General features: G+C 69.8%; 50 protein-coding genes (1 of these 50 running past the window's edge). 18 read left to right on the forward strand and 32 right to left on the reverse strand.

Going from position 1 to position 57,671, the window contains the following annotated elements:
• A partial coding sequence (locus tag HNV26_RS15305) for an AAA family ATPase (protein WP_171452824.1) occupies positions 1-1,990 on the forward strand: 1,990 nt, incomplete at its 5' end.
• Entirely contained in the window at positions 1,987-2,856 is an 870-nt protein-coding gene (locus tag HNV26_RS15310; protein ID WP_216612327.1) for a Rossmann-like and DUF2520 domain-containing protein, read from the forward strand. The genes HNV26_RS15305 and HNV26_RS15310, both read left to right, overlap by 4 nt.
• Here the strand turns inward: HNV26_RS15310 and HNV26_RS15315 are convergent.
• Positions 2,840-4,165: a hypothetical protein gene (locus HNV26_RS15315; protein ID WP_171441978.1), complete on the reverse strand. Its 1,326-nt coding sequence runs from the start codon at positions 4,163-4,165 to the stop codon at positions 2,840-2,842. The two genes, HNV26_RS15310 and HNV26_RS15315, sit on opposite strands and share 17 nt — an antisense overlap.
• A gap of 98 nt (positions 4,166-4,263) precedes the next feature.
• Here HNV26_RS15315 and HNV26_RS15320 point away from each other — a divergent pair, with 98 nt between their 5' ends.
• Positions 4,264-7,554, forward strand: coding sequence for a TolB family protein (locus HNV26_RS15320; protein ID WP_436410046.1), 3,291 nt, complete (start codon positions 4,264-4,266; stop codon positions 7,552-7,554).
• Between the two features lie 62 nt (positions 7,555-7,616).
• Here the strand turns inward: HNV26_RS15320 and HNV26_RS15325 are convergent, their stop codons facing one another.
• From HNV26_RS15325 to HNV26_RS15360, 8 genes are all read right to left on the reverse strand, one after another.
• Complete coding sequence (locus HNV26_RS15325; RefSeq protein ID WP_366816878.1) at positions 7,617-8,378, reverse strand: hypothetical protein; 762 nt, start codon at positions 8,376-8,378, stop codon at positions 7,617-7,619.
• On the reverse strand, positions 8,375-9,142 hold the full coding sequence (locus HNV26_RS15330) for a hypothetical protein (RefSeq protein ID WP_253816611.1): 768 nt from the start codon (positions 9,140-9,142) through the stop codon (positions 8,375-8,377). Before HNV26_RS15330 ends, HNV26_RS15325 begins: the two co-directional genes overlap by 4 nt.
• A gap of 2 nt (positions 9,143-9,144) precedes the next feature.
• On the reverse strand, positions 9,145-9,621 hold the full coding sequence (locus tag HNV26_RS15335; protein ID WP_171441980.1) for a hypothetical protein: 477 nt from the start codon (positions 9,619-9,621) through the stop codon (positions 9,145-9,147).
• Between the two features lie 171 nt (positions 9,622-9,792).
• Positions 9,793-10,365 (reverse strand): nicotinate (nicotinamide) nucleotide adenylyltransferase, encoded by a 573-nt coding sequence (gene nadD / locus HNV26_RS15340; protein ID WP_171441981.1) that lies wholly within the window; start codon positions 10,363-10,365, stop codon positions 9,793-9,795.
• Position 10,366: 1 nt separating this feature from the next.
• Positions 10,367-11,038, reverse strand: a complete 672-nt coding sequence (locus HNV26_RS15345) for a hypothetical protein (RefSeq protein WP_171441982.1) — start codon at positions 11,036-11,038, stop codon at positions 10,367-10,369.
• A 3-nt stretch (positions 11,039-11,041) separates the two neighbouring features.
• Complete coding sequence (locus HNV26_RS15350; protein ID WP_171441983.1) at positions 11,042-12,223, reverse strand: exo-beta-N-acetylmuramidase NamZ family protein; 1,182 nt, start codon at positions 12,221-12,223, stop codon at positions 11,042-11,044.
• Positions 12,224-12,260: 37 nt separating this feature from the next.
• Entirely contained in the window at positions 12,261-13,577 is a 1,317-nt protein-coding gene (locus tag HNV26_RS15355) for an adenylate/guanylate cyclase domain-containing protein (protein ID WP_253816613.1), read from the reverse strand.
• A gap of 68 nt (positions 13,578-13,645) precedes the next feature.
• A complete protein-coding gene (locus HNV26_RS15360) occupies positions 13,646-14,374 on the reverse strand; it encodes a tetratricopeptide repeat protein (RefSeq protein WP_171441985.1) in 729 nt (242 codons plus the stop codon).
• 75 nt (positions 14,375-14,449) lie between these two features.
• On the opposite strand from HNV26_RS15360, the gene HNV26_RS15365 reads away from it, so the two are divergent.
• Complete coding sequence (locus HNV26_RS15365) at positions 14,450-16,855, forward strand: endonuclease MutS2 (RefSeq protein WP_171442020.1); 2,406 nt, start codon at positions 14,450-14,452, stop codon at positions 16,853-16,855.
• A gap of 194 nt (positions 16,856-17,049) precedes the next feature.
• Here the strand turns inward: HNV26_RS15365 and HNV26_RS15370 are convergent, their stop codons facing one another.
• On the reverse strand, positions 17,050-17,850 hold the full coding sequence (locus tag HNV26_RS15370) for a 4'-phosphopantetheinyl transferase family protein (protein WP_171441986.1): 801 nt from the start codon (positions 17,848-17,850) through the stop codon (positions 17,050-17,052).
• Positions 17,851-18,008: 158 nt separating this feature from the next.
• Between HNV26_RS15370 and HNV26_RS15375 the strand changes: the two genes are divergently transcribed.
• Positions 18,009-18,776 (forward strand): ATP-grasp domain-containing protein, encoded by a 768-nt coding sequence (locus tag HNV26_RS15375; RefSeq protein ID WP_253816615.1) that lies wholly within the window; start codon positions 18,009-18,011, stop codon positions 18,774-18,776.
• A 34-nt stretch (positions 18,777-18,810) separates the two neighbouring features.
• Here HNV26_RS15375 and HNV26_RS15380 read toward each other — a convergent pair whose 3' ends face one another.
• On the reverse strand, positions 18,811-19,347 hold the full coding sequence (locus HNV26_RS15380; RefSeq protein WP_171441988.1) for a tetratricopeptide repeat protein: 537 nt from the start codon (positions 19,345-19,347) through the stop codon (positions 18,811-18,813).
• Positions 19,348-19,379: 32 nt separating this feature from the next.
• Here HNV26_RS15380 and HNV26_RS15385 point away from each other — a divergent pair, with 32 nt between their 5' ends.
• On the forward strand, positions 19,380-19,973 hold the full coding sequence (locus tag HNV26_RS15385) for a hypothetical protein (RefSeq protein ID WP_140863593.1): 594 nt from the start codon (positions 19,380-19,382) through the stop codon (positions 19,971-19,973).
• 61 nt (positions 19,974-20,034) lie between these two features.
• On the opposite strand, the gene HNV26_RS15390 is transcribed toward HNV26_RS15385, so the two are convergent.
• Positions 20,035-21,387, reverse strand: coding sequence for a sigma-54-dependent transcriptional regulator (locus HNV26_RS15390; RefSeq protein ID WP_090490626.1), 1,353 nt, complete (start codon positions 21,385-21,387; stop codon positions 20,035-20,037).
• Between the two features lie 3 nt (positions 21,388-21,390).
• Positions 21,391-22,680 (reverse strand): sensor histidine kinase, encoded by a 1,290-nt coding sequence (locus HNV26_RS15395; RefSeq protein WP_216612330.1) that lies wholly within the window; start codon positions 22,678-22,680, stop codon positions 21,391-21,393.
• Between the two features lie 497 nt (positions 22,681-23,177).
• Between HNV26_RS15395 and HNV26_RS15400 the strand changes: the two genes are divergently transcribed.
• The 4 genes from HNV26_RS15400 to HNV26_RS15415 are packed head-to-tail and all read left to right on the forward strand — an operon-like array spanning position 23,178 to position 27,928.
• The gene (locus HNV26_RS15400; RefSeq protein WP_171442022.1) at positions 23,178-24,473 is read left to right on the forward strand and encodes a TolC family protein; all 1,296 of its coding nucleotides are present in this window, start codon (positions 23,178-23,180) and stop codon (positions 24,471-24,473) included.
• Entirely contained in the window at positions 24,470-25,216 is a 747-nt protein-coding gene (locus HNV26_RS15405) for an ABC transporter ATP-binding protein (protein WP_366816879.1), read from the forward strand. The genes HNV26_RS15400 and HNV26_RS15405 overlap by 4 nt, the downstream gene beginning before the upstream one ends.
• A 45-nt stretch (positions 25,217-25,261) precedes the next feature.
• Positions 25,262-26,695 (forward strand): efflux RND transporter periplasmic adaptor subunit, encoded by a 1,434-nt coding sequence (locus tag HNV26_RS15410; protein WP_171441989.1) that lies wholly within the window; start codon positions 25,262-25,264, stop codon positions 26,693-26,695.
• A 27-nt stretch (positions 26,696-26,722) separates the two neighbouring features.
• A complete protein-coding gene (locus tag HNV26_RS15415; protein ID WP_171441990.1) occupies positions 26,723-27,928 on the forward strand; it encodes an ABC transporter permease in 1,206 nt (401 codons plus the stop codon).
• A gap of 23 nt (positions 27,929-27,951) precedes the next feature.
• On the opposite strand, the gene HNV26_RS15420 is transcribed toward HNV26_RS15415, so the two are convergent.
• Positions 27,952-28,746, reverse strand: a complete 795-nt coding sequence (locus tag HNV26_RS15420) for an SDR family oxidoreductase (protein ID WP_171441991.1) — start codon at positions 28,744-28,746, stop codon at positions 27,952-27,954.
• Between the two features lie 183 nt (positions 28,747-28,929).
• On the opposite strand from HNV26_RS15420, the gene HNV26_RS15425 reads away from it, so the two are divergent.
• Together HNV26_RS15425 and HNV26_RS15430 are read left to right on the forward strand one after the other, a co-directional pair.
• Entirely contained in the window at positions 28,930-30,114 is a 1,185-nt protein-coding gene (locus HNV26_RS15425) for a metallophosphoesterase (RefSeq protein WP_171442024.1), read from the forward strand.
• Positions 30,115-30,261: 147 nt separating this feature from the next.
• Positions 30,262-31,047 carry a tetratricopeptide repeat protein gene (locus HNV26_RS15430; RefSeq protein WP_171441992.1) on the forward strand — a complete coding sequence of 262 codons (786 nt, stop codon included), beginning with the start codon at positions 30,262-30,264 and terminating at the stop codon, positions 31,045-31,047.
• Between the two features lie 106 nt (positions 31,048-31,153).
• Here the strand turns inward: HNV26_RS15430 and HNV26_RS15435 are convergent, their stop codons facing one another.
• The 3 genes from HNV26_RS15435 to HNV26_RS15445 form a co-directional block, all read right to left on the reverse strand.
• Positions 31,154-31,372: a DUF3185 family protein gene (locus HNV26_RS15435; protein WP_171441993.1), complete on the reverse strand. Its 219-nt coding sequence runs from the start codon at positions 31,370-31,372 to the stop codon at positions 31,154-31,156.
• A gap of 52 nt (positions 31,373-31,424) precedes the next feature.
• The gene (rnr, locus tag HNV26_RS15440) at positions 31,425-34,979 is read right to left on the reverse strand and encodes a ribonuclease R (protein ID WP_171441994.1); all 3,555 of its coding nucleotides are present in this window, start codon (positions 34,977-34,979) and stop codon (positions 31,425-31,427) included.
• A gap of 107 nt (positions 34,980-35,086) precedes the next feature.
• Complete coding sequence (locus tag HNV26_RS15445; RefSeq protein WP_171441995.1) at positions 35,087-36,466, reverse strand: protease inhibitor I42 family protein; 1,380 nt, start codon at positions 36,464-36,466, stop codon at positions 35,087-35,089.
• Positions 36,467-36,661: 195 nt separating this feature from the next.
• Between HNV26_RS15445 and HNV26_RS15450 the strand changes: the two genes are divergently transcribed.
• From HNV26_RS15450 to HNV26_RS15460, 3 genes are all read left to right on the forward strand, one after another.
• Positions 36,662-37,894 carry a molybdopterin molybdotransferase MoeA gene (locus tag HNV26_RS15450; RefSeq protein ID WP_171441996.1) on the forward strand — a complete coding sequence of 411 codons (1,233 nt, stop codon included), beginning with the start codon at positions 36,662-36,664 and terminating at the stop codon, positions 37,892-37,894.
• Between the two features lie 115 nt (positions 37,895-38,009).
• On the forward strand, positions 38,010-38,684 hold the full coding sequence (gene ribA / locus HNV26_RS15455; RefSeq protein ID WP_171441997.1) for a GTP cyclohydrolase II: 675 nt from the start codon (positions 38,010-38,012) through the stop codon (positions 38,682-38,684).
• A gap of 49 nt (positions 38,685-38,733) precedes the next feature.
• Entirely contained in the window at positions 38,734-39,567 is an 834-nt protein-coding gene (locus HNV26_RS15460) for an MBL fold metallo-hydrolase (protein ID WP_171441998.1), read from the forward strand.
• Here HNV26_RS15460 and lipB read toward each other — a convergent pair.
• The 5 genes from lipB to lpdA form a co-directional block, all read right to left on the reverse strand.
• The gene (gene lipB / locus HNV26_RS15465) at positions 39,557-40,630 is read right to left on the reverse strand and encodes a lipoyl(octanoyl) transferase LipB (protein ID WP_171441999.1); all 1,074 of its coding nucleotides are present in this window, start codon (positions 40,628-40,630) and stop codon (positions 39,557-39,559) included. The genes HNV26_RS15460 and lipB overlap by 11 nt on opposite strands.
• Entirely contained in the window at positions 40,627-42,303 is a 1,677-nt protein-coding gene (locus HNV26_RS15470) for a ClpX C4-type zinc finger protein (protein ID WP_253816617.1), read from the reverse strand. Before HNV26_RS15470 ends, lipB begins: the two co-directional genes overlap by 4 nt.
• 137 nt (positions 42,304-42,440) lie before the next feature.
• A complete protein-coding gene (locus HNV26_RS15475; RefSeq protein ID WP_171442001.1) occupies positions 42,441-43,694 on the reverse strand; it encodes a dihydrolipoamide acetyltransferase family protein in 1,254 nt (417 codons plus the stop codon).
• A gap of 60 nt (positions 43,695-43,754) precedes the next feature.
• Complete coding sequence (gene lipA, locus HNV26_RS15480) at positions 43,755-44,684, reverse strand: lipoyl synthase (RefSeq protein ID WP_171442002.1); 930 nt, start codon at positions 44,682-44,684, stop codon at positions 43,755-43,757.
• Between the two features lie 232 nt (positions 44,685-44,916).
• On the reverse strand, positions 44,917-46,314 hold the full coding sequence (lpdA, locus tag HNV26_RS15485; protein WP_171442003.1) for a dihydrolipoyl dehydrogenase: 1,398 nt from the start codon (positions 46,312-46,314) through the stop codon (positions 44,917-44,919).
• 113 nt (positions 46,315-46,427) lie between these two features.
• Between lpdA and HNV26_RS15490 the strand changes: the two genes are divergently transcribed.
• Positions 46,428-47,531 carry a hypothetical protein gene (locus tag HNV26_RS15490; RefSeq protein ID WP_253816619.1) on the forward strand — a complete coding sequence of 368 codons (1,104 nt, stop codon included), beginning with the start codon at positions 46,428-46,430 and terminating at the stop codon, positions 47,529-47,531.
• Positions 47,532-47,549: 18 nt separating this feature from the next.
• On the opposite strand, the gene HNV26_RS15495 is transcribed toward HNV26_RS15490, so the two are convergent.
• The 10 genes from HNV26_RS15495 to hisG form a co-directional block, all read right to left on the reverse strand.
• A complete protein-coding gene (locus tag HNV26_RS15495) occupies positions 47,550-47,999 on the reverse strand; it encodes a DofB protein (protein ID WP_171442005.1) in 450 nt (149 codons plus the stop codon).
• Between the two features lie 267 nt (positions 48,000-48,266).
• A complete protein-coding gene (gene hisIE / locus HNV26_RS15500) occupies positions 48,267-48,875 on the reverse strand; it encodes a bifunctional phosphoribosyl-AMP cyclohydrolase/phosphoribosyl-ATP diphosphatase HisIE (RefSeq protein WP_171442006.1) in 609 nt (202 codons plus the stop codon).
• Positions 48,875-49,654, reverse strand: a complete 780-nt coding sequence (gene hisN / locus HNV26_RS15505) for a histidinol-phosphatase (protein WP_171442007.1) — start codon at positions 49,652-49,654, stop codon at positions 48,875-48,877. Before hisN ends, hisIE begins: the two co-directional genes overlap by 1 nt.
• Complete coding sequence (gene hisF, locus HNV26_RS15510; protein ID WP_171442008.1) at positions 49,651-50,412, reverse strand: imidazole glycerol phosphate synthase subunit HisF; 762 nt, start codon at positions 50,410-50,412, stop codon at positions 49,651-49,653. Before hisF ends, hisN begins: the two co-directional genes overlap by 4 nt.
• Positions 50,412-50,948, reverse strand: a complete 537-nt coding sequence (locus HNV26_RS15515; protein ID WP_140863635.1) for an imidazoleglycerol-phosphate dehydratase — start codon at positions 50,946-50,948, stop codon at positions 50,412-50,414. Before HNV26_RS15515 ends, hisF begins: the two co-directional genes overlap by 1 nt.
• Positions 50,945-51,661, reverse strand: a complete 717-nt coding sequence (locus tag HNV26_RS15520) for a 1-(5-phosphoribosyl)-5-[(5-phosphoribosylamino)methylideneamino]imidazole-4-carboxamide isomerase (RefSeq protein ID WP_171442009.1) — start codon at positions 51,659-51,661, stop codon at positions 50,945-50,947. Before HNV26_RS15520 ends, HNV26_RS15515 begins: the two co-directional genes overlap by 4 nt.
• Complete coding sequence (hisH, locus tag HNV26_RS15525) at positions 51,658-52,251, reverse strand: imidazole glycerol phosphate synthase subunit HisH (RefSeq protein ID WP_171442010.1); 594 nt, start codon at positions 52,249-52,251, stop codon at positions 51,658-51,660. Before hisH ends, HNV26_RS15520 begins: the two co-directional genes overlap by 4 nt.
• Positions 52,248-53,285, reverse strand: coding sequence for a pyridoxal phosphate-dependent aminotransferase (locus tag HNV26_RS15530; protein ID WP_171442011.1), 1,038 nt, complete (start codon positions 53,283-53,285; stop codon positions 52,248-52,250). Before HNV26_RS15530 ends, hisH begins: the two co-directional genes overlap by 4 nt.
• Entirely contained in the window at positions 53,282-54,595 is a 1,314-nt protein-coding gene (gene hisD, locus HNV26_RS15535; protein ID WP_171442012.1) for a histidinol dehydrogenase, read from the reverse strand. The genes HNV26_RS15530 and hisD overlap by 4 nt, the downstream gene beginning before the upstream one ends.
• A complete protein-coding gene (hisG, locus tag HNV26_RS15540; RefSeq protein ID WP_171442013.1) occupies positions 54,592-55,452 on the reverse strand; it encodes an ATP phosphoribosyltransferase in 861 nt (286 codons plus the stop codon). Before hisG ends, hisD begins: the two co-directional genes overlap by 4 nt.
• Positions 55,453-55,752: 300 nt before the next feature.
• Here hisG and thiO point away from each other — a divergent pair, with 300 nt between their 5' ends.
• Complete coding sequence (gene thiO, locus HNV26_RS15545; protein ID WP_171442014.1) at positions 55,753-56,871, forward strand: glycine oxidase ThiO; 1,119 nt, start codon at positions 55,753-55,755, stop codon at positions 56,869-56,871.
• A 244-nt stretch (positions 56,872-57,115) separates the two neighbouring features.
• Positions 57,116-57,671, forward strand: the 5' portion of a protein-coding gene (locus HNV26_RS15550) for an HD-GYP domain-containing protein (protein WP_171442015.1). The gene runs 680 nt beyond the window's last position; 556 of the gene's 1,236 nt are visible here — the first part of the coding sequence; its start codon is at positions 57,116-57,118; the stop codon falls past the right edge of the window.

The following is a 57,671-nucleotide window of genomic DNA, read 5'->3' on the forward strand; positions in this document are numbered from 1 at the left end:
ATCGTCGCCCCCGCCCTTCACCGCGCCGCCACCGCCGCCGCGCTACAGCACGCCCGCCCTGTCGCCGCGCGATCTCATCGACGTGGACGAGGAGCCGGAAGCGCCGCCGCCCGCGCCCGTGGCACGCGCCGCGCCGTCCCCTGCCCCGACCTCCACGGCCGCCCCTGCCCCCGCGGGCCGGCCGGCACAGCCGGCCTCCGCGTCGCCCGTGCTCGACGCCAAGGCCTACCCCCTGCTCACCTCGCTGGGCCGCAACCTGAGCCAGGCCGCCCATGAGGGCCGCCTGGACCCGGTGGTGGGACGCGCGCGCGAGGTCGAGGAGGTCATCGACATCCTGGGCAAGCGGCGCACCAACAACCCCTGCCTGCTGGGCGAGCCTGGCGTGGGCAAGACGGCGGTGGTGGAGGGCGTGGCGCAGCGCCTGCTCGAGCTGCGTGGGTCGCTGTCCGAGAAGGTGCTGGTGGAGCTGGACATGGCCACGCTGGTGGCCGGCACGCAGCTGCGCGGCTCGTTCTCCGAGAAGCTCAACGCGCTGAAGGAAGAGGTCCGCCGCGCCGAGGGCCGCGTGGTGGTCTTCATCGACGAAATCCACACGCTGGTGGGCGCGGGCTCCACGGGTGACGGTCCGCAGGACGCGGCCAACGAGCTGAAGACGGCCATGGCGCGCGGTGAGTTCCCCTGCATCGGCGCCACCACGCACGACGAGTACCGCAAGTTCATCAGCACCGACCCGGCCCTGGAGCGCCGCTTCACCGCCGTCGTGGTCAACGAGCCCTCCGTACCGGAGACGGTGGAGATCCTCCGGGGCATCATCGGCCGCTACGAGGAGCACCACGGGCTGCGCTACACGCCCGAGGCGCTGGAGGCCGCGACCTCCCTGGCCAGCCGCTACGTGACGGACCGCTTCATGCCGGACAAGGCCATCTCCGTGGTGGACCTGGCCGGCAGCCGCTGCCACCGTGAGGGCCGCAACGTGGTGGAGCCCTCCGACGTGGCGCGCGTGGTGGCCAAGCTCGCGGGCGTCCCGGAGGAGCGCCTGCTGATGAACGACTCGTCGCGCCTGCTCCGGCTGGAGCAGGACCTGGCGGAGCGCGTCATCGGGCACTCGGAGGCAGTCACGCGCATCGCCCGGGTCATCCGCCGCAACTACGCGGGCTTCGCGTCGCGCCGCCCCATGGGCAGCTTCCTCTTCCTGGGCCCCACGGGCGTGGGCAAGACGGAGATGGCCCGCGCGCTGGCGGACGTGCTGTTCGGCAACCGCGACTCGCTGGTGCGCCTGGACATGAGCGAGATGTCCGAGCAGCACGGCGTCTCGCGCCTCATCGGTTCGCCCGCCGGCTACGTGGGCTTCGGCGAGGGTGGACAGCTCACGGAGCCCGTGCGCCGCCGGCCCTCGTCGGTGGTGGTGCTGGACGAAATCGAGAAGGCACACCGCGAGGTGCAGATGCTCCTCCTCCAAGTCCTGGAGGAAGGCCGCCTGACGGACGGCAAGGGGCGCCACATCGACTTCTCCAACACCGTCATTGTCATGACGACGAACCTGGGCGCGGAGGCCTTCTCCCGCACCGGCCGCCCGGTGGGCTTCGGCGCGGACTCCGCGGGCCCCGGGGACGCCATGGACATGGCGTCGTCGGTGGCGCGCAAGGCGCTGCCGCCGGAGCTGTGGAACCGCATCGACGAACGGCTCCCCTTCCGCCCCCTGGCGGAAATGGAGGTGGCACGCATCGCCACGTTGCTGCTGGAGGAGAGCAGCAAGCGCCTGACCACCGAGCGCGGCATCGAATACGTGGCGGGCGACGACGTGGTCGGCCACCTGCTGAAGTCCGGCGGCTTCGACCCGCAGCTGGGCGCGCGCCCCATGCGGCAGATGGTGCAGCGACTGGTGGAGGGCCCCCTCGCGGAGCGCATCCTGTCAGGTGAGTTCGTCACGGGCGACCGCGTGCGCATCGCGGTGAACTCCGGACAGCTCCAGTTCCAGCGCGAGCGATGAGCCCCGGTCCCCGCCGCCGCACAGGGCCTTCGAAACGGCGCCCACCCGTCGTGATTGTCGGGATGGGCCGCCTCGGTGGCGCCCTCGGGCTGGCGCTCCAGGCGAAGCGCTGGCCCGTGCGCATCCACTCCCGCACGGACGAAGGCCGCGAGCGCGCGGAAGCGCTCGGCTTGAAGGCGGCCGCTCCCGCGGACCTGAAGCGGGCCCGCGTCATCATCCTGTGTGTTCCGGACGCGGCGGTACCCGCCGTCGCACAGGCGCTGTCCACCACCCTCCCCCGCACGGCAGCGCTGGTGCACACGGCGGGCGCGCTCTCGCTCGATGCGCTGGGCACGGCCAAGGGCCGGAGTCGCGGCTCGTTCCATCCGCTCTGCGCCGTCTCCTCGCCACGCGACTCGCTGGCGGGCAGCACCGTGGCGGTGAGCACCCCGTCGCGCACGCTGCGGGACGTGCTGCGTCACATGGCGGCGGACGCGGGGCTCCGCGTCATCGAGGTGCCAGAAGGCCACCGCGCGGCCTACCACGCGGGCGCGGTGCTGAGCGCCGGAGGCCTGGTGTCGCTGGCGGATGCGGCGGTGGCGGCCCTGGGCGCCGCGGGAATCCCCCCAACGGACGCGCTGGCGGCCCTGTTGCCGCTGATGCACTCGGCGCTGAGGGGATTGGAGACGCGGGGGCTCGCGGGGGGACTCACCGGCCCCATCGTCCGCGGAGACTCCGGCGTGGTGGCGGCGCACCTGGAGGCGCTCCCCGCGGACGTCGCGCCCCTCTATCGGTTGCTGTCGCGGCGCGCGCTGGGGCTGGCCAGAGACCGGCTGGAGCCCACGTCGCGCGCCGCGCTGGAGCGGCAGCTCAAGCCGTCAGGATGATGGAACCCTGCAGGGCCTTGCGCACCACGGCCAAGGCCTGCTCGGACGCGGCCTCGGCCTCGGTGAGCCGGCGCAGGGACAGCTCGCCGCCCTGAACCTGCGTCACGGAGCGCTTCAGGTCGGAGAGCAGCGTCAGCGCGGCCTGCAGCATCTCCTTGCCCTGCGGCGACTCGGTGGCGGGCTTGCCGGCCGCCTTCGCCACGTACTCCGTGAAGCGCTGGAGCGTCTCCGCCGTCTTCGCGGGGTCGAACTGCTCCAGCAGCGACTGGATGCGCGAGGCGTTGATGCGGATGAGGCGAAGCGCGCCCACCCGGCCGAAGCCCGGGTGCACCAGGCCGATGTCGCTCATCTCGAACGCGCCCAGCAGGCCCTCGTCGGGAGCCTTGTGCGCGTGCGGCACCAGGTCCACGAAGAGCGGCAGCGGGTCCGCGCCCTGGCGGAACATCTCCAGCTCCTCCTCGTCCAGCGGCGGGAAGTTGGCCGGAGTGCCGATGAACAGCAGCGGCAGCACCAGGTCGTGCCAGAAGTCCTCGGGCGCCGAGCCCGTCCCGCCGATGGTGCCGAACAGGTGCGCCATCAACTCCGCCAGACGCGGCGCGCGCTCGGCCTGGTCGATGAGCGACTTGGTGGTGTCCAGGCGCTGGAGGGACTGCACGATCTGCCCCTCGAACTGCTGGCGCGCCTCGGGAGGCAGGGGCGGCTGGGTGCGGCCCAGCGCGTTGCGCACGTCCCGAGCGAGCCCGTCCGGCTTCGTCTCCAGGGCCGTGGCGGCCTTCTTCGGATCCAGGACGACGAACTGGAGGAACCCGGGGTCGAAGAGGCGCTGGTAGTCCACCGGCGTCAGCTTGGGCGCCTGGCCTCCCAGGGCCTGCGCCGGGTTGCCGCCAAAGCGGGCCTGTCCCAGCGAACGGCGGATGTCCGCGGCCAGGTCCTCCAGGCGGGCCAGCTTGCCCTGCCCCAGCGAATCCATCACCGCGCCGAACGGCGACAGCATGATGATGGCCTCCGGGAAGCCCAGCGTGGCGCCCTCCGGCGAGTCGCGGTTGGGGAACCAGAAGGCCTGGTGCTCCTGGATGAGCCGCAGGGCGAACGCCCCCGCCAGGCCCAGCGCGATGGTCTGGTGCTCCGGCTTGTTCACCTGGAACGAGCCGCCAGTCAGCTGCGCGATGCCGGGTTCAATCTCCACCCAGGGTGCCTTGAGCAGATCGACTGGCTTGCCGGTGGCCTGCTCCAGGGCAGCGGCGACCTGCATCTGGGCATTGTGAACGTGCTGCGGAACGGGATGCGCCTGGGTGGCGGGTTCGGACATGGCGGAATCCAGACTCGAAAATAGGAAGGCGACGGGTCCATCCCTTACCGTGAAATTCGCGGTCGTGGCTACGATTTGTGGCCTGTAGGATGGCCTGCATGCCCGCTTCCCGCTGGTGGCTTCGCTGGGCTGTCCTCGCCACCTGTTTCCTGCTGACAAACGGTGGGTGTGCCTTCGTCACACCCCGTTTCCCCCAGAACATCCAGGCCTCGTTCGCTCGGGACGAGATGCGCAAGCTCACCACGGAGTCCCTGGAGCTCTATTACCCCGCCCAGCTCCGGGGCGCGGCCCTGCGCATGGCGTCCCGGCTGGAGGGCTGCGTGGCCCGCCTCCACGAACAGACGTGGCGGAAGAAGAAGCGGGACCGGGTGCTCGTCTACCTGACGAGTTCCAACTTCAACAACGCCTACGTGGTCCCGGACTACGCCAGCACGCCTCAGCAGATGGTGATGCCTTCCCACCTGACGCTGGAGCTGTTCCACCTGTTCAACCTGGGCGAGGTGGACGTCGGTGACGTGGCCTGCCACGAGGCCGTCCACTACGTGCAGCTCCAGCAGACGGACGGGGTCTGGGGTTTCCTCAACCTCGTCACCGGGGGCTTGTTCCAGCCCAACTCCTATACGGAGTCGTGGTTCCTGGAGGGACTGGCCACCTATTACGAAGGGCAGTTCGAAAAGGACGCGGGACGGCCCCACAGCCCCGTCTGGCGCGGCTGGTACGACTCCGTGGTGCAGGCCACCGGAGGACGGCTGAACCCCGGCTACCTGTCCCCCGAGCAGCGCGCGCTGGACCCGTTCGGCGGCAACTACATCACCGGCATGCACTTCGTGGAGTACCTCGCGAACCGCTATGGGGAGACGAAGCTGTGGAAGCTGGTGGATGAGCAGGGAGGCTCCTTCGTGCCGCCGCTGGCGGTGACACTCCGCTTCAAGCGCGTGTACGGGCGGGACATCGGCTCGCTGTTCGCGGAGTACACGCAGTCGCTGCGGGAGAACCTGCAGGTGCGCGAGCGCCCCTCCGCGCAACGGACGTGGGTGTCCGACGCGGGCTACTTCTCCCGGCTGGCCTCGCACGCGGCCAGCGGAGTCACCGCGACGGTGGGCGTGGGCCGGGAGCGCTACACGCGGTTGACGGTGCTGGAGCCGGATGGCCGCGTGCGCTTCGAACGGCCGCTGGTGGAGCTGCTGCCCGGGCGCCGCTGGGTGCTGGGCTCCCCGACGCTGGTCAGCGGCATGTCGTTCAGCCGCGATGGCGCGTGGCTGTACCTGGTGATGGCCGACCTGAACACGGAAGGGGGCTACACTGCGAGGCTGTGGAAGGTGGATGCGCGCACGGGGAACGTGGTGCGGCTCTGGGATGATGTGATGGGGATGGGCGGCAGCATCACGCCGGACGGGACGGCCTACGTCTTCGTCCGCGTCGATGGGGATTCAGCCAACGTGGTGCGGCTGGACTTGGAGACGGACACCCGGAAGGCCCTCACCGACTTCGGCGCCAGCACCTCCGTGGGGCCGCCCGCGGTCGCACCGGATGGCGAACGGGTCGTCTTCCCGCTCTCAGGGGACGCGGGTTGGGACCTGGTCCTGCGGGAAGCGGATGGACGCCTTCGGTGGCTGACGCGCGATGGCCGCTTCAACTACTCGCCCAGGTGGCTGGATGATGAACGCCTCGTGTTCCTCCGGGAGCACGAGGAACGGCTGCAGGCCCACGTCCTCACGGTGGCGACGCGAGAAGTGGTTCGCATCACGGACGCGCCGCACCTGGTGATGGACGTTCATCCCGTGGGAACCGAGGAAGTGGTGTTCCTCAACCGGGACGGTCTGAACTTCACCATCGACCGCGCCCCACTGGTGCCGATCGCGCCGGTGGAGACCGGCATTGGCGCGGCCCAAGTGGAGGTGGCAGGGCACGCGGTGCTGGCGCAGGCCCCCCACCCTTCAGCTCCATCTCTCGAGACCGAACCCGGAGCCCCCCGGATCCCTGAAGTACGCACGGAGACTCCGGCATCGGAGTCGGAACAGGCCCCCACGGCCGCACCTTCCGAGTCCGAGTTCGCCGCGTTCCCCATGTCCGGCGCACCGGTCCAGCCCGATGCGGCGCTACCGTCCTCACCGGCAGGGACCGCGCCGGGCCATGGAGCCCCGCCATCCGGACCTCCACTGCCTGCCCCTCAGTCGGAGCAGCCTGCCCCCGAGGACACCGCGCCGCCGTCCCCATCTCCCGCGGCTGAAGACGCGCCCACGGCGCTCACGGGACTCGACGCTCCAGTCGAAGCCCCGCCTGACCCGGGCACGGAGCTCCAGATTCTCTCGGACGAGCCCTACTCGCCGCTGGAGCGCTTCTTCATCCCCGAGCTCCGCGTGCCCTACCTGCTCGCGGGAGCCGACCCCGACAACACGGACGACACGTACACGATGGGCGGGTTGGCCCTGGCGGGACAGGACCGGCTCGGCTTCCATGCGTACTCGCTGCTGCTCTCCTTCGACACGCGCGAAGACGCCCCCAGCCTCTCGCTGGCCTACGGCAACGCGCAACTCGCGCCCTGGTACATCCAGGTGTCGGGGGCGTACATCCGCCAGAATCAGCGCACGGACCTCCAGGCCACGGCCTTCGCTTCGCGCTCCTTCTGGACCACGCCGGTGACCTTCGGCGTGCTGGCGCTGCGCCGTGAGTACGACGCCACGGACCGCTCCCCGCGCATGCTGACGCGCATCGTCGGCCCGGAGGTCTCCGTGTCGTACTTCGCGGGTGAAGCCACGTCCTACGGCAGCACCCAGCGCGGCCTGGGCATGACGGCGGCCGCGGGTGTGTACCCCGGCGCATTCCTCCGGGACTCCACCATGGGCGACGTGCGCCTGGGACTCGACGCCTTCACGGGGGGCCTGCCCTTCACGGGGCGCGACAACCTCCGCCTCACCGCGGTGGGGCGCTTCCTCCCCGGCGCGCCGTCCGGGCTGCTCCAGGTCGGCGGCCTGAGAGCGGGGCAAATCTGGTACACCAACCGCGAGAGCCAGCAGACCGCTCCCCTGCCCCTGCAGTTGCAGCCGGGCATCGCCTTCAGCGAATACCTGCGCGGCTACGAGGACCTGGAGATTCGCGCGCGCGACGCGCTCATCGGCTCCGCGACGTACCAGTACCGGGTCCCCATCGACTACGGATGGGCCTCCACGCTGTGGCTCTTCCCGTCCCTCTTCGTGCGAGACGTCGGCGTCGAGGCCTTCGGCTCGCTGGCCCGCACCGACAACCGCGCCAACCACGCGGCCGTGGGGGCCTCGGCGTCACTGCACCTCACCTTCGGGCAGGCGGTTCCGGTGTCCCTCTATTACCAATACGCCTACCGCTTCGAGCAGGGCCTGGACCACCTGCACCTCATCGGCCTCGGGCTCTGACTCGGGCTTGCCCCGCAACCTGCTCGCGAATCACGAACCTGGGTGGAGCACTCGCGTGTCGCTTACAGCCCCTCGTCCTTGCAGAGGTCGTCCTGCAATTCCGTCAGCGCCTTCCGCGCCCGCATGGGCTGGCAGGTGTTGGCCAGGAAGTAGGACGAGGCGCCCACCGTCGCGCTCTTGAGCCTCGCGCCGAGCGCCGACCAGCACCATTCGAACGCCACCTTCCTCGCATCACCCGCGCGGGAATCCGTCGCGGGCAGGTCCAGTGCGGCCAGCACCGCCTCCGCGAGCGCGTCGTCCTTGCAGGCGCCAGCCTCCTTCCCACCCCGCACCGCCGAGGCGAAGAGTGGCATCGCGACGTAGGCGAAGTGGCCCCGCTTCACGAGCCGCGCGGCCTGGAGCGTCGTCTCAGCGCTCGCGTCCCCCGTCAGCTCCCGGTACGTGTCGATGCAGCCACTCCGCTCGAGCGCGAGGCAGCGCTCCAGGTCCTTCAATCCTCGCGCATCGCGCGCCGAGGAGAAGCCGGGCGCCTTGGCGAGGAAGGAATACCGCTGCCCCAGCGCGCGCGCCTTCCGGGCGGTGGCGAACGGGTCCTTGTCGTCCGGAGCCATCGCCGATTCGACTTCGGCCGTCGCCGCCTCCGTCACGAGCGCGCGCCATGTGTCGGTGCGCGAGGCGGGAGGAACGTCCTCCGCGCGCTCCAGCAGCTCCGCCCAGGACTTCTGCACGGCCAGCGCACGGAGGTCTTCGAGCGTCGCCGCCGGGCGAGCAAGCACCGGCGCCGCCAGGAGATACGCCAGCACCATGGGCAGTCGACGCTTCACTTGAGCCTCCCGTCCAGGAACCCAGGCCCCTCGGCCGCGCCCCCTTGAGTGGTGGTGAAGATGAGCGCGTCGGCCCCTCGCTCGAACGCGAGCGCAGGCCCGAAGCGACAGGTGAGGACCGTGACATCCTTCACGGCGGCACAGCGAGCCCGGCCCCGCGTCGCGAGCGGCGCACACGCCGCCCAGACGTCCAGCTCCGCCATCACCGCATCGTCGAAGGTCTTCCAGTCGAACGTGAAGGCCGGTGACGTGCCACACGCCTTGCGCAGCGCCGCCATGGCCTCGGCGGCGCGCGCGGTGTACTTCTTCTCCAGGTGGGGCCAGGCCTTCTTCTCGAAGGCCGCGATCCTCCCGGACTCCCGTTGCAGCAGGTGCGCGGACAGCACTTCAGAGGCAGACGCCTTGCCCGTCGCCTCCTGGCTGAACTTGACGCGGAAGGATGGCTTCCCGGGAACGAAGGCCTCGTAATCACCAGCGCGCTGGGACAGCAGCACCCAGTCCGCGCCGCGATGACGGACGACGTAATCAACACCCCGCCCCGTGTCCCGGGCCTTGCCGCGCACCGAGAGGCCATCCTGCTCGGAGTCGGTGCCCTGAAGCCGCAGCACCACCTCCGACGCCTCCCGCGGCGCCAGCGTCACGACCTCGATGGACTGCCCGTCGATGCCCCGATAGACCTTGAGGCCCAACGACTCCAGTGACTCCGCCGCCACGGCCCCCTGGGCCCACAGCAGCAGGAGCACCATCGCCATCCTCCGCGCCATGCTCAGTTCAGCGCCTTCTCGAGGGTCGCCGTGGTGTTGTCCTCGATGTTCGTGTGGTCCACGCTCATGCGGTACGTCAGCGTGCCCTTGTCAAGCGAGAGATTCCGCAGCGTCGCGTCGTTGGTGCCGTCCTTCTTCTCGGGCGGCTTGACGCCACCGAACAGGCACGACACGCCGGTCACCTTCTTCGCAATCGCCTTCTTGTAGGCCGGGCGCTCGCACATGCTGGTGACCCCATTGATGGCCGCCTCACAGTAGGAGCCATAGCTCGAGTTCGCCCAGGCCTCCGGCTTGAAGTTCTGGAAGTCGGTCTTGACGGTGAGCTTGGTGCCACACTTCTCGTTCGCGGCAGCCAAAGCCTCGGAGATCTTCTCCTCGAACGACGCCTTCGCCTCCTCCTGCGCGGGCTTGAGATCCTCCTCGGCGAAGGCAGACGTCGACAGCAGGGCCACTGCGGCGAACACGAGCTTTGAATTCATGTGATGTTTCCCCAGGAAAGAACAACCATCACGAGTTTCAAACTGCCCTGGTTTTTACGCAAGTGCATCAAGGGAATAGAAGCCGCGGAGGTGCCGAGGAGGGGCGCTGTCGGGCGCGCCACCTGAACGGCGGGGCAGCATGGCGAAGGTCGAGTCCGACGGACGGCGTCGCTACGGCGTCCGCTTCAGGCCATAGAGGCCGTGCTCGCGCGCATAGGCAATGACACGCGCGGGCACCAGGTCCGACGGCGCCTCGCCGCGCGCGAGCAGGTCGCGAATCAGCGTCGACGACACCTCCGCCAGCGGCGGCCCCAATGTGTTCGGCGCCGGGTACCCCGCGCGGTTGAGCACCATCACCCGCGACAGCTCCTCGATGCGGTGGAAGTCCTTCCAATGCGGAAGGTCGCGCAGGATGTCGCTGCCGATGATGATGGACCAGCGGATGTCCGGATGCCGCGCCACCAGCAGGGTCAGCGTGTCCACCGTGCGGCCAGAGAGTCCCGGCACCTGTTCGATCCGGCTCGTCTTCAGCCAGCCCGATGTCTCCGCGCACAGCGCATCGCACATGGCGACGCGATGCTCGAAGGGCTCCATCTGCTTGCCGAACGGGTGCTGCCAGGACGGCATCAACCACACCTCGTCCACGTCCTGGGTGGCATGGACGTACGTGGCGGCCATGAGGTGCCCCACGTGGGGCGGGTTGAACGAGCCTCCGAGGAGCGCGACCTGCACGGCGGGCCTCACGTCACTTGAGGGACAACTTCGGGGACTTCTTCTCCAGGGCGATGACCTGGGGCTCCACTATCGAGTGCCCATCCAGGCGGAACGCGGAGAAGCGCAGGTTCCGGTCCACCTTCTCCAGGAGCGCACACGTCTGCTCGGCGGCGCCCACCAATCGCCCCGGCGTCAGGAAGTAACGCGGGCCAATCTGCACCACCTTGGGCTCCGGCTCCTTGCCGTGGACGAAGAGCAGCGCGTTGAGCAGGTCATCCCGCGTCAAATCGTTCTTGTCGTGCACCACGCAGCACAGCGTGTCCCCCATCAGGTCCATGACCTTGTTGTTGATGGAGGGATCTCTGTACTGGAGCGATTCGCGCTCGGGCACGCGGATGAAGCGCTCCATGACGAGCCGGCGGTCGTCCTCCGACGCCACGTCCGCCGGAGCCTCCGCGCGCGACGGCGTGCGTGGCAGCGCGTCCTGGCTGCCCAGCCAGTTCGTCACGTCCGCCAGGAAGTCCGCGTCCGAGTACTCACGCCCGCCCCGGCTCTTCTGCCGCCGCCACAACACCCATTCATCCAGGTCCGTGTAGCGCGCGCCCGCGAAGAGAAAACGCCGAGCCCCCTTGGAGCGCAGCAGTTCGTAGGCCGCGTCGAAGGCTTCGAGGTCCCCATGGCTGTCGGAGAAGACGCCGATCACGCCTCAAGCGTATAGCAGGTAGGACGTCCTGTGACGTGCGAACGTTTCCGTCTGAGCGGAGAACCCCTCCAGCAACCGGTCCAGCGGCCACCCCGCCTCGATGCCTCGGCGCACCTGGTCCGTCCCGCAGAGCAGGTCGAAGGCCGGCACATCCTCGACGAACTCGTAGGCATCCGCGCGCCAATCAAACGAGCCCGGGCCAATGTCATGCAGCGCCTGGAAGATGGCGACGCCGGTGCGCAGGGGCTGGAACGCCTCCCGGTCCGTCACGTGGATGAAGGCGCCGTTGCAGGACTGCCCCGTGTACTTGTCGAACGTCGGCGTGAAGCCCACGGCCCGGAAGGCGACCCCGGGCAGCTCCTCCTTCGCCAGCCGCGCCAGCAACTGGTCCGTGTCCACCCACGGCGCCCCGAACTGCTCGAAGGGGCGGCAGGTGCCACGGCCCTCCGAGACGTTGGTTCCTTCGCCCAGACACATGCCCGGGTACACCAGCGCGGTGTCCGCGGTGGGCATGTTGGGCGACGGCGAGATGAACGGCAGCCCCGTCTCCGACCAGAACTGGCCGCGGCGCCAGCCTTCGCACGGCACCACCGTCAGCTCGCAGCCGAAGCCCTCCTGGACGTTGAAGAGGCGGGCCAGCTCCCCCGCCGTCATGCCGTGGCGGTTGGGCAGCGCGTACAGGCCCACGAAGGAGCGGAAGCCCTCCCCCACCAGGTTGCCTTCCATCGCCACGCCGTTGAGCGGGTTCGGCCGGTCCAGCACGTAGAAGGGCACGCGGGCCTTCGCCGCGGCCTTCATGGCCAGCGCCATGGTGTAGACGTAGGTGTAGTAGCGGCTGCCCACGTCCTGGATGTCGAAGACGAGCGCGTCCAGCCCCTGGAGTGACTCCTGCCGGGGCGACAGCGATTCGAAGGTGGAGCCGTAGAGGCTGTACACCGGCACGCCGGTGCGGCGGTCCTTCGCCTCGTCCACGGCGACCATGTACTGCGCCTCCCCCCGGATGCCGTGCTCCGGACCGAAGAGCGCAGCCAACGTGACGCCGTCCGCGCCCGACAGCAGGTCCGCCAGGTGGCGGAAGCGAGCATCCACGCTGGTGGGATTCACGATGGCGCCCACGCGCTTGCCCTTCAACGCGGAGAAGCCCTGCTCCACCCACACGTCCAGTCCCGTCTTCACCTTCGTCACGGCGTTCCCTTCCTCAGCCAGCCCGGGGGCCGGCACATCAACGCTCCTTGAAGCTCTTGAGCGCGCTGTCCGCGGCCGCCTTCGAGTCGCACTTGGAGATGCCGAACAGGCCCGTCCGCACCCCGTCATCGGGCCCACCGTCGGACTTCAGGTCCTCCAGCGCGCTCACCGCCCGCATCAGCTGGAGCCGGCCTACCGTGGACGCGGCATCCGAGCGCACGTCGCATCGCGCGTGCGACAGCATCTCGATGAGGCGGTCCTCCGCGGCGCGGCTGCCGGCCTTCACGGCCGTGGCGTAGACCTTCAGCGCGTCATCGGGCTTGCCCGTCGCTTCCGTCAGACGGCCCAGCAGGAAGTTGCGCCGCCCGGAGTCCTCCTCCTTCATGATGAGGGTCCGGACGTCCTTGGCCAGCGCGGTCCGCTCCTCCTCCGGCGCCCGCTCCACCGCCTTGATGGCGCGCACCGTCTCGTCGCCACTGAACGCCAGCATCGCGACGCCCATGAGCACGACGGCCGCGCCCACGCCCACCAGCATCCGGTGCTGCTGGACCTGCGGCGGAAGCGTCGCCATGCCGCGCGAAAAGAGCGAACCGCCCACCGTGCGCGCCTGCCGCCCGAGCTCCGCGGCCTGCTGGCCCAGCACCGTGGCGCCCGCGGCCGCGCGTTGGCTGATGACCGCGGCGCCCGCCGCGGCCCGCTGCCCCAGCACGGACAGGTCCACCTGGGCCCCCGGTGACGAAGCCTCCGCCACGCGGGACAGGGCCAGGTTCCCGAAGGGCGGCATCGATTCGGAGCCCGGCGCCTCGGCGATGGCGCTGGCCGCGGGAGCCTCCACGCGGTACGGCGCCCGGGGCACGTGGAAGACGCGGATCTTCCCCGGGATGCCCTTCAGCTCGTAGGCGCCGACTTCCTTGGAAGGCACCTCGGCCTTGTTCATCGCCAGGTAGACGGCCTCGGTGAAGTACACCTCGCCCGCCTCGGCGATGCCCTCCACCCGGGCGGCGATGTTGACGGGCTCGCCGAAGATGTCGTTCCCGTCCAGCCTCACCTCGCCCACGTTGATGGCCACGCGGACGTGAATCTGCTCCGACACCTCCACCGTCCGGTTGTGGTGCCACAGCCGATCCTGGATGGCGATGCCGCTGAGCACCGCCTGGGTGGGCGATTCGAAGGTGACGAGGTACGCGTCACCGATGGACTTGACGATGCGCCCGCCAAACGCCTTGAACAGCGGCGCCAGCAGGGCCTCGTGGACCTGGAGCAGGCGCTGGTTCTCCTCCAGCGTCTGCCGGCTGGTCCGCTCGGTGAAGCCCTTGATGTCGGTGAAGACGATGGCGAGGTTGGCGGTCTTCAAGGCCCGCGCAGTGTATGCGCCACCGTCGATGGTGCAATCGCAACTGCGTACCAAATGACTGCTCGCTGTCAGCGACGTGATGGTTTGAGGTCACGCATTCGCCGCTTCGGAGGGGCCTCCAGCGCCGCGCGGACCCGCTCCGCGAGGTGGGGCCGCCCCGTGCGCGTGTAGAAGTCGGCGAGCCGCCGGAGGACCAGCGGGCTGGCCGGCTGGAGGCCTCGCGCCGCCAGCAACTCCTTCTCCGCGTCCAGCAGGCGCTCCTGCTTCTCCAGCACCTCCGCCAGTTGGAGGCGCACCTGCACCCACTCCGGTTTCAGCCGCGCCAGGTAGCGCAGGTGCAACTCCGCCTTGAGCAGGTCCCCCATGTCCAACCAGAGCGTCCCGAGCCGGAAGCGGGCCTCCTCGTAGGAGGCGCGCAGTTGTACGGCCTGCTCGTACGCCTGGACGGCTTGGCGGCGGTCCTCCCGCTCCTCCCACAGCAATCCCCGCAGGTACCAGGCGCGGGGATTATTGGGAGCCTGCTGGAGCGCGGCGTTCAGGTGGGACTCCGCCTGCTCCAGCGCGCCTCCCGTCTTCAGCAGGAGCCGGGCCATCTCCAACCGGGGCAGCTCCCACGCGGGTTGGGCCCGGACCAGGGCCTCCAGCGCGGCCAGGGCGCCCACATCATTCCCATCCGCTTCCAGGGCCAGGGCATCCGGGAGCGAAACCACCGTCCGTGAGGAGACCGGTGTCAGGGCAGAAGGCTCCGCTGCGTCGGTCGCGCCCGCCAGCAAAGCCACCAGGATGACCCACCTCATGTGCGGCTGATAGCAGAGCCGACCCGGGCGCCTCAATAGATCCTCTTGACGGCCGAACAGCCGCGCATGAAACCCATGACCGTGCAGATATCGCAAAGAACGCTGGAAGACCTGGGCTTCGCGGATGTGCTCCGCGCGTTGGCGCAACGCTGCAGGACGGAGCCCGGCAGAGAGCGAGTGCTCGCCCGGCCCTTCCTGGACACCCCCGAGGCCGTTGCGGAGGCCCTCGCGCTCGTCGCCGAGGCCCGCTCGCTGTCCCAGGAGCAGTTCTCCCTTCCCTTGGGGGGTGTGACGGACCTGCGTACGCCCATCGGCCATGCGGCCAAGGGCGGCATGCTGGAGCCCCGCCAGCTCATCGACTCGGCGCAGCTCCTGTTCGCCTTCGTCCGCACCCGCGAGGCACTGGACGAACGCCGGGCCCGCGTCCCCGGGCTGGTGGAGATTGCCCGCCGGATGCCCTCGCTGGAGCCGCTGGCCCGCCGCATCGACCAGTGTTTCGAACCGGACGGTGAGATTTCCGACCGTGCCAGCCCGGAGCTGCGCGAAGCCCGGGACCGGGCACGTGGGCTCCATCGCCGCATCAAGGCGCGGCTCGACGAGCTGCTCCACGATGAGACCTTCCTCCCCAAGCTGCGGGAGAACTACTACACGCTCCGCAACGGGCGTTACGTGGTGCCGGTGGTGGCCAACTACCGCTCGGAAGTGGACGGCATCGTCCACAACGCCAGCCAGACGGGCCAGACGCTCTTCATGGAGCCCCAGGCCATGGTGGGCCTGGGCAACGACCTCGCCATCGCCCAGTCGGAGGTGACCGAGGAGGAGCGCAAGGTGCTCCAGGCCCTGAGCGACCAGCTCGGGCGGGAGTCGGAGCGCATCCTGGAGGGACTGGACGCCGTGGCGGAGCTGGACGAGGCCGAATCCGTGGCCATCCTCTCCGCGGACCTGGGCGCCAGCATGCCGGCCTTCGAGAACGTCACGGACCTGCAGCTGCGGCAGCTGCGCCACCCCCGCCTGGTGCTCAAGGGCGCCGAGGTGGTGGCCAACGACGTGACGCTCACGGGTGATGCGAAGGCCCTGGTCGTCTCCGGCCCCAACGCGGGCGGCAAGACGGTGACGCTGACGGGCGTGGGCCTCTGCGCGCTGATGCTCCGCGCCGGCCTGCCGATTCCGGTGGCTGAAGGCTCCCGGATGCCGCTGTACCGCTCCGTCCACTCCACCGTGGGGGACGCGCAGGACCTGGAGCAGGGCCTGTCCACGTTCAGCGCGCACGTGGTGATGCTGCGCGACATCATCGGCGCCGTGGGCGAGGGCTCGCTGGTCCTCATCGACGAAATCGCCGCGGACACCGACCCGCGCGAGGGCGCGGCCATCGCCATCGCCGTGCTGGAGGAGCTGATGTCCAAGGGCGTGGTGGTGCTCGTCACCACGCACTTGGAGGAGCTGAAGGCGCTGGCGCACATGGACCCGCGCTTCCTCAACGCGCGCGTGGGCTTCGACTCGAAGCGCATGGCCCCCACCTACCGGCTCCAGATTGGCGCCGCGGGCCAGTCGTCGGCCATCGAGATGGCGGCGCGCGTGGGCCTGCCCCAGAACGTGTGCGAGCGCGCCCGTGAGCTGTCCGTCAGTGCCGGCGGTCCGCTCACCAAGGCGCTGGCGGCGGCCGAGGAGGAACGGCGCAAGCTCTACGAGGAGCTGGAACGCGCCCGCGTGGCGGCCCAGGAGGCCGAGGCGCTCCGGGCCGACCTGGAGAAGCAGAAGCAGTCCTTCGAGCGCGAGCGCCGCGCCCGGATGATGCAGTTCAACAACGATGTACACGCGGCCAGCGAGCACGCGGCGGCGGAAGTGCAGAAGCTGCTGACGAAGCTTCGAGCCGAGCAGAACGAGAAGGCCCTCGCCGAGGCCCGGCAGCAACTCCAGCAGCGCGCGGACGAGGCGCAGAAGCGCGCCCTGGCCGCCAAGGCGGAGCTGTTCCAGGTGGAGGCCCCTGGCCCGGCCAACCTGAAGGTGGGCGCCTGGGTGCACCACTCGGGGCTGAGCCGCGATGTGGAAATCCTGGAGCTGGCGGACAACCACGCGGTGGTGTCCGCGGGTGGCGCGCTGAAGATGCGCGTGCCCATCACGGAGCTGTCGGGCGCGCGCACGCGCAAGCCGCAGCAGGCGAAGTTCCCGGAGCGGCAGAAGCAGGATGCGGCGCTCAAGCGTGCGGCCTCCGCGGCCCCCTCCGAGGTGGAAGCCACCCACTTCCGCTGCGACGTGCGCGGCATGCGCGCGGACGACGCGCTGGCGGAGCTGGAGTCGTTCCTGGACCGCGGCATGCGCAGCGGAGAAGACGCCGCGCTCGTCATCCACGGCCATGGCACGGGGGCGCTCAAGCAGGCCATCCGTGACTACCTGGCCGCGTCTCCATACATCCGCATGTATCGGCCGGGTGAAGGCCACGAAGGCGGCGACGGGGTGACCGTGGTCGCCCTGCGCGCCTGACCGCACCCGCGATACGGACGGAAGCATCCAGGGCCGGAGGTGGCTGGAAACGGCTGCCTCCGGCCCTTCGTCTGTCAGGCCAGCCCGCGCGACCGCCAGCGACTCCACGGTGTCCACGCCCCGGCGCGGGAGCTTGAAGCACGGGAGATGCGCTGGCGCCAGCGCATGTCAGGAGCGGCGACGGAGCTGGTGGCCTAGCTTCGAGACCCGTCTCGACCAAACACCTGGCGGATGCGCTCCAGGTCCGCCGGCGCGACGTGGAGCAGCGAGTGCTTCGGAGACACCACCGCGAGCACGTACCCGCCGAGCACCCAGGCACGGGCGCGGTACTGGGCGAAGTTGCGGAAGAGGCAGCCGTAGCCTCCCGCGGCATGTCCTTCGAAGGCGTCGACCTCCAGGACCTCGAACGGAGCGGTGAGCCCACAGCGCAGGGCCTTGGAGAGCGCTTCCTTCATGGTCCAGATGACGTTCGCCGCCAGCTCGCCGCCGCCGGGCGCGTGACGGACCATGGCCAACTCGCGCTGCGGCATCACGGACTCGAAGACGTCCGTCCGTTCGGGAGAGAGCTGCTCGACGTCGACGCCAACGATGTGCTCCGGCCCACACGCAACCGCTGCCGCCACCGAGCGCGCGTGGCTGAGCGAGACCACGGGCGAATCCCCTCCCGCGCCCTTGACCACCGGGTGTTCGAAGACGCCGGGCGCGATTTCGACCGCGTGCATCGGTACCTGGACGCCGAGCCCGCTGAGGGCGCGTTTGGCTGCGTAGCGCCCCAAGAAGAACCCGAGCCGCCGCGAGTCCGCGCGAAAGCTGTCCAGCCGTGCCCGCTCGTTCGGATGGAGCAGTGCCAGCTGCGCATCGTTGATGGCCGCGGCGGACTCCTGATGGACACAGGCGAGCACCGCCGGCACCGGCACACCGTGGCGCACCATGCCGAGCGACACCGTCGCGGAGGACTCCAGTCCGAGCGGGTCGTGATGGTCAGAGCCGGTCATGGTGCTGGATTCTGTGTCAACCCGCCCGGGACCTCAATCATAGCCGAGCCCCTGGCCCAGGATGAAATCACGGCCGTGTCGTCAGATACCCGGCTCACGCGGAAAGCCGTCAGTTGGCGCACACCGCGAACGTCCCGACGCCTTTCTCCGAGGCCACCATGCATTGGGTCGTCCAGCACAACCTGTTCAACGAGCCTGGCTTCCACACGCTGATGGGCGTGCTGCGGCGCGGCGAGATTCCGCACACCGTCGTGAAGGTCATCCCGTTCGATGGCGGTGTCGAGCCGACTGTGGACGTCGACGGGCCCGTCATCGTGATGGGCTCCCTCAGCCTGACGCGTTACGCGAAGCGGAGAGGCTGGACGCCGGGCGCGTTCCTCAACGACAACTTCGACTTCCGGATCTGGCGCGAGAAACTCGGCCTCCACCTGCTCAACGCCGATGCCCAGGTCCACCGTTTCGGGGACGTTCCACCGAGGGAGGGGCCCTTCTTCATCCGCCCCTGCCTGGACGACAAGTCCTTCTCCGGCATGGTGACCACGTGGGACGACTTCAGCACATGGCGGGCGAGCGCTCTCGCATTGGGCGAAAGCGCCACGGTCGATTCCGACACCTGGGTGGCCGTCAGCCCCCTGAAACACATCCAGCGCGAGTACCGCATGGTCGTCGTCGACGGACGCGTCGTCACGGGCAGCCGGTACAAGCTCGGGGACCGCGTTGCCTCGTCTCCCGAGGTCGAGCCCGACGTCCATGCCTTCGCTCAGGCCATGGCCGACACCTGGACGCCAGACCGGGCCTACGTCCTGGACGTCTTCATGCACGACGGCGGCCTGTACGTTGGGGAGCTCAACAATCTCAACGCGGCGGGCTTCTACGCCTACGACGTCGCGAAGATGGTGGACGCCATCGAAGCGATGCCCTGGTAGCGCGGCCCGCGCGTCACGCCGCGCGTGGCGCGGCTCAGGACAGGCGCTGGTGCTCCGCGAGCACGTCGTCCAGGGCCTGGGCCTGCAGCTTCACGTCGGGATCCGAGTCCATCAGGGCCTTCGCTGTGTGAATGCGAGCACGCGCGGTGTCCGACTTCGCCAGGGCCATGGCCATGAAGAGGTGCGCCCGCGTGTCCTCGGGGTGGGCCTCCAACACAGGCGTGAGAACCTGTACCGCCCGTACGTCCTCTTCGCGCTCCAGCAGCGCCATGGCCAGGTCGTGCGCCGGGCCCGGCTCCGACGGCGCCCGGGCATGGGCGTGCTCCAGCAGCTCCACGGAGCGTGCGCGCTCACCCGCCTGATCCAACACGCGAGACAATCCGTGCATCACCGCCACGTCGCCGGGGGACTTGCGCAGCGCCTCTTCCAGCAGACGGCGGGCTTCGGCCACATCCCCTGCGTCCAACCGGGCCATTCCGTCGCGATAAAGGTCCGTTCCCACTGAGTTCTCCTGGCACCACGCGGTGCGTCGGTCATTTCCACGCAACTTCAAGTCTACAAACTGCGACAAACTGAGAGGAAGCTTTCCCCCCGGACTTCATCATGCTCGTTCGCAACGCCCCCGTCTCGGCCCGCCGCCCGGCGACCTCCTCCTCGGAGTCGCCCGCCGCGGAGAAGCCCAACGCCGCCGCGGCCCCTGCGGCCATCCACCAGAAGGACTCGTTCAGCAACACGACGACGGCGCTCCAGCGCACGGCGAAGGTGGGTGCAGCGCCCGCGGGCGACCACGGCAAGCTGATGATGGAGTACCTGACCGGCGCCCGCCCTCCTCCGGCGGACTTCGAGAAGGTCATCGGCTACAAGCCCTACGCCATCCAGACGCCGCACGGTCAGCGGATGCAGGACCCGCTGGGCTACGCCTCCGTCCCGCTGAAGATTGGCCCGGACAAGGAGTTCGACCCCGCGGCCAAGACGCACGACTACGGCTACGACCTGCTGCGCTACTTCGACAAGAAGGGCACGCCGCTCGGCCCCGATGCGCGCAAGGCCGCCGACGCCCTCTTCCGCAAGGACATGTTCGACTACGCGAACGACCAGAAGGGCGCGTTGAACCGCTTCAAGTACCGCTCCTGGGCGCAGATCTACGCCACCGCGGTGGAGCTGAACTCGAAGCGGCAGGGCAACGGCCCTCCGTGAACCCCGAGTAGGTTGCCGGGGCGCGCGGCGCGGAGTCACTTCTCCGCGCCGCTCGATGCGTTCAGGGCGACTCGTAGCGCCGCAGCTTGTCGTACAGCGTCCGCAAGCCAATCCCCAGCCGCTGCGCGGCACGCTTGCGGTTCCCCGCCTCGTCCGCGATGGCCTGCTCGATGGCCCGTCGCTCCAGCTCCTCCAGCGTCAGGCTGGGAAGCCGGCCCCCCTCCGAGACGGGCGCATCCACCACGGGACCCGCCGCGCCCGTTGGATCCAGCCACAGGTGCCGAGGCTCCACCACCGGCCCATCCGCGAGGATGGCGGCCCGCTCGAGCGCATTGCGCAGCTCGCGGACGTTGCCCGGCCAGGTGAACGCCTCCAGCCGCGCCACGGCCTCCGGTGACAGGCGCAAGCCCGGGCGCCCCAACTCGTCGCCGATGCGGCGCAGCAGCAGCTCCGACAGCGGCCGCAGATCCTCGCGCCGCTCGCGCAAGGACGGCAGCCGGATGGGGAAAACGGCCAGCCGGTGGTAGAGGTCCTCGCGGAACTCACCGCGCGCCATCATCGCCTTGAGGTCGCGGTTGGTGGCCGCCACCCAGCGCACGTCGGCTTCCAGGGTCCGCGTACCGCCCACGCGTTCGAAGCGGCGCTCCTGGAGGACGCGCAGCAGCTTGGCCTGGAGCTCGGCCTTCAGCTCGCCGACTTCGTCCAGGAAGAAGGTGCCTCCCTGCGCCAGCTCAATGCGGCCGCGCCGCTGGGCCACCGCGCCGGTGAAGGCGCCCTTCTCGTGGCCGAAGAGCTCGCTCTCCAGGAGCGTCTCCGTCAGCGCCGCGCAGTTGACGGCCACGAAGGGCCCGTCCGCGCGCTCACTCCATTGATGCAGGGCCCGCGCCGTCACCTCCTTGCCGGTCCCGCTCTCCCCTACCAGCAACACGGTGGCCTGCGTGGGCGACACCTTCCGGAGCGCTTCCACCACCGGATGCATGGCGGGAGCCCCCCAGCTCAGCTCCACCTCTCCCGCTGACTGCCGCGCCTCGGTCTTCCAGTTGAGCAGCGCGCGCCGCTCCAGGGCCCGCGCCACCGTCAGGCGCAGCTCGGCGGGGCTGCCCACCGGCTTGAGCAGGAAGTCGAAGGCGCCCGCCTTCATCGCCGCCACGGCGCTCTCCACCGTGCCCACGGCGGTGAGCACCACCACCTCCACGTCGGGCTGCTCCTCGCGCACCTTGCGCAGCAAGGTCAGCCCGTCCATCCCGGGCATCCGCAGGTCCGTGAGCAACAGGTCCACGCCCTGCCGAGCCATCAGCCGCGCGGCCTCTTCGCCGTCGGCGGCCATGGTCACCGAGTGACCTTCGTACTCCAGCGCCTCGGCAAGGAACGAGCGCACGCCCTCTTCGTCATCCGCCACCAGGATTCGCGCCATCGCTCAGGCTCCTCTCGCGGGAACGGTGAGACGGAACTCCGCGCCGCCGCCCGCATGGCTCCGCGCGCTCACCGTGCCGCCATGCAATTCGACGATGCGCCGGGTGATGGCCAGCCCCAGGCCCACGCCGCGCACGCGGCCCGTGATGAAGGGCTCGAAGATGCGCTCCTCCTCCCCCGCCGCGATGCCGGGCCCGTGGTCCTTGACGGTGAACACCAGGGACGAGTCCTGCCGCTCCACGGTCGCCACCACGCGCTGGCCTTCGGGGCTGGCCTGGACAGCGTTGCGCAGCACGTTCTCCAACGCCTGCTGCAACCGGCCCGCGTCCAGAGGCCAGGGCGTGCGGTCCGGCAGATAGCGAGCCTCCACACGCGCCGCGCCCGTGCTCTCCACCGCCGCGCGGAGCACGTCGTTGGGGTCCGCCTCCACGCGGCGAAGCTCACCGCTGGCCACGAAGCCCAGCAGGTCGTTCATCAACTGCTCCAGCCGGACGGCCTCCGACACCACCCGGTCCGCCTTGGGCGCCAGGACGGCGTCACGCTCCACGCGCTCGGCGAGCAGTTGCGCATGCCCCTTGAGCGAGGCCAGGGGGTTGCGAAGCTCATGCGCCAGCACCGCGGACATGGAGCCCAGGGCCGCCAGCCGCCGGCCGCGCTCCAGTTCCTCCGACAGCGCCTCCCGCTGCGCCAACGAGCGCGAGAAGGCGAAGGCCAACGCCAGGATGCCCACGCACGAGGCCACCGCCACGCCCAGCAGACGCTGCGAGCGCGACTCCAACGCCAGGGCGGTGAGCGGCTCGAACTCGTAGACCACGCGCAGGTGCTTGCGCGGCTCCTGGGACTCGCCCTGCGCCGACATGGCGCGAACCTCCTCCCGTGTCAGGGGACCGAACGTGGGACGGGGTCGGCGGAGGCGGCTGACCAGGCGCGCGCGCGCCCCTTCGACCATCAGCGGCGAGCCCTCATGCAAGGGAAGCCGCCCCAACTGCTCCTCCCCGGCTGACGCCAGCACCTGGTCGTCATCCACGACGGCCACGTAGCGCAGGCCGCCCTCCCGGTGGGATGCCAGGAAGCCGTTCAGCGCGGACGGGTCCGGGAGCCCCTCCGCGTCGCGGAAGGCCTCGAAGCCGGCGACCATGATGACGTTGGCCATGCCCCGGGTGACCAGGGCGGACGACGCCAGCGCGGTGTTCCGGATGAACAGCGCCGCGGACATCAGCACCGCGCACATGAGCACCGCCGCCACCCAGGGCGCTCGAGGCCCAAGCGGCCGCCACCAGGGAGCGCCGCTCATCGCCGACCTCCGCCGTGGGGACTCCAGCTCCATCGCATACCTCCACAGGCTGCGAACTCTGCATGCGGAGTGCGGAATCCGCACCCTCTTCTGTCGGTGCCGCGCGCCGCCGGAGCCGCCGGAGCCGTCGGTCGTCCGAGCATGAGCGGGTGCATGGGGCGTTCTCCTGGGGTTGGAGGGCGGCCGATGGCCGCATGCAGGGCGAAGGAGCAGGCGCGAAACCTCGGCGCGCCCATAGGTCGCCCTGCCCAGTGCAATCATGGGGCCCAGGCCCGCTGTCCAGGCTCAAGCGCGCGGGCCCCAGCGAGGCACCGAGGCGTGCATGCGGAGATGGCCGGCATCGCGTGCGGAATCCGCACTCGCACTGCGGTTCCCGCAGGCCCGGCGCCACATTCCCTCCGCATTTCCATGGGTTGGACCGTGGCAAGGCAAATGCAGTGGCCCGGCTTGCGATGAAAAACGCACAGGCACCGTGGTGGAAGCGGCAACCCTACCGGATGACGGCCCTGGCCCTGGGCTTCCTCGGGCTGGTGACGGCGCCCGGCGTGGGTCTGGCCCAGGCAATGACGACGATGACGACGGTCTCCCTGGAGGAAGCCATCGCCCGGGCGCTGAAGACGAGCCCCCAGGTGGCGCAAGCCGCCGGCACCGTCACCACGACAGGGGCCGCCGAGCGCAGCGCGTTTGGAGCCTACCTGCCCAACCTGTCCGCGAGCGCGAACAGCTCGCTGGCCAGCAGCCAGCGCCTGGATCCCACCACGGGCGCGGTGTTCAACGCCCCCAGCGACACGTACAGCGCCGGCTTGTCGGCCTCGTGGAACGTCTTCACCGGTGGCCAGCGCGGCGCCACCAGCAAGCAGGCCCAGGCGCGCTCCAGCGCCGCGCGGGCCGGACTGATCGCGCAGCGCGCGTCCGCGGTGCTCGACGTGGAGCGTTCCTATTACGAAGTCCTCCGCGCCGGGGGCCTGGAAGAAGTCGCCATGTCCCGCATCGAGCGCGCGAAGCAGAACGCGGAGGCCGCGGATCGGCGCCTGGCGGTGGGTTCGGCGACGCGCTCCGACGTGCTGCGGGCGAAGTACGACCTCACCGCCGCGCAGGAGGCCCTGCTCTCCGCGCAGACCCAGCACGCCGCCGCGGCCCTGTCGCTGGGCCGGCTCATCGGCGAGGATGGGCCGGTGGGCGCTCAGCCGTTGGAGCTCCAGGACGTGTCCACCTTCGCGCTCACCGACGAGGCGCTGACGGACGAAATCACCGCCCAGGCGCCGTCCATCCAAGCCGCGGAGGCGGACCTTCGGGCGGCCGAAGCCAGCGTGAAGGTGGCCAGGTCGTCCTACCTGCCCACGGTGCGTCTGTCCGGCGGCTATGACTGGTTCAATGACGAGCCCGCCTTCAACGGGGGCCGCACGAGCTGGTCGGTCCGGATGGGCCTGTCCTACCCCATCTTCGACGGATTCGTTCGCGAGGAGCGCGTGGTGAGTGCGCGGACGCAGGCGTCGGTGGCCCAGGCCACGCTGTCGGATACGCGGCGCGCGCTGCGCTCGAGCGTGGGCACGTCCCTGAACCAGCTCAAGCTGGCGTCGAACCGCATCGCCCTGGCCACGGAGTCCGTCGCGGTGGCCCAGGAGGACCTGAAGGTGCAGCAGGAGCGCTACAAGCTGGGCGCCACGACCATCATCGAGTTGCTGACGTCCCAGGAGAACCTGGTGACGGCGGAGATCAACCTGGTGGCCTCCCGCTTCGACTACCGGATTGCGCGCGCGGAGCTGGAAGCGCTCGCGGGGAGGCCACTGTGAGCACGTCCACCCATCCCCAGCAGCAGGCGGGCACGGGCCCGGCGCGGGACATCTCCGACGTGGTCATCCGCGTGGAGGGCCTGCGCAAGGACTACACGATGGGCTCCGAGGTGGTGCGCGCGCTGCGCGGCGTGGACCTCACCATCCGCCGCAATGAATACGTGGCCGTCATGGGCCCGTCCGGCTCCGGCAAGTCCACCTTCATGAACCTCATCGGCTGCCTGGACGTTCCCAGTGAAGGCCAGTACTGGCTCAACGGCCAGCCGGTGGCGGGCATGTCGGAGAACGCGCTGGCGCGCATCCGCAACCGGGAGCTGGGCTTCGTGTTCCAGAGCTTCAACCTGCTGCCCCGCGCCTCCGCGCTGGACAACGTCGCCCTGCCGCTCATCTACGCGCGCATCCCCAAGAAGGAGCGGCGCGAGCGCGCGGCGGCCATGCTGGACAAGGTGGGCCTGGGCGCGCGCAAGGACCACCGGCCCAACGAGCTGTCCGGCGGTCAGCGCCAGCGCGTGGCCATTGCCCGCGCGCTGGTGACGCAGCCCGCCCTGCTGCTGGCGGACGAGCCCACGGGCGCGTTGGACAGCCGCACGGGCGAGGAGATCATGGCCCTCTTCGGCGAGCTGCATGGCCAGGGGCAGACGCTGATGCTCGTCACCCACGAATCGGACATCGCGGCGCATGCGCAGCGGGTGCTGTTCCTGAAGGACGGCGTCATCGAGCGGGACGAGCGGAATCGGGACTGAATATTCGCCACGCTCGCTGCGTGGGCCAGGGAACGGGAGGTCGTCGTGAGCAACACGAAGAAGTGGATCATCTCAGGCAGCGCGGCGCTCCTCCTCGGCGCGGGGGTGTACGTCACCCAGCGCGGCGAGGAGCCCAAGACGAACGAGCGCTCGGCGGCGGTGGCCGTGGTGGAGCGCCGGGACATGGAAGTGGTGGCCGAATCCGCGGGCCTGGTGGAGCCGCTGCGCGTCGTGGAGGTGAAGTCCCAGGCCTCCGGTGAAGTGCTGAAGGTCCACTACGACACGGGCGACACCGTCGCCGAGGGCACGCTGCTGGCGGAAATCGAGCCGCGCGACGTGCAGAACGCGCTGGCGCAGGCCCAGGCCGACCTGGAGTCCGCGCGGGTGCGGCTGAACACGACGGAGGCCCAGCGCCAGCGAATGGAGGCGCTGCGCAAGGACGGCTACGTCACGCAGCAGGAATACGAAACGGCCGTGGACGCGTCCGCGACGGCACGGGCCACCAAAGTGCGGGCGGAGACGAACCTCCAGTTGGCGCGTGAGCGCAGCCGGGACGTCACCATCATCGCTCGCAGCCCCGGCACCATCCTGGAGCGGACCATCCAGCCGGGCGTCATCATCGCCTCCGCCACCAACAACGTGTCCGGTGGCACCGCGCTGTTCAAGATGGCGGACCTGTCGGTGATGCAGGTGCGCGCCAAGGTGGACGAGACGGACGTCGGGCAGATCAAGCCCGGCCAGAAGGCGCGCGTCACCATGGAGGCCTACCCGGGCCGCACCTTCATCGGCGAGGTGGTGAAGATCGAACCGCAGGCGCTGGTGGAGCAGAACGTCACCCTCTTCCCGGTGCTGGTGCGGATGGACAACCCGGACGGCCTGCTGCGGCCGGGCATGAACGCGGAAGTGGCCATTGAAATCTCCCGCCGCCGCAATGCCCTCACCGTGCCCAACACCGCGGTGGTGGGCGTACGGGACGCCCGGAGCGCGGCCGCCGCGGTGGGTGTTTCCGAAGAAGCGCTGCGCGCGGTGATGCGGCCGCCGGGTGCATCGAGCCGCCCGGGCGCGCCGTCCGGACCGACGACGGTGTCGGCCGTGGGAGAAGCCGGCGTGGCCGCCACCGCCGCGGTGGCCCATGGCGCCGGGCCGGGCGCGGTGCCCGCCAGGAGCCAGGGCGGCATGGGTGAAGGCCAGGGCCGCGCGGGCCGCCGTGCTCGCGAGGATGTCCAGGGCGCGACGGACACGCGGCAGGGCGTCGTCTTCGTGCAGAGCCCCACCGGTCCGCAGCCCCGGCGCGTCACCCTGGGCCTGAGTGATTGGGAGAGCACGGAAGTGGTGAGTGGCCTGGAGGATGGCGAGCAGGTGGTGCTCATCACGGTGGCGAAGCTCCAGAAGCAACAGCAGCAGAGCGCGGAGCGGATGCGCCAGATGTCGGGCGGCATGATTCCCGGCGCGGGTGGTGGCCCGCGCGGGCCGCGCTAACCCCCAGGCCCATCAGGAGGACACGTCATGGGTGAAATCATCCGGGTCGCATTCGATGCGGTCCTCGCCAACAAGCTGCGGTCGCTGCTGACCATGCTGGGCATCGTCATCGGCATCGCGGCCGTCATCACCATGGTCGCGCTGGGCGAAGGGGCGCAGCGCTCGGTGGCCCAGCGGCTCAAGGGGCTGGGCACCAACGTCCTCACGGTGCGCCCGGGTCAGGCGTTCACGGGCGGCATGATTCGCGCCCAGGCGTCGATGACCATCGACGACGCCGAGGCGCTGCGGGAGAACGCGCGCCACATCCAGGCCGTGGCGCCGGAAATCGAGTCGCGCTTCCAGGTGGAGTACGGCGCGAAGAACGCGAACCTGTCCGTCGTGGGCACCTGGCCGGACTACTTCCGCGTCAACCAGGGGCAGATCACGAACGGCCGGCTCTTCACGGACGCGGAGGACAAGGGCCGCCGCCGGGTGGTGGTGCTGGGCGCGCTGGCCGGTGCGCAGCTCGGCCTGACGGACACCGCGTCCCTGGTGGGCGAGTCCATCCGCATCCGGGGCATTCCGTTCGAGGTCATCGGGGTGCTGGCCGAAAAGGGCGCGCAGGGCTTCAACAACCCGGATGAGAGCCTCTACATCCCGCTGTCCACCGCGCAGTTCCGCGTCATGGGCAGCGACCGCATCCGCTCCATCGCGGTGCAGGCCGTGAGCGACACGTCCATGGACGACGCGATGGCGGAGATCGACCAGAAGCTCCGGCGCGAGCACCGGCTGCGCCCGGAGCAGCCCGCGGACTTCAACATCCGCGACCAGGCCTCGCTGCTCAACACCATGCAGGAGACGACGCAGACGTTCTCCCTGCTGCTGGCCGGCATCGCCGCCATCTCCCTGCTGGTGGGAGGCATTGGCATCATGAACATCATGCTGGTGTCGGTGACGGAGCGCACGCGCGAGATTGGTCTGCGCAAGGCGCTGGGCGCCACCGGCACGGACATCATGCTCCAGTTCCTCGTGGAGTCCCTGGTGCTGTGTCTGGCCGGAGGAACGCTGGGCCTGCTGCTGGGCATGGGCGGCGCGGCGATGCTCCAGCGCATGGCGGGCTGGACGGTGGTGGTGGCACCCGAGGCCATCATCGTGGCCATCGCCTTCTCGGCGACCGTGGGCGTGTTCTTCGGCATCTGGCCGGCCCGGCGCGCGGCGAGCCTCGCGCCCATCGAGTCGCTCCGTTACGAGTGACGGTGATGACGGCCCCTGGAAGCTCAGGGGCCGTCGCCGCGTGTGCCCGCCGGCCCTCCGAGGCAGTGGCAGCCCGCCTCGAAGGCGCCCACGTCGCGGTAGTACCGCTCGACCTGTGCCTGAGTCGCATCCTGCGTGTAGACCTCGGCTCGCGGGTGTTCGATGGCCTCGAGGATGACCTTCGCCGCGTCCTCGACGCGCTGGGCCCCCGGCAGCGTGCGTGAGTCCGGCCCGCCTCCGAGCGCGTTGTCCCCGAAGGCCGTGGCGACCACGCCCGGCATCACCACGGTGACGGTGATTCCGGGATGCGTCTCACGCAGGTCCTGCCGGAGACAGGCGCTGAGCGCATTGAGCGCGTGCTTCGCCGCGCTGTATGCGGACCGGTGCGGAACGATGGGCAACCGTCCCAGCGTGCTGGAGACGTTCACGATCTGCCCGGCGTTCCGCGCCTGGAAGTGTGGCAGCACGACCTGCATGCCATTGAGCGCGCTGTTCACGTTGTCGCGCCACATGGCCTCCAGGTCCGCTTCCGTGAGCTCCGCCACGGAGCGGGTGATGCCACGCCCAGCGTTGTTCACCCACACGTCGATGCGGCCGAAGCGCGTGAGCGCGGCGTCGCGAAGCCGCTCCATGTCCGCACGGCGGGTCGCATCAGTGACCACCGCGAGCGCCGCGCTTCCACACTGCGCCGCGACGGCCTCCAACTCCGCTTTCCGCCGCGCGGCCAGCACCAGCCGGGCTCCCTGCCCGCCCGCCTGGCGCGCCAGCTCCGCGCCAATTCCGCCGCTCGCTCCGGTGATGACGATGACCTTGTCCATGTCCGCGCTCCTCGTGCCGTCGGCCTCTATCAAGCGCATGGCGCTCCCGCGAGCTCCGGTGTCACGGCACATGCCAATGGCGAGCCGCCGCATGGCGCCAGGCACAGGCCGAGCCGTGTTACCCTGACGCGTCGATCGCCACCCCAACCCGCCTTCACTTCGTTGCGATTCTTCTCCTTCTCGATGCTCATCGGGCTCGGCGCGGTGCTGGGCCACCTCTACCTGTACCGCCGGCTGATACGGCAGCTCGTGCACGGCCGCTTGCCCCGACTGCTGGCCATCGTCGTGCTCGTGCTGATGACGGGCGTGTTGGGGAACCGGCGCACCGTGGTGGACCTGCTCCCGGAAGGCACCGAGCGCCCGCTCACCATGGTCATGTACACCTGGATGGGCGTGGCGCTTTGCCTCGTCATCGCCCGGGTCCTCGTGGATGTCGGCCGAGGGCTCGCGGCGCTGTTCCGGCGTCTGCGTCCCGCCCCCCAGCCCGTGGCACCGCTCCAGGAGCCCGCGGCCCCGCCTCCGTCCCGCGTTGACGAGGACCGGCGTCGATTCCTGGGCCAGGCCGTGGCGGGCACCGCCTTCGTCACGGGAGGCGGACTGGCCACGTTTGGAAGCTGGCGCGCCTTCTCGCCGCCGCTCATCACTGAAGTGGCGGTGAAGATTCCCAAGCTGCCCAAGGCCCTGGACGGGCTGAGCATCGTGCAGCTCACCGACATCCACGTGGGCCACTTCATCCAGCGCCGCTACATGGACGCGCTCGTCCAGCAGGCCAACGCGCTGCGCCCCGACCTGTTCGCCATCACGGGAGACCTCGTGGATGGCGACGTGGCCTCGCTGGGCGGCCACGTGTCCGCGCTCGCCGCGCTGAAGTCCCGCTACGGCAGCTACTTCGTCACCGGGAACCACGACTACTACTCAGGTGACGAGGAGTGGTCGGCCTTCCTGGAGTCACTGGGCATCTCGGTGCTGCGCAACCGGCACGTCCCCATCGGTGACAAGGGCGCCTCCTTCGACCTGGTGGGCGTGGATGACTGGAGTGGAGGCCGGCGGCGCAACAAGAAGGGTTACGACCTGGACCTGGCGCTCGCGGGGCGGGATTCCGACCGCGCCGCGGTGCTGCTGGCGCACCAACCCGCGAACTTCAAGGTGGCGGCGGAGCGCGGCGTGGACCTGCAGGTTTCGGGGCACACCCACGGTGGACAGCTCGTGCCCATGACGATGTTGATTGGTCTGGCGTGGGAGCACTCCGCCGGGCTGTACGCGCACGGTGACGCCAACATCTACGTCAGCCGTGGCTGCGGCTTCTGGGGACCCCCCATGCGCGTCGGCAGCCCGCCAGAGCTGGTCAAGCTCGTGCTGACAGCATGACGCACTGGGACATCCGGTGCGCGGCCTGCCTGCTCACCAGGGAGCAGGCCATCGGGCAAAGGGCCGCGGCGGCTCGACTTCGGGTATGCTCCCCGGCAAATCAGGACCCGTGACGGTGGGTCCTCAAAAATCTTGAGAGGCACAGATATGAAGCGCCTTGGAAAAGTCGGTCTGCTGGTCGGAGCGCTCACGCTGGGTGGTGCAGTCGTCGGGTGTAAGGCCGAGGAAGACACCGCGAAGAAGCACCGCATCGTCGGCAGCGACCACCTGAGCAAGAAGGAGTTCAAGGAAGCCGCCGCGGCCTACGCGTTGTCGCTCCAGGCGGACCCCAAGCAGGAGAAGGTCTGGGAGAAGAAGGCCTTCGCCCACATGCAGATGGGGCAGATGAACGAGGCCGCCGAGGCCGTCCTGAAGATGGGCGAGCTCAAGACGACGCCCGCGGAGAAGGCGGAGATCTACCGGACGCTGGCCAGCATGTACATGACCGGCGGCACCACCGAGGACGCCGAGAAGTACTTCAACGAGGCCCTCAAGCTGGAGCCGAAGGACGAGGCGTCGCTCGGGTGGATCGCGGAGATCTACGCGCAGCGCGGCGGCGCCCGCTCCATGGGCGCGCCCATCATCAAGGAGTCCCTGGAGAAGTCGCTCAGCTATTACGACCAGGTCATCGCCATCAACCCCAACTCCGCCAACACCTACCTCAACAAGCGCGTGGTGATGGGCCGGCTGATGGAGTTCGAGCGGCAGCAGAAGGAGATGGCGCTGTCCGAGGCGGCCGAGAACGCGAAGAACAAGGAAGTCGTCGCCGAAGCGACGGCTCGCGCCGACGAGCACCAGAAGCGCATGGACGAGTACCAGGTGCAGTTCGCGGAGATGACGAAGAAGTTCGGTGAGGCGCAGAAGGCCGCGAAGGCGGCGGCGCCCGCGCAGTAACCCACTGCAGCCTGCCAGACCGTACACAAGGGCCTGGAACCGAGAGCCGGTTCCGGGCCCTTCGTGTTTCAACCGATGGCGGCCATCTGGCTCTCTGGCCCGCGACTCAGCGGCGCCGTCTGCCGCCGCCTGCGAGCACCATCAGGATTCCGCCCACCAATGCCGCTCCGCCGCCCGCCAGATACAACGTGGTGCGGTCGGTGTTCCTGCCGGTGAGCAACTCCGTGGCCCGCTCCGCGAGCGAGTCCCGGGCCTTCAGCCCGGACCACAGCAACACGGCGCCCGCGATGGCGAGCATGACACCCAGCAGCCGAACGAAGCTCACGTTTCCTCCTGAAGTCACGGGCCTCCCTTGAAGTAGGAGGCCCGCGTCGGTCTCAGCGCTTCTTTCGCCCCGAAGGCGCCTTCTTCTTCGCGGTTCCCGAAGCCTTCGCTGGCTTCGCGGCGCGCGCCACGGCGGGCTTCGCGGCCTTCTTCGACGGCGCCTTCGCCTGGGACTTCGACGCGGCCACCTTGGAGGCCTTCGCGGCGGCCCGAGCAGGCGCAGCCTTCTTCGCCTTGGCGGTGGGCTTCTTCGCCTTGGCGGCGGGCTTCTTGGCCTTCGTCGCGGCGGCCTGCCTTGCGCTGCCGGCCGCGACGGTCTTCTTCCGCGCCGGGGTGCGCGTTGCCTTCGCCACGGCCTTCTTCCGCGCCGCCTTCCGCTTGGGCGCAGCCGCCTCTGGCTCGGGCGCGGGAGTCACGGGCGGCTCGACGCTCACAGGCTCGGCTCGCACGGGCTCCGGGGCCACGGGGATCGGGACTTCCGTCACGGCCCGGCTGGGAACAGGCGGGGGCGCTTCGACGGGCGCCTCGGGCTGCGGGCGCGGGGGCTCCATCGAGAATGCCCTGTCGTCATTGGACTCGCGCCCGGGCTTGGGCGCGGGGAACCGGGGCCCTGGGCCGCCCTGCGGCTTCGGCTTCTGTAACGAGCGGCCGTGGGAAGCGCCGCGGGGTTCAGGCCCACGCTGACGCTGGGACGCCAGCGCGCGAATCCGGTCGAACCCCGGGTGTGGAGACCGAGCGGCGTCTTCGCCCGCCGGCAACTCCCACGGAGCGGGCGCGGAGGGCGCTTCGGGAGGAAGCGGCTCGGCCGTTTCAGCGGACACGGGCGCCGGTGCCTGCGGCTCCGGGCGGATGAACGTCCTGCGCTTGGGCCACGCGGGCGACTCGGAACGACGAGGCTCCTGTCCTTCTGGCGCCCTGGGCGGGAACCGAGGCTCCTTCCGGTGCGGCGCGGCCTCTTCACGACGGCCCTCGCGGGAGAAGCGTCCACGCGGGCGGCCCGGCCCCGTCTCCTCGTCATGCCCGGAGGGTGCGCCCTGGCTCGCGGCGGCGGATTCCCGTTCGCGGCGGCCCGGGCGCCCTGCCCGCTCCCGCCGGCCATCCCGCTCGCGGTGCGACGGTGCCTCGGCCGTCCATGCCTGGCGCCGCTGCGGCTGCTCGCCCCGCGTCGAGACACGACTCAACGGCGCCTCGCCGTCGAACTGGAGCGCCTCGAAGTCGATCTTCTTCGCCGTCACGTTCACGGACGTCAGCCGCACCCGCAGCTTCTGCCCCACGCGCACCCGGCGGCCATTCGCGTACACCAGGGAGTGCGTCAGTTTGTCCAGCTTCGCCCCGGGCCCCAGCGTCTCGGCCTTTACCAGGCCTTCGACGTGCACCTCGTCCAGTTCGACGAAGAAGCCGAAGTCGGTGATGGCCGCCACGGTAGCGGCGAACTCCTCGCCCACGCGGTCCTTCATCAGCAGGCACGCGTAGAAGGAGACCACCTCCCGCTCGACCTGCATCGCCGCGCGCTCGCGCTCGGAGCACTGAGCGGCCATGTCCTCGAGCTGGTCCTCCTCGCGCTCCAGCATCGACTGCGAAGGCTTGCGCCCCTTCCGGGCCCAGTGCGCCTTGAGCAGCCGGTGCACCAACAGGTCCGGGTATCGGCGGATGGGCGACGTGAAGTGCAGGTAGTGCTCGGCGGCGAGGCCGTAGTGGCCCACGCGAGACGACGTGTACACCGCCTGCATCATGGAGCGCAGCAGGAGCTGGTTCAGCGCCCGCTGCTCCGGGTGACCTTGGAGCTGGCTGACGAAGGCATCCAGCTCCTTGGACGACACGCCATCCTCGATGCGCATCATGAAGCCATAGGCCTCCGCCAGCGCGGCGAACGTGGCCAGCTTCTCCGGGTCCGGCTCGCCGTGGAACCGGTACACCGTGGGCAGTCCCTCATCCTGGAAGAAGGTCGCCACCGCCTCGTTCGCGGCGAGCATGCACTCCTCGATGAGGCGGTGGCTGTCCTTGCGCTCGCGCTTGTCCATGCGCGCGGGCAGACCTTCCTCGTCCAGCACCACCTTGTGCTCGGGCAGGTCGAAGTCGATGGCGCCGCGCTCCTTGCGCATCTTCATCAGCGCGCGGGCCAGCGACATCAGCCGCTCGAAGTGAGGCTTGTGCGCGTTGCGGTGCGGCACGTCCTTGCCGTCGAGGACGTCCTGCACCTCGTTGTACGTGCACCGCGCCACGCTGCGCATCACCGCCGGATACAAGTCGTAGGAGCGACGGTGGCCCCGGCGGTCGAACGTCATGTCCGCCACCATGCACAGCCGGTCCTCGTCCGGGCGTAGAGAGCAGATGCCGTTGCTCAGCCGCTCCGGCAGCATGGGCAGCACCCGGTCCGGCAGGTACACGGACGTGGCGCGGCGCAGCGCCTCCGCGTTGAGCGCACTGCCTTCCCACACGTACTGCGTCACGTCCGCGATGGCCACCACCAACCGCCACCCATCCGGCCGGTCCTCCACGCAGACAGCGTCGTCGAAGTCGCGCGCGTCCTCACCATCGATGGTGATGAGGGGAATGGCGCGCAGATCGCGCCGGTGCTCGCCACGGGCCTCTTCCTCAGTCACGGTCACCGCGTAGCGGTCCGCCTCGGCCATGACCTCCGGCGGGAACTCGTCGGAGAACCCCTGCGAGTAGGCGACGCCCAATACCTCGGCGCTCGGGGTGCCGGGCTTGCCCAGGGAGCCGGCGACCTCGCCGTGCAGCCCCCGGTCCGGGTCCAGCATCTGGGCACCAATGCCCAGCTGGACCTTCACCAGGTCCCCTTCGCGCGCCATCTGCGTCAGCGGCACGCGGATGGGGCCGGGCAGGCTCGAATCCGTGGGGTACACCACGGCGTAGCGGCCCTTCACGACGTAGGTGCCCACCGCCAGCTCGCGACGCCGCTGCACCACCTGGACGATCCGGCCCTCCAGGCGCGGAGGCCGCCCCGAGACGGCCACCACCACCCGGTCATTGTCGAGCGCGCGCTGGGCCTCGTGCGGCGGCAGGAAGACGTTGTCCCCTTCCCCCGACAGCGGATGCACGAAACCGAAGCCATCCCGGTGGACGTGGAGGATGCCTTCCAGCAGGCCATCCCCTTCGACCTCGTTGAAACGGCCTCGGCGGCCGGGCCACTCCGCCCGCTCCTGCCGGAAGCCCCCTCCGTGCTTCGAAGCGCCCCGGCGATCACGCCCTGGGCCCCGCTCCTGCCAGCCCGCGCTCTTGCCGCGAGCCCCCGGCTCATGCCGGCGGGCCGCGAAGCCGCCAGGGCCCGCCGCGCGCTGCCCGGCATGTCGAGGTCCGCTGCTCGGCCCGGCCTCGCGGGGCCCGGCAGCGTCGCGCTGACGCCACGCCATGGGAGCGCCCTGCTCCCTTGCACGCACGTCGGCCTCGCGCCGCGATGGCTGCCGGGGCACGAAGCGCTTGCCGTCCTTGAGGATGTCGCCCTGACGGACGAGCTCGCGCAGGGCGCGCTTGAGCTCCGTCTGTTGTCCGGGGTGCAGGCCCGCGAGCCGGAGAAGCTCCTTGATGCCCAGCGGGTGGTCTGCTTCAGCGAGGATCTGCTTGAGAAGGTCTTGAGAAAGGCTCACGGTGGGGTCGCGGCTCGGCCGCTACGGGAACGGGTAAGCCCGAAGCGGCCGGACGGGAACCCCCCGGCGACCGGCCGCCCCCCGGAACCTGTTCCGGGCGACGACCCTCAGGGCTTGACCGTGACGTTGATTTTGAAGGAGCGGTCCACCAGGCCGGGCGACAGCGCCTTGGCCAGGAAGAACTCCACCTCGAAGGCGCCTGGGTTGCGCGGGGTGAAGAAGAACTCGCGGGTACCGGGGCCGTCCTCGGGCGCGGGCTCGAAGTTGGCTTCACGCAGGCCCACGCGCTTGGCCACCGTGGGCTCGATGGCCCAGGTGAAACCGGGGTGCTCGGGCAGGCGCACCGTGAGGCCGTGGTTGAGGCGCACGTCCACGGACGTGGGGACCTCTCCCTCGATGTGCACCAACTCCATCTCGTCGCGAGACACGGCGCGCGCTTCGGACGGACGAAGCTCCACGTTCTCCGCCAGGATGCGGCCGCCCCAGCCGGACGTCTTGTCGACGACGCCCTGCACCTGGAGCGTGTACCCGACGTGCTTGCGCAGGGCCTTGCCAGCGGCCTTGCCCTCGATGATGAACGACACCTGCTGGCGCGTGCCGCCATTGGACACGACGAGCACGAACTCCTCGCCCGTCATCTCCAGGTTGCCACGCACGCCCGCGAAGCCCTTGATGCCCGCGCCCATGCCGGCCGCCGTCACCATGGAGACCTCACCGGGCGACAGGTAGCGCAGCCGCGCCTCCGTCTCCACCGGGGTGGCCTCCACCACCTCGGCGTCCGGCTTCTTGGCCGAGTACTTGCGAACGTCCACCACGCCACCGTGGTTCGTCGTCTTGCGGATGAGTCCGCTGACGGAGACCTTGTGGTCCACGTAGGCCGGGAGGACCTCCTGATCTGGGCCCTGGAGGAGGAAGGTCAGCTCGCGCTTGTCGCGCCCGACGACCACCAGGTGCGGCATGTCGTTGGTGACCACCAGGCGGCCCTTGAGGCTGCCCTCACCCGTGACGCCGCGGCCTTCGCCGGCCGTCAGCAGCTGCTCCATCTCACGCTTGGTGAGCGGCTCACCCGGAGGCGGCAACTTGGTGGCGCGAGGACGGGGCTTCTCCACCGGAGGGGCGGCGGGGACCGCGCTCACCTTCGCCGCCTTGGTGCCCGCTGCGGACTTCGCCGCGGGAGGCGCCTTCGCCGGAGGTGCCTTCGGGGTCTTCGCTGCCGAGGGGGCGGCCTTCGCGACCGAGGCCGTCTTCCCAGCGGGAGCGGCCTTCTTCGCGGTGGCCTTCTCCTTCACGGCCTTCTTCACCGCGCCCTTGGCCCCCTTCGTTACGTCCGATGCCGCTTTCGCCAATTTCGTCGCCGCCTTCGCCACCCGCTTGGAGGCGTTCTTGATCAGATCCAGCCGGGCAGCGGAGTCCTTCTTCGCAGCGGGCTTTGCGCCAGCCTTGCCAGCGGGAGTCGTCTTCTTGGCCCCGGACTTGGGCTTGGCCATCGACGCAGTCTCCTTGAGAGTTCCCGTGTCCTTTCAACGGGTTGGCGGACCTGCCCAGAAGGCAGGCAAGCCTCGCGACCACTGTTGCTTGTAACGATGATCAGGTAGGCTGTCAAACTAACACTTGATTATCTCACGGACTTTGTTTGTGACCGGGTCCGAGCCACAAAGCCACGGCATGGCTATAAGCCGGGCATGAACGACTCCGCCACATTGCTGCCGGAAGAAGAAGCCCGGTCGCGGATCCTGGCCCTGTGCGCGCCCCTGCCCTCGGAGTGGTTGCCCCTGGATGACGCGTTGGGACGCGCGCTCGCCGAGGATGTGACGGCGCAGCGGACACTCCCTCCCTGGGACAACTCGGCCATGGATGGCTTCGCGGTGCGCAGCGCGGACCTGGCGGGCCCCCTGCCCGTCCGACTCATCGTCGGAGAGACCATCTACGCCGGCGCGGTGGGCCACCAGGCGCTGGCCTCCGGGGTATGCGCCCGCATCATGACGGGCGCGCCCCTCCCCGCGGGTGCGGACGCGGTGGTGATGCGGGAGCGGACTCGGCCCGTGGTCCAGAGCGGCGCGGAACAGGTCGACGTGCTCGAGGCGGTGGCCCCGGGCCAGTTCGTGCGGCCCAGGGGCGAGGACGCCCGGGAGGGGCAGTTGTTGCTGACACGCCGCACGCCGCTGGGCATCCCCGAGCTGGGCCTCCTCTGGGCCCAGGGCCGCCAAGCCGTGCCAGTGTCGCGCGCACCGCGCGTGGCCATCCTCTCCACGGGAGACGAACTGTGCCACGCGGACGAGCCGCCCAATGGCCGCATCGTGGACACCAATGCTCCGTCACTGGCGCTGGCGGTCCGCCGCGCGGGCGGAATTCCCACGCGGCTGGGCATTGCTCGGGATACGCGCGACGCCGTGCTGGCCGCGCTTTCCCGGCTGGACGGCTTCGACGTGGTGCTCACCAGCGCGGGGGTGTCCGTGGGCGAGCGCGACTACGTGAAGGAAGTGCTGGCCGAGCTGGGCGTGGAGCAGCACTTCTGGCGCGTCGCGATCAAGCCGGGAAAGCCGCTGGTGGTGGGCCGTCGCGGCGCCACGCTGTTCTTTGGACTTCCGGGTAACCCCACCTCCTCCCTGGTGACGTTCGAGCTCTTCGTGCGCCCTGCCCTCCGCAAGCTGCTGGGGCATGCGCAGGTGGGACCTGGACGTGTGGCTGGGCGCCTGGAAGGCAAGCTCACCAAGCCCCCGGGCCTGGCGCATTTCGTCCGCGTCACGGCTGCTTGGAGAGAAGGCAACCTGTGGGCTCGTCCGCTGGCGACACAAACGTCTGGTGCCCTGCGTTCTGCGGCGGCGGCCACCCATCTGCTGCATTTCCCTCGGGAAGCCAGCAGTTTGACGGAGGGGGACGCGGTAGAACTGCTTCCGCTCTCATGGGTGGCCTGAGGAACGAAGGACGCCGTGGAGCATCCTCTGGGGGTTCGTGCTCGAAAGCACGAGCCGCCTTGACTTGAGAACCTGAGGACTCCAAACAGGGGCCCGCATCTGGAGAGGACTCAACATGTCGGACACACGCTCACCTCAGGTCCTTCCGACCCGTAAGCACACGCAACACCTGGAGCGGTTCTCGGAGGCGGACATCCCGACCGAGCGCGGCTCGCTGCGGACCATCGTGTTCCGGGACAAGCGCAACGGGCGGGAGCATGTCGCGCTCGTGGTGGGACAGGTTTCAGGGCACGAAGGCGTGCCGGTGCGCATCCACTCCGAGTGCCTCACGAGCGAGGTCTTCGGCAGCCTGAAGTGCGACTGCCGCGAGCAACTGGACCGCTCGCTCGACTTCGTCACTCAGGCGGGACAGGGCGTCGTGCTGTACCTGCGGCAGGAGGGGCGCGGCATCGGCCTGGGGAACAAGATCAAGGCCTACGCCCTGCAGTCCAAGGGCCTGGACACCTACGAAGCCAACCGGCAGCTGGGTTTCGCGGACGACCTGCGCACCTACGACATCGCGGCGGAGATGCTGCGGAGCCTGGATGTTCGCTCGGTGGACCTGATGACCAACAACCCGCTGAAGATCGCGGGCATGGTCGAAGAGGGCATTCCCGTCCGGCGTCGAATCCCTTCCCGGACCGAGCACAATCCGCATAACGTCGACTACCTGAGGACGAAGCGCGAGCGTACGGGGCACCTGATTGAGCTCTTCGCCGAGGACGACGACACGGAAGCCAAGACAGGCTGAGAAGCCCCCCACGAGGCGACGGAACTCCGTCGCGCGCAACCAGGTCCGCGTGCCCTTCGAGGTGCGCTTCTGGGGTGTGCGCGGCTCCATTCCTTCGCCGGGCGCGCACACGAAGCGCTATGGCGGAAACACGCCCTGCGTGGAGGTCCGCTGCGGGGACGAGCTGCTCATCTTCGACCTGGGCACCGGCGCGCGCGCGCTGGGGCACGCGCTGGTGGCAAAGAAGAAGCCCGTGAAGGGCTCCATCTTCATCTCGCACTACCACTACGACCACCTGCAGGGCCTGCCCTTCTTCGGGCCCATGTACCTGCCCACGAGCGACCTGACTGTCTATGGCCCCGCGCGGCACGGGCAGTCGGTGAAGCAGCTCCTCAGCGGGCAGATGGCGCCGCCGTACTTCCCGGTGACGGCGGACGGCGTGTTCCGGGCGCAGCTCACGTACACGGACCTGGCCGCCACGCAGACGCTGCAGTTGGGCCCGGCGACGGTTCACACCATCGAGCTGAACCACCCGGGCGGCAACATGGGCTACCGCGTCGAGTGCCAGGGGCGCTCGGTGGTGTACGCCACCGACCTGGAGCACGGCAGCGACATGGACGCGGCCTTCTACGCCTTCGCCCAGGACGCGGACGTCCTCATCTACGACGCCATGTACACCGAGGACGAGTACCACGGCCGCACCGGGCCGGCTCGCACCGGCTGGGGTCACTCCACCTGGCAGGCCGCGGTGCATGCGGCGGACGAGGCCGGGGTGAAGAAGCTGGTGCTCTTCCACCACGACCCGTCACGAGATGACGCGGGAATGGACCGGCTGCTGCGTCAGGTGCGCAAGCACCGCCCCGACGCCATCGCCGCGCGCGAGTCCCTGGTCATCAAGCTGTAGCGCGCTTCACCGTCTCCCGCAGGCCCTGGAAAGGGAGCCGCTCCAGGGCCGTAGGGACGTCCACCCACTCGAAGGCGTCGTGCTCCGCACCCAGGCGCACGTCTGTGTCCGGCGGCACGTGGACGGCGAAGCCGTTCTCCTCCACCAGTTGCGGTGGCAGCGCCTCTCCCAGGGCGAAGGCGTGGCGGTAGTCCAGGTCCACCAGCGGCACGCGGAGGCCCGTCTCCTCCTCCAGTTCCCGCGCCGCGGCCTGCGCTGGCGACTCCCCCGCTTCGAGCCTCCCGGTGAGGACCTGCCAGAAGCCGCCCCGCTCCGGGCGACGGCGCACGAGCAGCACCCGTGCTTCGGGACCACGGCCCTTCACCACCGCGATGCTCACCGTCCGCATCGGCGGCGGCGCGTCCACGCGCTCGCTGGCGAACACGGTGCAGAAGCTGCTGGCGATGGCCTCTTCCACCGCCCCCATGGGGAGCGCGCGGCCCAACTCCCGCTGCATGGACGTGACACCTGCTTCTCGGATGCCACACGGGACGATGAGCTGGAAGTGGTCCAGGTTCGTGTTCACGTTGAGCGCGAAGCCGTGCGTGGTGAGCCAACGCGACAGGTGCACGCCAATCGCTGCGATCTTCCTCGCGTCCGGAGCACCTTCCGCGCCAATCCAGACACCAGGCCACTTGGGGATGGGGCCCGCGGTGATGCCCCACTGGGCCAGCACCTGCATGACGGAGCGCTCCACGTCGCGCACGTAACGGCGCACGTCGCGTCGGTCCTCCGGCAGCAGGAAGATGGGGTAGCCCACCAGTTGGCCGGGGCCGTGGTAGGTGACGTCGCCGCCACGGTTGGTCTCGAAGACCACCGCGCCCTCCTTCGCCAACTGCGCGTCGCTGGCGACGATGTTCTCGCGCTTCGCGGCGCGGCCCAGGGTGAGGATGGGCGGGTGCTCCAAGAGGAGCAACGCATCGCCGGAGAGCCCCTGGCGGCGTGACTCGCTGAAGAGGTGCATGAGCGCGAGCCCGTCCTCGTACTCCACTCGGCCCAGGCGGTAGACGGTGATGGTGTTCATGACGTTCGCTTCTTTCGAGCCTTCCGCGTGGGCGACGGCTTCACGGTGGGCGCCATGGTCCACGTTCCCGTGGGCACCCGGTTGAGGAGGGCATGCAGCTCATGGCCCGCGCGCGGCGAGCGGCTGGCCTCCTGCGCCAGCGCCATGAGCACTTCCTCCGAGACGGAGACCGCGGGCTCTCGCGAAGCCAGGCGCTGGCGGGCAATCTCCACGAATTCAGACGGCGTGGGCACCTGGAGCGGCAGGAGCACCTGCACGTGCTCCAGGATGTCCGTGGGCACGGCTCCGCGCACGGCCTGAGCCAGCGCGGCGGTGGTGGACACGGAAACACTGAATGCGTCTCCGCGCAGGCTCAGGCCCCGAGCCTCCGTGCGCATGCCCCTCGCGCTCAGCAGGACGACGGGACGGATGTCCCGGGCCAGGAAGGCCCGCAGGGTCGCGTGTGACGCCGCGTCCAGGCGGTCCACGTCCTCCACCAGCAGCAGCGCGCGAGAAGAAGTCGTCACGTCCAGGTCCGCGACGGGGGTGATGACGCCCACGGCCTCTCGCTGGAGTTGCTGGAACCAGAGGCTCTTGCCACTGCCTTCGGGCCCGATGACCAATAGGGTCCGCGCGTGGGCCTCGAGCGACTGCGTCAGCAGCGCCTGCGTCACGCCCTGCCCCACGAGCCCCAAGACAGGTGACACGGGCCGTTGCGGCCGCGCCACCGTGGGCGGAGGCACCAACGTGACGTCTCCCAGCAGCGATTGCGACTCGAGCAGGCAGCTCTTGCAGATGAACGCGCCCGCAGGCCCCGCGACCAGGTCCCCCGTGTCAGTGCGCGGACGGCAACAGAAGGAGCACCATGCATCGAGCGCGGCATCCGCACGCGTAGGGCCGCGCTCGATGATCCGAGCCTCTCTGCGACGCCGAAGCCGCGCATCCGTGAGGATGTCCGCTCCTGCGGGGACTTCCTCTGCCGCACCCGCCGCGCGTGTTGACGCAAGCCGCGTCGTGGACGCCTCGACGCCCAGAAGCTCCTGCTCGCCCACGCCATCCTGGAGCTTGTCCGCTGAGGCGGCCTCCGGTGCGGGCATGGGCGCGGATGGAACGTTCCGTCCAGGCCCCCCCGTGCTCCAACCCGGCATGGACGCCACACCGCCCTGCCCATCCACGGTCGCATCCGGTGGCGATGTGGAATCCTCCGCCCCTGCGACCGCTCCCGCGATGCGCGCAATCTGCACTTCGAGCCGCTGCAGATCCTCCGCGACCTCCGTCTCGATGACCCAGGCCTGGGCGGCGTCGCGAGGCGCGTCGTCACCAGCGTGCAGGGCCGCCTCACGCAGCGCATCCTCGATGAGTCGCTGCCGGTGGACGACGTCCGGCAACAACTCCGACGCCAGGGAATGCACCACCCCGGACGCAGGCAATGCCTCTTCGTCGTCAACGTCTGTCCCGGGCCGCGCGAGCAGAGGCTCCGGCATCCACTCCAGTCGGTTCACCGCATCCGCGATGTCCGCGCGGCTGCCGTCCAACCGCTGCGCATGGCGAAGCAGCTGCAACGCGCGGGACGAATGACCCGCCTGACGGTACAGCTCCGCCGCTTTCTGCAGGCACTCCACCGCACGGGCCACGTCTCCCTGTGTCTCGGCGGACTGCGCGGCGCGGATCAGCTCGCGAGGGTTCTCGGCCATACGGGGAGAGCCTAACCGGCTCGAGGCACCCGCGCGCGGCCCTCGAACACGGCCCCCAGCACCAGGCGCTTCCCAGCCCGGCTCCAGGGCCCCCACGCCCCTCGCATCAGGGGCGTGGACCTGCCACGGCGCTCACCTCACGCCATGGCCAGGAACAGCAGGTCCGGCTTCTCCAGGTACTTGATGATCTCGTACGTGAAATCCGCCGCCACCGAGCCGTCGATGACGCGGTGGTCGCACGACAGCGACAGGTTCATCATGTCGCGCACGACGACCTGGTCCCCCACCACCGCGGGGCGCTTCTTCAGGCGGTGCACGCCCAGGATGCCCACTTCAGGGTGGTTGATGATGGGCGTGGCGAACAGGCCGCCGCTCTGCCCCAGCGAGCTGATGGTGAAGGTGCCACCCGTCAGCTCCTCCATCTTCAGCTTGCGGTCGCGCGCGGCGGCGCCCAGGCGGGCCGTCTCACGCGCCAGCTCGGCCAGCGTCAGCCGGTCCGCGTTCTTCACCACCGCCACGGTGAGGCCGTCCGGCGTCGCCGCCGCCATGCCGATGTTGTACTCGCCGCGGACCACCAGCTCCTGCGACGCCTCGTCGAAGTTCGCGTTCAGGTGCGGGAACTTCTTCAGCGCCGCCACCGTCGCCTTGATGATGAACGGCAGGTAGTTGAGCTTGGTGCTCTCACCGGCCGCCGCCAGTTGCGCGTTCAGCCGCGCGCGCAGGGCCACCAGCTCCGTGGCGTCCACTTCCTCGACGAAGGCGAAGTGCGGCGCCGTGAACTTCGACCGCACCATCTTCTCCGCGATCTTCTTGCGCAGACCCCGAAGCGGAACGCGCTCGTCCGCCGCGCCCGAGCTGACGGCAGGAGCCGCGGGACGCGCCTTCTGCTCGACCGGAGCCGCGACGACGTTCTTCTCGCCACCCTCCAGCGCCGCCACCACGTCCGCCTTCGTCACGCGGCCCTGCGGCCCCGTGCCGGCAATCGCCGCCAGGTCCAGCCCGTGCTCGCGCGCCATCCGCCGCGTCACCGGCGTGGCCAGCACCTTGGACGCCGAGGCAGGCGCGCCACCGACATGGCCACCCGCCACGGGCGCCGCTGCCGCCGGCGCGCTGGCCTCGGCATGACCACCGGCCTGCGCCGGCGCAGCGCCCTCCACCTCCAGGGTGACGAGGAGCTGGTGCACCTTCGCCATGTCGCCTTCATTGCCGTGCGTCTTCACGACACGGCCCGCCTTGGGAGCGGGTACGGTGACGGTGGCCTTGTCCGTCATCACCTCGGCGAGCACCTGGTCTTCCTTGACGGAATCCCCCGCCTTCACGTGCCACTTCACCAGCTCACCCTCCATCACGCCTTCACCAAGGTCGGGGAGCTTGAATTCGAAGATCGCCATGGGGTCGTCTTTCCGGGAAGCAGGGGTGTTGGGTCAAGCCATGAATCGGAGCGTCAAAGCTCAGCCGAGCCGCTCGAGCCGCTCGCGCTCCATCAGGCCCTTCATGAAGAACTCAGCGGCCCGGTAGCTGGACCGCACCAGCGGACCAGAGGCCACGTAGAGGAAGCCGTAGGACTCGGCCAGCGTCTTGTACGCCTCGAACTGCGCGGGCGACACGAAGCGCTCCACGCGCAGGTGGTACTGCGACGGCTGCAGGTACTGGCCCAGCGTCAGCACGTCCACGCCCACGTCGCGCAGGTCCTTGAACGTCTGCTCCAGCTCCGCGTCCGTCTCCCCCAGGCCCACCATGACGGATGTCTTGGTGTACAGGCCCTCGGGGCGGTTCTTGAGGTACTCCAGCACGCGCAGGGACTGGTCGTACTTCGCGCGCCGGTCACGGACCGTCGGCGTGAGTCGCTCCACCGTCTCCACGTTGTGCGCCACGACGTGGGGCTTGGCCTCCGCCACGGTGGTCAGGTCCTTCTCCACGCCCTTGAAGTCCGGGATGAGCACTTCGACGATGGTGCGCGGGCTCTCCCGGCGCAGCTCGCGGATGGCGGAAGCGAAGTGGCTGGCGCCGCCGTCCGGCCGGTCATCCCGGTTCACGGACGTGACGACGATGTACTCCAGGTCCATCTCCTTCACCGCCTGGGCCAGATGGATGGGCTCCATCGGATCCAACGGAGGAGGCGCGCCGACCTTCACGTGGCAGAAGCGGCACGCGCGCGTGCACACCTCGCCCATCAGCATCACCGTGGCGGTGCCACCGCCCCAGCACTCGGCGATGTTCGGGCAGCGGGCCTCTTCGCACACCGTGGCCAGCTTGGTGCGCTTCACGATGGCTTTGACCCGCTCGTAGCCTTCACCGTGCGGGAGCCGCACCTTCAGCCACTCCGGCTTGCGGGTGGTCTCAGTCACCTGGGGCAGAGGGAACCGGTCGGGAGTCGCCATGGATCGCGGGCCTTCTATGGGTTGGACGGAGGACGTTCAAGCGGAAGCCACTGACGCGAGGCGTCAGCATCCACCAGTCGTCCGCCAGTTGTCGCCTCTCTACTAATGCCCCCGGTTCCTGGGGACAGGCCCAGAGCACCCGTGAGGGCGGCCAGGCAGGGGGCCGGAAATACGAGAGGCCGTCCGCGGCACACCGGGACGGCCTCTGGGACTGCAAGCGAGGCGCCGCCGCCTAGAAGTGGCGCGGGTGGCCCAGCGTGGCCTCGGCACCCTCGTGCACGATTTCCGAGAGCGTCGGGTGCGCGTGGATGGTGTTGGCCAGCTCCTCGGTGGTGATCTCCAGCTTCAGCGCGACACACGCCTCGGCCAGCAGCTCCGTCGCGTGAGGCCCGATGAGGTGCACGCCGAGGACCTCGTCGTACTTCCGGTCCGACACGATCTTGATCATGCCGGTGGCCTCGTTGGAGATGGCGGCCTTCGTCACGGCGCCCATCGGAGCGATGCCCACCTTCACGTCGTAGCCGCGCTCCTTGGCCTTCTTCTCCGTCAGGCCCACCGAGGCGACCTCGGGGTAGCAGTACGTGGCAGACGGCGTCAGGTCGTAGTTGATGGGCTGCGGGTTCTTCCCGGCGATGTGCTCCACCGCCACCACGCACTCCGCGCTGGCCATGTGCGCCAGCATCGGCGTGGGGATGATGTCACCCACGGCGTAGACGTTCGGCTCCGAGGTGCGCAGCATCGAGTCGACCTTGATGTAGCCGCGCTCGGCCTGGATGTTCGTCTTGTCGAGACCCACGTCCTCGGTGACCGGCGAGCGGCCCACCGCCGACAGGAGGATTTCCGCCTCCAGCGTCTTGGTCTCGTTGCCCACCTTCATGGTGACGCGCACGCCGTCCGCCGTGTGCTCCACCTTCTCCACCGCGGAGCCGGTGTGCACGTCGATGCCGCGGCGCTTGAAGACCTTCTCCAGCTCCTTGGAGATGTCCGCGTCCTCGATGGGGAGCAGCGCGGGCATGTACTCCACGATGGAGGTCTTGCTGCCCACGTGGTTGAACACGGAGGCGAACTCGCAGCCCACCGCGCCGGCGCCCAGCACGATGATGCTCTTGGGGACGCGGTCGATCTGCAGGATGGAGTCGCTGTTCAGCACCCGCTTGTGGTCCACGGGGACGTTGGGCAGAGACTTGGGCACCGAGCCCGTGGCGAGGATGATGTTCTTCGCCTCCAGGATCTTCTTGGAGCCGTCCTCGGCGGTGACCTCCACCTTGCCCTTGCCGGCGATGCGGCCGTGGCCCTTCACCACCGTCACCTTGTTCTTCTTCATCAAGAAGTCGATGCCGTTGGCACCCTTGGTGACAATCTTGTCCTTGTGCTTCATCGCGTTGGGCCAGTTGATGGCCGGGCTGCTCACATCAACGCCGAAGTCAGCCGCCTCGCGGACGTGGTGGAACAGCTCCGCGGTCCACAGCAGGGACTTGGTCGGGATGCAGCCGCGGTGGAGGCAGGTGCCGCCCAGCCGCTTGTCCTTCTCGATGATGGCCGTCTTCAGGCCCAGCTGACCCGCGCGAATGGCGCCCACGTAGCCGCCGGGGCCCGAACCGATGATCACCACGTCGAACGTCTCAGCCACGCACGCCTCCGTAATTATTGCGGATGGAACCCGGTGGGGCTGATAACCCCCGGTCCCGGTTGGAATCAAGGAGTTTGCTCGTGCGCCGTTTCCCGCTCCGAACCCTCCTCTTGATGTTGGTAGCACTCATCGCCTTTGGACGCCTGTGGTGTGTGACGCACCAGGAGAAAGCGCCCGGTCCTCGGCCCGGGAGCATGGCCCAGGCGGGTGACGCCCTTGACGGGGCCCCCGTCCCCTCCTCCGCCCCTGAGTGCCGTACGCTGGAACGGGCCCTTGAAAGCGCCCTCCGCACGCCCCAGGACACCCGGGTCCTGGACGAAGCGCGCCAGCAGCTCGACGCATGCCGTCAACCGCCCGTTCGCGCCTGCGCGCTGGGCGTGGCCCTGGATGCCCGGTCGCCCTTATCCGAGGGAGAAGCCACACCGCTGCGTGGCCTGCTGGCCAGCCTGTGTGAGCACTGCCCGCCGGCCGCCAATTCGTGCGCCCGGGCCGTGGGGCAGGCCCTGCTGAGTGCCGCGGTGGGGCCGAATGCCGACGTCGCGAGCGCGAAGTGGAACCTGGAGCATGCGGGGCCAGGCCTGGGAGGGGCTTGTGCCTCGCTCGTCCAGTTGGGGCTCGCACCCGCGGCCCAGTCAGACCTCACGGTACGGCCCCCGGTGCTCGCGCTCGTCGGGGAGCTCGCGCCCCGCTGCTCGCAGGCAGGCTTCCTGGATGACGCGCTGCTGCGCGCCGCCGCTGTGAACCTCGTGTCGCCCACGCCCGCGCTGGTCGCCCTGGCCGCGGTGCCCATTCCTCCCGAGACGAGCGCCGTGAAGCCGGACCGGATTGAAGGCACCGAGCCCGGCTTCCAGGCGTTCGACCGGGACGAGAACACCGGGGTCCCGGTCGGCAAGGCGCTCAAGAGTCAGCGATGGGAGGCGGACGGCGCGCTGCGTGCGAGCTACGCGCCCACGCTGAAGCAGTTCGTATCAGTGAGGGTCCGCGCCACGGGCCCGGGAACGGTGCGCGCCATCGTCCGGACGCCGCAGGGCGTGGGCTTGAAGGACCCGGAGAAGGACTTCGCCTTCGTCAACCCCACCGTGTGCCGTTTCACCGGCACGGGTCAGTGGGAGCAGTGCCCGCTCCAGGTGCCGCTGCGCGACGTGGACGCCGTGAGCGTCTTCCCCGAGCGCGCGGACACCGAACTGAAGGAGCTGGAGGTCCACGGCGCCCGCTGAAGGCGCCGCCGACCGACATCAGAAGACGAGGCCGCGCTCCTTGGCCAGTGTGAAGAGTGGCGCGGCGTCCTTCTTCAGCACCGCGCTCACGTCCTTGACGATGGAGTCACCCGACTTCGCGACCGACAGGAAGTTGTCGAAGGTGCGCGTGAGGATGAGCACGCCGGAGATGATGACGCGCTGAAGGTTGTGCTGCAGGTCCGTGCCTTCATAGATGAGCCACGCCTGCTCCACGCAGGTGCGGCGGGCGTCCATGAGGAACTGGTTGAGGACGGTGCGCTCGTTCGCGTCGGGCACCTTCGACTTCGAGCTCACCGAACCCACGTAGATGAGGTTCGTGTTGAGCCGCGCCGCAGCTTCCTGCATCTGCGCCAGCACCAGCGTCACGTCCTCCTTGGTCGGAGGATTCTCCCAGCGGGAGAAGATGACTCGGTCGATGATCTCCGCTTTGTAGGTAGGGCCGTTCACGATGCCTCCGGTGAGGCGAGCGCCTGACCGGCACCCGCCCGGCTTGCCACGCTGCCGTGCGGTCGGATCTGTAGCAGGAACACTCCATTCGTTGAAGTGCACGACACCTGAACCAGCATTCATTGGGCCCGACACCGCGCTCCAGCCCTGCAGCGGAAACGGACAAATCCACTCGGACCGACACGGACACTCAGGGAAAACACGTATACGCCCGCGTCATCTCCAGGATTCACCGGATCTTGTCGTGCAGCGGACATGCGCGGCGCATCAACGCGAAGCGCGCCTGGCGAGGACTGCCTTCACGTCGTCGAGCGAGAGGCCCAGGGGCCGGACCGCGACGAGCACGTGGTAGAGCACGTCCGCCGCTTCCTCGGCGGCGCGTGACGGGTCCACGTCCGCGCACGCCGTCACCAACTCCGCGGCCTCCTCGCCCAGCTTCTTCAAGCGCAGGTTGCGGTCCTGCAGCAAGCGGCGCGTGTAGCTCGGAGGTGCATCATCGGGCCGCTCCGCTGGTGCGGCGCGCCGAGCGAGCGTGTCATCCAGCGCGCTCAGCGCATCCCAATGGCCCGGGCCGAAGCAGGTCTCCGTCCCCAGGTGACACGCGGGGCCCGCCTTCTTCACGCGCGCGAGCACCGCGTCACCGTCACAGTCGGCGCGGAGCGCCACCACGCGCTGGACGTTTCCACTGGTGGCGCCCTTGTGCCACAGGCCGCGCGTGCGCGACCGGTAGTGCATCTCCCCCGTGGCCAGCGTGCGCTCCAGGGCTTCCCGGTCCGCATGCGCCACCATCAACACGTCACCGGTGCTCGCGTCCTGCGTGACGACCGTCACCAGCCCGTTGCCCTTCGCGAAGTCGAGCGCGTCCAGGTCGAGCATCAGCGTGTCTCCACGGCGCCGAGCCGCTCCCGCACCACGCGCGCCATGGCCGCGTTGGTGGCGATTCCATTTCCGCCGAACGCGGTCCGCCGCCCCGTCCAGTCGGTGAACACACCGCCGGCCTCCTCGATGATGGGCTGCAAGGCCGCTCCATCCCAGGGGGACAGCAGCTCATCCACCATGACCTCCGCGCGCCCGGTGGCGACCAACAGGTAGCCGTAGCAATCCCCCCAGGTGCGGTCCACGGCCGCATCCCGCGCGAGCGAGCGCCAGGCAGCCCCGCGCGCCGGATACACCGTGAAGCGCTCATCCGTGGACAGCACCACGGCCTGGGACAGCTCCGCCTGCGTGGACACGGCCGCGCGCTGGTCGTTCCAGAAGCAGCCCTGCCCCGGCGCCGCCACCAGCAACTCACCCACCGCGGGGAAGTACGCGGCCCCCACGAGGATGCGCTCCCCCTCCGCCAGCGCCACCAACGTGCCCCACAGGGGGACACCTCGGATGAACGTCTTCGTCCCGTCAATGGGATCCAGAATCCACCGGCGCTTCGCGCCCGGACGCGTCTCGCCGAACTCCTCGCCCAGGATGCCGTCCTGGGGGAAGCGCGCGTCCAGCCACTCGCGCGCACGGGACTCCGCCGTGCGGTCCGCCACCGTCACCGGAGAGCCGTCCGACTTCGTGTCCACCGCGATGCCACCGCGGAAGAACCCCAACGCCGCGTCACCTGCCATCCGCGCCACCTCGGCGGCGGCCTGCATCAGATTTCCCGAGTCCGTCATGCCAGGCTCCGAATGTGAAGGCCGCCCTCGCGGAGCAGCGCCTTGATGGCGCCCACGGTGGTGAGGCCGTCGTGAAGGATGCCCGCGACCAAGGCCGCATCAGCGCCTCCCTCCTGGAACGCGTCCCGGACGTGCGCCGCGCTGCCCGCGCCGCCCGAGGCGATGACGGGCACATCGACCGCCTCCGACACGGCCCGCGTCAACGCCAGGTCGTAGCCCGTCCGCGCGCCATCCCGGTCGATGCTGGTGAGGAGCACTTCCCCTGCCCCGCGCGCCACACACTCACGCGCCCAGGCCACCGCGTCCAGGTCCGTGGGCCTCCTGCCGCCGTGGGTGTAGACGCGCCAGCGGTCTCCGTCTCGCTTCGCGTCGATGCTGGCCACCACGCACTGCGCACCGAAGCGCTCCGCGCATGCGGTGAGCAGCGCCGGGTTGGCCACCGCCGCGGAGTTGATGCTCACCTTGTCCGCGCCCGCTCGCAGCGCCCGGCCCACGTCATCGACCGTGCGCACTCCGCCGCCGACAGCCAGGGGAATGAAGAGCTGCTCGGCGGTGCGCCGCACCAGCTCCCACAAGGTGTCCCGCTCCTCGGCGCTGGCGGAGATGTCGAGGAACGTCAGCTCATCCGCCCCCTCCGCTTCGTAGCGCCGGGCCAGCTCCACCGGGTCACCCACGTCGCGAAGTCCCTCGAACTGGACGCCCTTCACCACGCGTCCGCCCTTCACGTCCAGACAGACGACGAGCCGCCGCGTGAGCATCACTTCACCTCCAGGGACACGGAGCCCTTCATGCTGAACACCGAGCCGGAGTCCACCATGGCATCCCGCAGCGCCAGCCCCAGCGCCTTGAAGGACGCCTCCGTCGCGTGGTGGCTGTCCTTTCCGCGCAGCACCCGCAGGTGCAGCGTCACCCGGGCGTGCTCGCTGAACGAGCGCATCCAGTGCTCGTAGAGCCGGTTCTTCAACGGGCCCTGGTAATAGAAGCGCCCCCCTGCATCCAGACAGGCCTGAACCAGCGCGTCGTCCATGGGAATGGTGCGCTCGGCGAAACGCGCGGCCGTGGCGGGAATCACCTGCTGCACCGCCGTGCCCAGCGTGATGGCCACGTCCTCCATCACATGGTGCGTGAGGTCCCCCCGCGCATGCAGCGAGAGGTCCAGCCCCGCGTAGCGCGCGAAGGTGGCCAGCATGTGGTCGAAGAACTTCAACCCCGTGTCCACGTTCGTGACGCCCGTGCCCGGCGACAGCTCCACCCGGACCTGCGTCTCCTTCGTCTCTCGAATGACAGTGGTCATCCCGCGAACTCCCGAGCGACTGCGCTCGCATCCAGCCTTCCGGTGTACAGCGCCATGCCAATGACGGCCCCGTATGCGCCCGCCGCCGCGAGGGCCCGCAGGTCCTCCATCGACGTCACGCCCCCCGACGCGTACAGGCGGTGCCGGCTGGTGCTCGCCACCTCCCGCATCAACGGCAGATCCACTCCCGACAACTGCCCCTCCTTATGGACCGCCGTCACGAGCAGGCCCCCCAGCGGCAAGGGCTCGAAGGCCGCCAGCATCTCCCGGATGTCGCGATGGCTTCCCTCCGTCCAGCCTCGCGTCACCACCTCGCGCCCCTTCACGTCCGCGGCCACCACCACGCGGCCGGGGAAGCGGTTCGCGATGTCCGCCAGCCAGCCGGCGTCTTCGATGGCGCGAGTTCCCACCACCACGAACTCGGCTCCGCCCGACAGGACGGTCTCCACCCGGTCGGAATCGCGCACGCCGCCGCCCACGGAGAAGGTGAGCCCTCGCTCGTGGGCGGTCAGCCGGAAGATGGCGTCCGCGTTGGAGCCCTTGGCCAGCGCCGCGTCCAGGTCCACGACATGGAACGCGCGGAAGCCGTGACGGCGCCACTGCTTCAATGCCTCCAGCGGGTCCTCCACCCGGACCTTCTCCGCCGCGTACGAGCCGCCCACGAGCTGGACACACGCGCCCTCGCGCAGGTCGATGGCAGGAATCGCAATCACGGCGCCACCTCCCGCAGGAAGGCCTGCACGAAGCGCACGCCCGCCGTGGAGGACTTCTCCGGGTGGAACTGCACACCCACCACCCTTCCCCTGCGCACCGCCGCCGGGAAGCGGTCCGCCTCGTGCGTCGTCCACCCCATCACCACCGAAGCATCCGCGGCGCGGCAGACGAAGCTGTGCGCGTAGTACACGGTGTCCAGCCGCGCCCCCGCCAGCGTGCGTTCGTCCTCGACCTGGTTCCAACCAATCTCGGGCACTCGCTTCGCCGCCAGCCGTGTCACCCGGCCCGCGAAGTAACCCAGGCCGGCGCCGGCGCCTTCGTCACTGCCGTCGAAGAGCAACTGCATGCCCAGGCAGATGCCCAGGCACGGCAGGCCCTGCTCCAGTGCCGCGCGCATGGCTTCACGCCCCGGCGCGAGCCGCGCCACCGCCGCACCGAATGCGCCCACCCCCGGCAGCACCAGCACGTCAGTGTCCAGCGCACGCAAGGGGTCCTCCTGGGCGCGCACCTCAGCGCCCGGCACCGTGGCCAGCGCCTTGGCCAGCGAGTGGAGGTTGCCCGCGCCGTAATCGAACAAGGTGACTCTCATCGCAACGCCTCCCGCAGCGCCGCCAGCGCCGTCTCCATCAAGGGCCAGGGCCCCACACCGATTCGGAGCGCGTCGCCCACGCCCGTCAGCGCCTGGAACGCCCGCACATTCACGTCCCGCTCACGCATCCGCTCCGCGACCGCCAGCGCGCCCGGAAGCGGCACCATCAGGAAGTTGGCTTCCGAGGGCAGAGGCGTCAGCCCCGACGACACCAACTCGCCGCGCAGCCGCTCGCGACAGGCGACGGCTTCCTCCGCACGGGCTCGCACCCAGTCCGCGTCACCATTCAGCACCGAGACGGCCACGGCCTCCGCGACACTGGTGAGCTTGTAGGGCCCGCGAGCCTTCTCGACCTCCGCCACCAGTTCGGGCGCTCCGACGCCCCACCCGACTCTCAGCCCCGCCAACCCGAAGGCCTTGGAGAAGGTGCGCGTCACCAGGACATTCGACCGCCGTCGCGCCAGGTCGAGGAAGTCCTTCCCTGGCGCGAAGTCCGCATACGCCTCATCGATAATGACGATGCCCGGTGCGTCCTCGGCAACCCGCTCCACCGCCGCCCGCGACAGCGCGGTGCCCGTGGGGTTGTTGGGCGAACACAGGTAGATGACCTTCGCCCCCGTGCCGAGCAGTGCGTCCGCATCCACGTCGAAGTCCGGCTTCAACGGTATCGGCACGCCCTCGAGCCCGTTCATCTTGGCGAACAGCGGCACCATGACGAAGGTCGGGTCCTGATAGGCCAGCGTGTCCCCGGGCTCCAAGAAGGCGCGGAGCGCCGAGTCGATGACGTCATCCGAGCCACAGCCCGTCGTTATCTCCTCGGGCGCCGCTCCAATGGACGCAGCCAGCACCCGGCGCAGGTCCGGGGCATAACCCTTCGGATAACGCGGTACGCGGGACACAGTGGTGGCAAGAACCCGCTCCACGGAGGGCGGAACGCCAAAGAGGTTGGTGTTGTCACTCAGGTCCACCCGGCACGGCCGATTCGGCGGCGCATACAGCGGAATGTCCCGGTACGAAGCCCGCCTGGGAATCATGGCCGCCCCCAGGCGCGCGCGGCGTCCGCGTGCGCGAAGAGACCTTCACCGTCGGCCAGCCGCCCCACGTCCTCCGCCAGAGACGCCGCCGCCGTGGGCGCGACGCGCTGGTAGGTGGTCCACCGGTAGAAGTCGAGCAGGTTGAGTCCCGAGTACGCCCGCGCCAGCCCCGCCGTGGGCAGCACGTGGTTGGAGCCGGTCATGTAATCGCCGTAAGCCACCGACGAGCGCTCACCCAGGAAGACGGTGCCCGCGTTGCGCACCCGTCCCAAGTCCTCCCGCGGCGACGCGGTGGCGATGAGCAGATGCTCCGGAGCGAAGTCCGCCACGAAGGGCCAGGCTTCCTCCAGGGACGCCACCGTCAGCACCGCGCCGCGAGAGCCCAGGGCCGACGTGACGATCTCCCACCGCTTCGCGCGCTCCGCCTGCCGCTCCACCTCCGCGGCGATGGCGTCCGCCAGCGTGTCGCCCAGCGCCAGCGTGACACATGCCGCCTCTGGGTCATGCTCCGCCTGGGCCAGCATCTCCCGCGCCACCGCGGCCGGGCTCGCCGTGGCGTCGGCCACGACCAGGATTTCACTGGGGCCCGCGGGTGCTTCAATCGCCACCGCGCCCACCACCTGCAACTTGGCCTCGGCCACATAGGCGTTGCCCGGCCCCACGATGCGGTCCACGCGCGGCACGCTCTCCGTGCCATAGGCCATGGCCGCCACCGCGCCCGCGCCGCCCAGCGAGAAGACGCGGTCCGCGCCCGCCAGGGACGCCGCCGCCAGCACGCTGGGGTGTGGCAGTCCATCGGGCCCCGGCGGCGAGCACACGATGACCTCGCCCACGCCCGCCACCTTCGCGGGCACCACGCCCATCAGCACGCTGCTGGGGTACACCGCGCGGCCTCCCGGTGCATACACGCCCACGCGGCCCAGCGGATCCGGCCGCCGGCCCACGAGGACGCCGGGCTCGGTTTCGACCTCCACCCATTGCGGCTTCTGCGGCGCATGCGCCAGGGCGATGTTGCGGGCCGCGCGGGCCAGCGCGTCCCTGACGGACGGCTCCAATCCGGCGAGCGCCGCGGCACAGACCTCTCGCGGAACCTCCAACGCTGTCAGCTCCACGCGGTCGAACTGCCGCGCGAGATCGAAGAGCGCCTGGTCTCCTTCCGCTCGCACGCGGGCGATGAGCTCCCGCACGCGCAGCGCGACGCGGGCATCGGATCCAGTCGCGCGGTCCAGCAGACGGCGGAAGTCCTCCCGAGCCAGAGCGGACAGGGGACCGCGGTACCTCAGGGTCGACGAAGCAAGGGAGGCCGTCACGCCATCAACCTTTCAATGCGGGTGACGAGGATGCCCTCGCAGCCCAATGCCTTCAGCGCGTTGATGGTGCGGTAGATGGTCTTCGCCGGCACCACCGCGTGCACGGCCACGAAGTCACCGCCGTCCAGCACGTCCACCACGGTGGGACCATTGAGGCCCGGGAGGACTTCGCGCACCCGGATGAGCGAGTCCTTCGGCACGTTGGCCATCAGGTAGCGCTTGTCGCGCGCCGCCAACACCGAGCCCAGCGCCTGCTTCAGCTCGTCCAGCTTCTGCTGGGTGTCCACCGGATTGCCCTTGCACGCCACCAGCCGCGCGCTGGACTCCAGCACCGTGGCCACCTCGCGCAGGCCATTCATCTTCAGCGTGGAGCCGGTGGACGTCAGGTCCACGACGATGTCCGCGATGCCCAGGTGGGGCGCAATCTCCGCCGCGCCCGACACCGGAACCACCGCCACCCGCTGCCCGCGCCTGGCGAAGAACTCCTGCGTCAGCCGGGGGAAGCAGGACGCGACCCGCATGCCCTCCTTCACGTCCTCCGGCGAGGCGAAGCCGCCCTCCTCCCGCGCCGCCACCACCAGGCGACACCTGCCGAACTCCAGGTCCATCAGCAGGTCCAGCTCACGTCCGGACTCACACACCAGGTCCCAACCGGTGACACCCGCATGCGCGGCGCCGTCCGCCACGAACTCCGGGATGTCCTGGGCGCGGACGAAGATGGCCTCGAACTCTCCGCCCAATGACGCGGTGAGCGCGCGCTCGCCCCGGGCCCGCACCTCCAGGCCCGCGTCATTGAACAACTCCCGTACTTCGTCCGAGAGGCGGCCTTTGTTGGGCAGAGCAATCTTCAGCAGCATGGGGGACCTTCGAGACTGCGAGGAGACAACGACGCGGAAACGAAAAAAGGCCCGTCCTGGGGGACGGGCCTTCGGTCGCTGCGGCAGGTGCCGAGGTGGGTGGTGCGTCTAGCGTCTCACCCAGGCATGCGCATGGCGAACGGTCCCGTCGGGGCCGAGCCGATGATGCGCATGGTGATGGTGAAGGGACGCGAAGAGCATCGCAGCATGAGTAACGACAAAGCGCCCCGCCGTCAACCGGCCCCCGGGAGAGCCCGCGCAACGCTTGCAAACACCCGCGCGGGCGAGCAGGAAGCGCCCATGCAAGTCGCGGACGTCATCATCGTGGGTGGGGGCATCATGGGCTGCGGCATCGCGCTGCGGCTGCGGCAGGCCGGAGTGCGCGTCGTCGTGCTGGAGCGCTCCATTCCAGGCGCGGAGGCCTCCAGCGCGGCGGCGGGGATGCTCGCGCCCCAGATGGAGTCCGACGGTCCGGGCGCCTTCCTGGAATTGTGCCTGCGCAGCCGCGGCCTCTATCCCGCCTTCGCCGCCGAGTTGCGCGAGCTGTCCGGCGTGGACGTGGCCTACCGGCCCTGCGGCATCCTCAAGGTCGCCTTCAGCGAGGCCAGCCTCCACCACCTGGACGCCACGGTGGCGTGGCAGCGTGGCATGGGCCTCCGGGCCGAGCTGCTCGACGGCGCCGCGGCCCGCGCCCTGGAGCCCCGCCTGTCCGCGAAGGCCGTGGGCGCGGCGCACTTCCCGGATGACCATCAATTGGACAACCGGCTCCTGGTGCGCGCCCTGACGATGGCCGCCGCCCGGCTGGGCGCGGAGTTCCGCAGCGGCTACGTGCGCGGCGTGGTGCAGGAGGGAGGCCGCGCGGTCGGCGTGGACCTGGACGGCGAGCTGCTGCGCGCTGACGCGGTGGTGCTGGCCGCGGGCTCCTGGTCCGCCCTGGTCCACGGCGCCGGCGTGGAGGCCCGGGCGGTGCGGCCCGCGCGCGGGCAGATGGTTCAATTCCAGACACGCCTGCCCCTGCTGGACCGCATCGTCACGTCCGAGAAGGGCTACCTGGTCCCGCGCGCGGACGGCCGGGTCATCGCTGGCAGCACCATGGAGCTGGTGGGCTTCGACAAGCAGGTGACCGCGGCGGGGCTGGCGCGCATCCTCGACATGGCCCTGGAGCTGTGCCCGGAGTTGGGCTCGGCGCCCGTCACGGAGACGTGGGCGGGCTTCCGACCGTGGACCGAGGACAAGCGGCCCTACCTGGGCGAAGGCCCGGTGCCCGGGCTCTTCCTGGCCACGGGCCACTTCCGCAACGGCATCCTCCTGGCCCCCATCACCGCCAAGCTCGTCGCGCAGGCCGTGCTGGGTGAGCAGCCCGCCGTGGACCTGACCCCCTTCCGGTACGACCGCTCGCTCGCCCAGCCCCGCACCTGACGCAACCCGACGTCAAGGGTGAGGTGCCGTCCCTGCCTCCCCAGGTGTAGGGGCGCTGGCGGGCGGGCGGTCCCGCCGCCGGATTCAGAGGGGCGGACAGGACGCGGAGCCTGCCTGCCCCACCCACCGCCAGGGGTCGTCCCCTCGCCAGGCCCCCTATTCGATCAGCCGTGAACCCTGATCCGATGGTAAATTCCCGTACGCGTTGGCCAATGAATCCCGGAAACCTCTAGAATCGCTCGCTGTGGAAGCCATCCCCCCTGCCCCACCCCGAATCCTCATCGTCGACGATGACGACTCCGTACGAGACGTCATCTCTGTCCTGCTACGTGAGGAAGGCTACAACTGTGTCGTCGCCAACGGGGCCGAGATGGCCCTGGACCTGGCGGGCGAGGAGGAGACGCCGCTCGTCATCAGTGACATGAAGATGCCGGGCAAGGACGGCCTCTGGCTCCTGGAGAACCTCCGCGAGCGGCTCCCCGACACCTCCGTCATCATGCTCACGGGCTACGGTGACACCGAGTCGGCCGTGGACTGCCTGCGCCGCGGCGCGGTGGACTACCTGCTCAAGCCACCCAAGCTCACGGACCTCATCCGGGCCATCGAGCGGGCGCTGGCCAAGCGCCGCATCGAGATGGCCCGCAAGCGCTACCAGAAGAAGCTGGAGCGCAAGGTCCGGGACAGGACGGCCGAGCTGCGCAGCGCCCTGCGTGACATCGCCAACACGTACCAGAACACGCTGCTGGCCCTGGTGGCCGCCCTGGACGCGCGCGAGCACGAGACGAGCGACCACTCCCAGC

Origin of the sequence: Myxococcus xanthus (assembly GCF_013116825.1) — a bacterium.
GTDB classification, from domain to species: Bacteria; Myxococcota; Myxococcia; order Myxococcales; family Myxococcaceae; genus Myxococcus; species Myxococcus xanthus_B.

Coding starts and splice junctions, on each gene's coding strand:
- HNV26_RS15375 (WP_253816615.1), top strand. CDS start 18,009: ATGCATTGGGTCGTCCAGCACAACCTGTTCAACGAGCCTGGCTTCCAC.
- HNV26_RS15515 (WP_140863635.1), bottom strand. CDS start 50,948: ATGACCACTGTCATTCGAGAGACGAAGGAGACGCAGGTCCGGGTGGAG.
- HNV26_RS15490 (WP_253816619.1), top strand. CDS start 46,428: ATGTTGGTAGCACTCATCGCCTTTGGACGCCTGTGGTGTGTGACGCAC.
- HNV26_RS15360 (WP_171441985.1), bottom strand. CDS start 14,374: ATGAGGTGGGTCATCCTGGTGGCTTTGCTGGCGGGCGCGACCGACGCA.
- HNV26_RS15415 (WP_171441990.1), top strand. CDS start 26,723: ATGGGTGAAATCATCCGGGTCGCATTCGATGCGGTCCTCGCCAACAAG.
- hisF (WP_171442008.1), bottom strand. CDS start 50,412: ATGCTCACGCGGCGGCTCGTCGTCTGTCTGGACGTGAAGGGCGGACGC.
- HNV26_RS15370 (WP_171441986.1), bottom strand. CDS start 17,850: ATGACCGGCTCTGACCATCACGACCCGCTCGGACTGGAGTCCTCCGCG.
- HNV26_RS15365 (WP_171442020.1), top strand. CDS start 14,450: ATGACCGTGCAGATATCGCAAAGAACGCTGGAAGACCTGGGCTTCGCG.
- hisH (WP_171442010.1), bottom strand. CDS start 52,251: ATGAGAGTCACCTTGTTCGATTACGGCGCGGGCAACCTCCACTCGCTG.
- HNV26_RS15385 (WP_140863593.1), top strand. CDS start 19,380: ATGCTCGTTCGCAACGCCCCCGTCTCGGCCCGCCGCCCGGCGACCTCC.
- HNV26_RS15335 (WP_171441980.1), bottom strand. CDS start 9,621: ATGAATTCAAAGCTCGTGTTCGCCGCAGTGGCCCTGCTGTCGACGTCT.
- HNV26_RS15425 (WP_171442024.1), top strand. CDS start 28,930: ATGCTCATCGGGCTCGGCGCGGTGCTGGGCCACCTCTACCTGTACCGC.
- HNV26_RS15475 (WP_171442001.1), bottom strand. CDS start 43,694: ATGGCGATCTTCGAATTCAAGCTCCCCGACCTTGGTGAAGGCGTGATG.
- thiO (WP_171442014.1), top strand. CDS start 55,753: ATGCAAGTCGCGGACGTCATCATCGTGGGTGGGGGCATCATGGGCTGC.
- HNV26_RS15470 (WP_253816617.1), bottom strand. CDS start 42,303: ATGGCCGAGAACCCTCGCGAGCTGATCCGCGCCGCGCAGTCCGCCGAG.
- HNV26_RS15450 (WP_171441996.1), top strand. CDS start 36,662: ATGAACGACTCCGCCACATTGCTGCCGGAAGAAGAAGCCCGGTCGCGG.
- hisIE (WP_171442006.1), bottom strand. CDS start 48,875: ATGCTCGACCTGGACGCGCTCGACTTCGCGAAGGGCAACGGGCTGGTG.
- ribA (WP_171441997.1), top strand. CDS start 38,010: ATGTCGGACACACGCTCACCTCAGGTCCTTCCGACCCGTAAGCACACG.
- HNV26_RS15445 (WP_171441995.1), bottom strand. CDS start 36,466: ATGGCCAAGCCCAAGTCCGGGGCCAAGAAGACGACTCCCGCTGGCAAG.
- lipB (WP_171441999.1), bottom strand. CDS start 40,630: ATGAACACCATCACCGTCTACCGCCTGGGCCGAGTGGAGTACGAGGAC.
- hisG (WP_171442013.1), bottom strand. CDS start 55,452: ATGCTGCTGAAGATTGCTCTGCCCAACAAAGGCCGCCTCTCGGACGAA.
- HNV26_RS15400 (WP_171442022.1), top strand. CDS start 23,178: ATGACGGCCCTGGCCCTGGGCTTCCTCGGGCTGGTGACGGCGCCCGGC.
- lipA (WP_171442002.1), bottom strand. CDS start 44,684: ATGGCGACTCCCGACCGGTTCCCTCTGCCCCAGGTGACTGAGACCACC.
- HNV26_RS15320 (WP_436410046.1), top strand. CDS start 4,264: ATGCCCGCTTCCCGCTGGTGGCTTCGCTGGGCTGTCCTCGCCACCTGT.
- HNV26_RS15390 (WP_090490626.1), bottom strand. CDS start 21,387: ATGGCGCGAATCCTGGTGGCGGATGACGAAGAGGGCGTGCGCTCGTTC.
- HNV26_RS15310 (WP_216612327.1), top strand. CDS start 1,987: ATGAGCCCCGGTCCCCGCCGCCGCACAGGGCCTTCGAAACGGCGCCCA.
- hisN (WP_171442007.1), bottom strand. CDS start 49,654: ATGACGGACTCGGGAAATCTGATGCAGGCCGCCGCCGAGGTGGCGCGG.
- HNV26_RS15315 (WP_171441978.1), bottom strand. CDS start 4,165: ATGTCCGAACCCGCCACCCAGGCGCATCCCGTTCCGCAGCACGTTCAC.
- HNV26_RS15430 (WP_171441992.1), top strand. CDS start 30,262: ATGAAGCGCCTTGGAAAAGTCGGTCTGCTGGTCGGAGCGCTCACGCTG.
- HNV26_RS15530 (WP_171442011.1), bottom strand. CDS start 53,285: ATGATTCCCAGGCGGGCTTCGTACCGGGACATTCCGCTGTATGCGCCG.
- HNV26_RS15330 (WP_253816611.1), bottom strand. CDS start 9,142: ATGGCGCGGAGGATGGCGATGGTGCTCCTGCTGCTGTGGGCCCAGGGG.
- HNV26_RS15395 (WP_216612330.1), bottom strand. CDS start 22,680: ATGAGCGGCGCTCCCTGGTGGCGGCCGCTTGGGCCTCGAGCGCCCTGG.
- HNV26_RS15420 (WP_171441991.1), bottom strand. CDS start 28,746: ATGGACAAGGTCATCGTCATCACCGGAGCGAGCGGCGGAATTGGCGCG.